The 46,554-nt window shown below is 42.3% G+C and carries 41 protein-coding genes and 2 pseudogenes (1 of these 43 running past the window's edge); 25 read left to right on the top strand and 18 right to left on the bottom strand.

The window, feature by feature from the left end:
• Both IX95_RS26310 and IX95_RS27070 read right to left on the bottom strand, forming a co-directional pair.
• Positions 1-158: pseudogene (locus IX95_RS26310) on the bottom strand (transposase); the annotation flags it as partial.
• A gap of 5 nt (positions 159-163) precedes the next feature.
• Positions 164-823 carry a hypothetical protein gene (locus tag IX95_RS27070; protein ID WP_038161268.1) on the bottom strand — a complete coding sequence of 220 codons (660 nt, stop codon included), beginning with the start codon at positions 821-823 and terminating at the stop codon, positions 164-166.
• Positions 824-1,047: 224 nt separating this feature from the next.
• On the opposite strand from IX95_RS27070, the gene IX95_RS14705 reads away from it, so the two are divergent.
• Both IX95_RS14705 and IX95_RS14700 read left to right on the top strand, forming a co-directional pair.
• Positions 1,048-3,621 (top strand): hypothetical protein, encoded by a 2,574-nt coding sequence (locus IX95_RS14705; protein ID WP_038161266.1) that lies wholly within the window; start codon positions 1,048-1,050, stop codon positions 3,619-3,621.
• Between the two features lie 21 nt (positions 3,622-3,642).
• Positions 3,643-4,302 carry a hypothetical protein gene (locus IX95_RS14700; protein WP_038161263.1) on the top strand — a complete coding sequence of 220 codons (660 nt, stop codon included), beginning with the start codon at positions 3,643-3,645 and terminating at the stop codon, positions 4,300-4,302.
• Between the two features lie 29 nt (positions 4,303-4,331).
• Here IX95_RS14700 and IX95_RS14695 read toward each other — a convergent pair.
• Positions 4,332-4,801: pseudogene (locus IX95_RS14695) on the bottom strand (IS481 family transposase); the annotation flags it as partial.
• Between the two features lie 2 nt (positions 4,802-4,803).
• Positions 4,804-6,441 (bottom strand): methyl-accepting chemotaxis protein, encoded by a 1,638-nt coding sequence (locus IX95_RS14690; protein WP_038161260.1) that lies wholly within the window; start codon positions 6,439-6,441, stop codon positions 4,804-4,806.
• A 1,344-nt stretch (positions 6,442-7,785) separates the two neighbouring features.
• Here IX95_RS14690 and IX95_RS25705 point away from each other — a divergent pair.
• The 6 genes from IX95_RS25705 to parS all read left to right on the top strand — a co-directional run bounded on the left by IX95_RS25705 (position 7,786) and on the right by parS (position 14,035).
• Entirely contained in the window at positions 7,786-9,411 is a 1,626-nt protein-coding gene (locus IX95_RS25705) for a methyl-accepting chemotaxis protein (protein WP_051912569.1), read from the top strand.
• Between the two features lie 339 nt (positions 9,412-9,750).
• Positions 9,751-10,395: a hypothetical protein gene (locus tag IX95_RS14675; RefSeq protein WP_038161257.1), complete on the top strand. Its 645-nt coding sequence runs from the start codon at positions 9,751-9,753 to the stop codon at positions 10,393-10,395.
• Between the two features lie 52 nt (positions 10,396-10,447).
• The gene (locus IX95_RS14670) at positions 10,448-10,999 is read left to right on the top strand and encodes a GNAT family N-acetyltransferase (RefSeq protein ID WP_235202636.1); all 552 of its coding nucleotides are present in this window, start codon (positions 10,448-10,450) and stop codon (positions 10,997-10,999) included.
• A 728-nt stretch (positions 11,000-11,727) separates the two neighbouring features.
• On the top strand, positions 11,728-12,564 hold the full coding sequence (locus tag IX95_RS14665) for a hypothetical protein (RefSeq protein WP_038161251.1): 837 nt from the start codon (positions 11,728-11,730) through the stop codon (positions 12,562-12,564).
• Positions 12,565-12,629: 65 nt separating this feature from the next.
• Positions 12,630-12,914: a hypothetical protein gene (locus IX95_RS14660; protein ID WP_038161249.1), complete on the top strand. Its 285-nt coding sequence runs from the start codon at positions 12,630-12,632 to the stop codon at positions 12,912-12,914.
• A gap of 695 nt (positions 12,915-13,609) precedes the next feature.
• The gene (gene parS / locus IX95_RS14655) at positions 13,610-14,035 is read left to right on the top strand and encodes a type II RES/Xre toxin-antitoxin system antitoxin (RefSeq protein ID WP_038161246.1); all 426 of its coding nucleotides are present in this window, start codon (positions 13,610-13,612) and stop codon (positions 14,033-14,035) included.
• A 220-nt stretch (positions 14,036-14,255) separates the two neighbouring features.
• Here parS and IX95_RS14650 read toward each other — a convergent pair whose 3' ends face one another.
• Positions 14,256-14,630, bottom strand: coding sequence for an MbcA/ParS/Xre antitoxin family protein (locus IX95_RS14650; protein WP_038161244.1), 375 nt, complete (start codon positions 14,628-14,630; stop codon positions 14,256-14,258).
• Positions 14,631-14,862: 232 nt separating this feature from the next.
• On the opposite strand from IX95_RS14650, the gene IX95_RS14645 reads away from it, so the two are divergent.
• Together IX95_RS14645 and IX95_RS14640 are read left to right on the top strand one after the other, a co-directional pair.
• Complete coding sequence (locus IX95_RS14645; protein ID WP_038161240.1) at positions 14,863-15,198, top strand: helix-turn-helix domain-containing protein; 336 nt, start codon at positions 14,863-14,865, stop codon at positions 15,196-15,198.
• Entirely contained in the window at positions 15,191-16,597 is a 1,407-nt protein-coding gene (locus IX95_RS14640; RefSeq protein ID WP_038161237.1) for a HipA domain-containing protein, read from the top strand. Before IX95_RS14645 ends, IX95_RS14640 begins: the two co-directional genes overlap by 8 nt.
• A 240-nt stretch (positions 16,598-16,837) precedes the next feature.
• Here the strand turns inward: IX95_RS14640 and IX95_RS14630 are convergent, their stop codons facing one another.
• Together IX95_RS14630 and IX95_RS14625 are read right to left on the bottom strand one after the other, a co-directional pair.
• Complete coding sequence (locus IX95_RS14630; RefSeq protein ID WP_038161231.1) at positions 16,838-18,196, bottom strand: hypothetical protein; 1,359 nt, start codon at positions 18,194-18,196, stop codon at positions 16,838-16,840.
• Positions 18,197-18,683: 487 nt separating this feature from the next.
• Positions 18,684-19,019 carry a hypothetical protein gene (locus IX95_RS14625; protein ID WP_235202635.1) on the bottom strand — a complete coding sequence of 112 codons (336 nt, stop codon included), beginning with the start codon at positions 19,017-19,019 and terminating at the stop codon, positions 18,684-18,686.
• Positions 19,020-19,627: 608 nt separating this feature from the next.
• Here IX95_RS14625 and IX95_RS14620 point away from each other — a divergent pair.
• Genes IX95_RS14620 through IX95_RS14600 form a run of 5 tightly spaced genes read left to right on the top strand, consistent with a single transcriptional unit; the run spans position 19,628 to position 28,077 of the window.
• Entirely contained in the window at positions 19,628-21,619 is a 1,992-nt protein-coding gene (locus tag IX95_RS14620) for a hypothetical protein (RefSeq protein WP_152562033.1), read from the top strand.
• 2 nt (positions 21,620-21,621) lie between these two features.
• Positions 21,622-25,611, top strand: a complete 3,990-nt coding sequence (locus IX95_RS14615) for an AAA domain-containing protein (protein WP_038161226.1) — start codon at positions 21,622-21,624, stop codon at positions 25,609-25,611.
• Positions 25,611-26,414, top strand: coding sequence for a hypothetical protein (locus IX95_RS14610; protein WP_038161223.1), 804 nt, complete (start codon positions 25,611-25,613; stop codon positions 26,412-26,414). Before IX95_RS14615 ends, IX95_RS14610 begins: the two co-directional genes overlap by 1 nt.
• Positions 26,411-27,574 carry a hypothetical protein gene (locus IX95_RS25700; RefSeq protein ID WP_152562032.1) on the top strand — a complete coding sequence of 388 codons (1,164 nt, stop codon included), beginning with the start codon at positions 26,411-26,413 and terminating at the stop codon, positions 27,572-27,574. Before IX95_RS14610 ends, IX95_RS25700 begins: the two co-directional genes overlap by 4 nt.
• On the top strand, positions 27,574-28,077 hold the full coding sequence (locus IX95_RS14600; RefSeq protein WP_038161220.1) for a hypothetical protein: 504 nt from the start codon (positions 27,574-27,576) through the stop codon (positions 28,075-28,077). The genes IX95_RS25700 and IX95_RS14600 overlap by 1 nt, the downstream gene beginning before the upstream one ends.
• Positions 28,078-28,167: 90 nt before the next feature.
• Here IX95_RS14600 and IX95_RS14595 read toward each other — a convergent pair whose 3' ends face one another.
• From IX95_RS14595 to IX95_RS14580, 4 genes are read right to left on the bottom strand one after another with little or no spacing between them, the layout of a single operon-like run.
• Positions 28,168-28,617, bottom strand: coding sequence for a hypothetical protein (locus IX95_RS14595; protein ID WP_038161218.1), 450 nt, complete (start codon positions 28,615-28,617; stop codon positions 28,168-28,170).
• Positions 28,610-31,024 (bottom strand): hypothetical protein, encoded by a 2,415-nt coding sequence (locus IX95_RS14590; protein WP_038161215.1) that lies wholly within the window; start codon positions 31,022-31,024, stop codon positions 28,610-28,612. Before IX95_RS14590 ends, IX95_RS14595 begins: the two co-directional genes overlap by 8 nt.
• Entirely contained in the window at positions 31,024-32,574 is a 1,551-nt protein-coding gene (locus IX95_RS14585; RefSeq protein WP_038161213.1) for a site-specific integrase, read from the bottom strand. Before IX95_RS14585 ends, IX95_RS14590 begins: the two co-directional genes overlap by 1 nt.
• 55 nt (positions 32,575-32,629) lie before the next feature.
• Positions 32,630-33,967, bottom strand: coding sequence for a tyrosine-type recombinase/integrase (locus tag IX95_RS14580; protein ID WP_038161210.1), 1,338 nt, complete (start codon positions 33,965-33,967; stop codon positions 32,630-32,632).
• A gap of 147 nt (positions 33,968-34,114) precedes the next feature.
• Between IX95_RS14580 and IX95_RS14575 the strand changes: the two genes are divergently transcribed.
• A complete protein-coding gene (locus tag IX95_RS14575) occupies positions 34,115-34,894 on the top strand; it encodes a Zn-ribbon-containing protein (protein WP_038161207.1) in 780 nt (259 codons plus the stop codon).
• A gap of 29 nt (positions 34,895-34,923) precedes the next feature.
• Here the strand turns inward: IX95_RS14575 and IX95_RS25920 are convergent, their stop codons facing one another.
• From IX95_RS25920 to IX95_RS14560, 4 genes are read right to left on the bottom strand one after another with little or no spacing between them, the layout of a single operon-like run.
• On the bottom strand, positions 34,924-35,094 hold the full coding sequence (locus IX95_RS25920) for a DUF2897 family protein (protein WP_019276172.1): 171 nt from the start codon (positions 35,092-35,094) through the stop codon (positions 34,924-34,926).
• Positions 35,094-35,777: a M15 family metallopeptidase gene (locus IX95_RS14570; protein WP_038161204.1), complete on the bottom strand. Its 684-nt coding sequence runs from the start codon at positions 35,775-35,777 to the stop codon at positions 35,094-35,096. Before IX95_RS14570 ends, IX95_RS25920 begins: the two co-directional genes overlap by 1 nt.
• A gap of 2 nt (positions 35,778-35,779) precedes the next feature.
• Positions 35,780-36,913: a succinyl-diaminopimelate desuccinylase gene (gene dapE, locus IX95_RS14565; protein ID WP_038161201.1), complete on the bottom strand. Its 1,134-nt coding sequence runs from the start codon at positions 36,911-36,913 to the stop codon at positions 35,780-35,782.
• A 17-nt stretch (positions 36,914-36,930) separates the two neighbouring features.
• A complete protein-coding gene (locus IX95_RS14560) occupies positions 36,931-37,278 on the bottom strand; it encodes an ArsC family reductase (RefSeq protein ID WP_038161199.1) in 348 nt (115 codons plus the stop codon).
• Between the two features lie 213 nt (positions 37,279-37,491).
• Between IX95_RS14560 and IX95_RS14555 the strand changes: the two genes are divergently transcribed.
• Positions 37,492-37,779, top strand: coding sequence for a winged helix-turn-helix domain-containing protein (locus IX95_RS14555; RefSeq protein WP_038161197.1), 288 nt, complete (start codon positions 37,492-37,494; stop codon positions 37,777-37,779).
• Here the strand turns inward: IX95_RS14555 and IX95_RS14550 are convergent.
• Positions 37,776-38,129, bottom strand: a complete 354-nt coding sequence (locus IX95_RS14550; RefSeq protein ID WP_050778617.1) for a DUF4156 domain-containing protein — start codon at positions 38,127-38,129, stop codon at positions 37,776-37,778. The genes IX95_RS14555 and IX95_RS14550 overlap by 4 nt on opposite strands.
• A complete protein-coding gene (locus IX95_RS14545; RefSeq protein WP_038161192.1) occupies positions 38,113-38,457 on the bottom strand; it encodes a DUF2956 domain-containing protein in 345 nt (114 codons plus the stop codon). Before IX95_RS14545 ends, IX95_RS14550 begins: the two co-directional genes overlap by 17 nt.
• Before the next feature lie 95 nt (positions 38,458-38,552).
• Here IX95_RS14545 and IX95_RS14540 point away from each other — a divergent pair, with 95 nt between their 5' ends.
• Positions 38,553-39,092: a TPR domain-containing protein gene (locus tag IX95_RS14540; protein WP_038161189.1), complete on the top strand. Its 540-nt coding sequence runs from the start codon at positions 38,553-38,555 to the stop codon at positions 39,090-39,092.
• A gap of 66 nt (positions 39,093-39,158) precedes the next feature.
• Here the strand turns inward: IX95_RS14540 and nrfA are convergent, their stop codons facing one another.
• Positions 39,159-40,571 (bottom strand): ammonia-forming nitrite reductase cytochrome c552 subunit, encoded by a 1,413-nt coding sequence (nrfA, locus tag IX95_RS14535; protein ID WP_436411205.1) that lies wholly within the window; start codon positions 40,569-40,571, stop codon positions 39,159-39,161.
• A 493-nt stretch (positions 40,572-41,064) separates the two neighbouring features.
• Here nrfA and nrfB point away from each other — a divergent pair, with 493 nt between their 5' ends.
• The 7 genes from nrfB to IX95_RS14500 all read left to right on the top strand — a co-directional run.
• Positions 41,065-41,655: a cytochrome c nitrite reductase pentaheme subunit gene (nrfB, locus tag IX95_RS14530; protein ID WP_006959536.1), complete on the top strand. Its 591-nt coding sequence runs from the start codon at positions 41,065-41,067 to the stop codon at positions 41,653-41,655.
• 1 nt (position 41,656) lies between these two features.
• A complete protein-coding gene (gene nrfC / locus IX95_RS14525; RefSeq protein ID WP_038161173.1) occupies positions 41,657-42,346 on the top strand; it encodes a cytochrome c nitrite reductase Fe-S protein in 690 nt (229 codons plus the stop codon).
• Positions 42,346-43,317, top strand: a complete 972-nt coding sequence (gene nrfD, locus IX95_RS14520; RefSeq protein ID WP_038161278.1) for a cytochrome c nitrite reductase subunit NrfD — start codon at positions 42,346-42,348, stop codon at positions 43,315-43,317. Before nrfC ends, nrfD begins: the two co-directional genes overlap by 1 nt.
• Positions 43,318-43,319: 2 nt before the next feature.
• Complete coding sequence (locus IX95_RS14515; RefSeq protein ID WP_038161170.1) at positions 43,320-45,227, top strand: heme lyase CcmF/NrfE family subunit; 1,908 nt, start codon at positions 43,320-43,322, stop codon at positions 45,225-45,227.
• On the top strand, positions 45,205-45,738 hold the full coding sequence (locus IX95_RS14510) for a DsbE family thiol:disulfide interchange protein (RefSeq protein WP_038161167.1): 534 nt from the start codon (positions 45,205-45,207) through the stop codon (positions 45,736-45,738). The genes IX95_RS14515 and IX95_RS14510 overlap by 23 nt, the downstream gene beginning before the upstream one ends.
• Complete coding sequence (locus IX95_RS14505) at positions 45,738-46,178, top strand: cytochrome c-type biogenesis protein (RefSeq protein WP_038161165.1); 441 nt, start codon at positions 45,738-45,740, stop codon at positions 46,176-46,178. The genes IX95_RS14510 and IX95_RS14505 overlap by 1 nt, the downstream gene beginning before the upstream one ends.
• An 81-nt stretch (positions 46,179-46,259) precedes the next feature.
• Positions 46,260-46,554, top strand: partial view of a DUF2919 domain-containing protein gene (locus IX95_RS14500; RefSeq protein ID WP_038161163.1) — the 5' portion only. The gene runs 164 nt beyond the window's last position; 295 of the gene's 459 nt are visible here — the first part of the coding sequence; its start codon is at positions 46,260-46,262; the stop codon falls past the right edge of the window.

Genomic DNA, 46,554 nt, shown 5'->3' with positions numbered 1-46,554 from the left:
GGAGCAGACCATACATTTTTTATGACTTCGTTGTGCTCTTCCAGCTCGGCGCTCCGCTTTTTAAGCTCTCGGATCTCTATTTGTTCTGGCGTCAGAGGTGCTGCCTTTGGGGTAATACCCTGTCTCTCTTGTTTAAGCTGCCTTACCCACTTGTCCATCTTCTTCACATGCATCCTTGGACAACATCTTGATAGCTTTCTGCCTCACTTCTAAAAACCTCCTCAGAAGAAGTTACATACTTGGTTTTAAATTTATTAAAAACTCTAGTGCTTACCACTTTTTCGCGCTGTAAGTATTCCGCAAAAATATCTATACGTTCACCTTCTGGTTTAAAGTGCCCACTAATATTAGTTAAACGTGTTACCTTTCCATTTTGTACCTTCATTGTACCTGAAAATATAGGCCACTCTTCGTTGACTAAGGAAGTGTGGAATACTCCATTACCATTAATAAAGTTACCTTTTGGAACAGCTGCTCCATACATCTTTCCGTCATTTTCAACAATATACATAAATTCATTAGTATCGCTCGTATCTAACACTTCCCCTCGATATTGTAGCTTATTATTGGAAATGCTTATTTCATAATTAGAACTTAGTTCTTCTGATGTTCGAAATGATACAAATCTTCCTCGCGAACGCAACCCATTATCCATGGCATTAAATACGCCTTCCACTTTCAATGGGGAGATTGTTTTACCAAATTTACTTATTTGAACAGCATCAAGAGCTGCCCCTGGTTTAAGCTCAGCTAATGTTGATGTTGAAAAAAATAAAAATAGAAATAAAAACATACTCCTATTACGTTTTTGACTTCTCTTCATTTTCAATCCTTAACAATAATATAATGTTGACATAAAAAGTTATTCCAAACCCTATCCGAATTAAACTTTAATAAGTGCTATGGTTTGATATTTAAACTCATTTTTCAATGTTACTTATGTATCTTTTTTCTTACATGTCTCTATTTTTTAATATTTAGATTATTTACTTCATTAATATTCAGGTAGTTTAATAATGCAATAAGTATTGAAAGGAATATAGAATAATGAAACGACTCATCATCCCTTTGATATCATCAATTGGGTTTTCTGGTATTGCACATTCAGCAGGGATAGAAATTAAAGACGATTTTTTCTCTGAGTTTAAGGTTGATAGAGGCTCTCTGACATCGAGTATTAACCAATGGAGCGATGGCTACTTACCCTTCGCAAACTCAAATACTGACGCTTTCTCAATTGGAGTTAATGGTGTCTACACCTCAATAGAAAACCAAACAGACCAAAATTGTAATTACTGGACCTCAATAGAGCACCTAGACTCAAAACCATTTTTAATGTTGAACGGTCAAGCTGGCTGTAAAGGTAACGGTTTAGTGCTTTATAGCGAGGAGGCGAAAGAGTCTTCCGATATCCACCACGTAAGAGTTGGGCCCTATGCTTATAAGAATGGTGAAAAAGTCCAGATACAGCCAGCGGATTTCAATAGTTACTTAAGAATGGACCTAGAGCTAGGTAGTGAATACAAAACAATGTATGAAACGAATCAAGGCGTGTACCCAGATGAGAATGCAACATACATTCTGGAGGTTATCGATGGCCCAAATGATAAAGTAGCTTTTAAAATGGCGAATAACCCCTCTTCTTATCTATCTCTCTGGGGCGACTATATCACTATTGGAGATACCCCAAGCCATTTTGTGATCAACTTTGGTTCCCAAGAAGATGCAGAACGTGACACTCAGCTTTACCCAGGGTTGGCTATTGGAACCCTTAACAATAAGACGTTAAAAATATTTAGTAACCACACGGTTGGTTTTGTTGAAACGCTTGGAACAGCATTACGATTCAGAAGAATCGCAGATGGTGACGACATAAATAGTCCAAGTAACGGCTATCAGTCTACGGGGGACGCTGTTCTAGATGATATGCAGGAAGGTGAAGTTGAGGACTTTTTAAAATTTCACGCCCCACTTGAGATTAAGGATTATCCAGAAAACTTAGCGTATAAAATTAATTTAAAGCCAGATACCACGCAGCTGAAATCCTATTTTGAAGATAAGGCAGCCGTATACATTGGTTCCTCTTATTCAGAGATCCTCAGTTTGTTTTCCAAAATTAAGGAAGAAAGCTTAGTTGAAGGCTCTAAGTTCGCTTACCCTGAGGTTGTTTCTTATTCTGTGAACACCGGCAGTGGGGAGACTTACAAGATATACAACCACTCCTTAATGGAACAAAAAGATTGGCAATCACTGTCCCAAGAAGCCACGGCAGCTTCTATTGACGACTATGAAGCGTTCAATAAGATTCGATTGCCAGATTATATCAACAACGACCTAGCTAACATGCGTTATGTTAAAGCAGAGGCCTGCTCTAACATGTCATTCCCGACTTACACTGGAAATGGGGAGTGTCATCAACATACACGCAACTACGGAAATATTGACAACAACCTAGACGATTCTAAGTTTACCGTGGTTAAAGTACCTGATACTACTTGGGTGACTGAGGTTGACTACCAGAGTATACTTAACTTCGCGAATATTCTGTACGACGCATCCGTGACATATATAGTGAACCAAAAGTCCAATAACCTAAGCGCCACGGAAAACATTGGTAAGAGTGTTGTTGAAGAAGCTCTCTCTACTTCAGAAATAACCGCACTCAATAACTATATGCAACTACTTGGCGACACCGCTTTTATGAGCGTTGATTACCCTAGTTTTTACACTAGTAGCACGACTACAACAAACGTTCATGCGAAATACCTTTCAGAATATGTAGGTGCAACAGACTGGTTTAGAGAAATTGAATCGAGGCACTACCTTCTACCTGAGGGAATAAAGGTCCCTTATTTAGATACATTTTCTCTTAGCAAGTTCAGTGATATGGAGTATAGCGCTAACTATATAGCATCGCCTTATTATTTGTTGCCAACCTATGACGCACCTATCGTTATTTTTGGCACCATTATCGGCGCACTACAAACTATTGAAAAGTTGGAAGGGACCAGTGAAGCAATGAGTTTTTACGCTTTAAATGGTCAGAATTACCTTAAGCTTTATCAAGCGGCGCTCCTAACTATGGACCAATATCGCCAAAAGTGGATTCCTTCTTTAAACCGCCCACTACAGGCGGACTCTATCATTTATCATGCGGCTTACGAATACGTCAAGCGAAGCTATAGTGAACCGAATGACATTCTCCAGTTCTTTTGTCAATTAGACTCTACATCGCAATTTGAAACCATCACAGAAACTGGACTTAAAGCGTGTTCATTAGAACGCCTAGCTCAAGAAGAAAAGGATATTAGAGATATCAAAAAAACTGAAATTGAGCGACTTTTAACACCAGTAAACACTAGTGTTGGTGAAGGTAGTTGGCCGGATGTGCTCTTCACTTTTATCACAATGCCGTTACTAGATTATGTGTTTACAGGGTCACTATTCGGCGAAGAGTTTGATGGGTTTCTTGAAGGATTAGGTGAAAGTGAGGGGGCGGATTTGTCGTTTGTTGAAGGAGAGTCCTCGGAACTGGAAGAAGAGCTTGAGGAGCTTCGATTTGAAGAATCTACAGATTTTGAAGAATCTACAGATTTCGAAAATCAATGTGTTTTACAATAAATACCTATATGGATGATAAGGATGTTAAAACAAACAATGTTAGCTCTACTTAGTCTAACGTGGAGCCAAGTGACTTTAGCGACTATAACTCAAACCGCAACCGTAGCAGAAGTGAATGATTGGTTTTCTGGACAGGATAAATGGGTAGTAACTTTTGTTGGCTATTCTGGTACGGGATACGAAAATAGGATTCAGATGCTAAGTATTGCATCAGAGCAATTACGGGGACTTAATCCTGAAGAGGTAATTGTGAATATTGGAGGAACTCCAGATGGTATCGGGGAGGTATATCAACTAGCGAAAGAAATGGGCTTTGAAACCACAGGTATTGTGTCAACTGAAGCCAGTAGATGGGAAGTCCCTCTTTCTGAGCACGTAGACAGAGTTTTCTATGTACAGGACGAAGCTTGGGGTGGCTATATAGAAGGTACAACTACCCTGACTCCAACTTCGGAAGCTATGGTGGATGTATCAGACCGTATGGTTGCCATTGGTGGTGGGGATGTAGCAAATGCTGAAATGAATGCTTTTCGAAACACTCAATGGCATGGAGCCGCACGTAACTTTCCTGTAGATGCAAACCACGATATCGTGACAACTAAGCTACTTAAAAAAGGCAAAATAGCAACTGAGGAAGATTTTAAATCAAAAGTTGTTGATGACGTTGAAGGTTGTATTTGATACAGAGAAATCCTAACCTAGTGTGTGATTCATAGAGATGGTTTCAATTTTCTTAGCTGAAGATCGAGCTTGTAATTATGCACTTGAAACCGCTCTTTCTTGATCTGGTAGTACTGAGATACCTCTTCGAACAAAGGAGTTTGATCAGATATCTCAGTAAACTTCTCACATTAAACGGGCTGTGAGGTCGTGCCCAGTTGTAGTAGTATTGTCATTCAGCTAGTAGCCGAACCAGCACTTCCAGCCCCACATAGATACCTATGATCGGGTAGAACTCATTTTTGTCTGTTTTCTGTGAGCGTTCCACTTTGCCATTTAAGTGTAGTGAGTTAGGCTTATTTGAGCTCATAAATTACGAGTGTTTCTGGACTTTCTCAGCAAAGAATTCCCCCCTCTGCCTGAATACACTGGATAGGCGACAGATAGTAAATGACATCTCTTTCGCGACAAAGTCGACTGTATTTGCAGCTGTGCGCTGAGAGTAGTACCTTAGGGCCCGTTCTACAACTTAAACGCCGTCACTCTACCTTTAAGGTTGTGGGTTAACTTCATAAGAGTGTCACAACAAGATGCTGTTTTCGAAGCGCCATCCGCCATACTCATCGAGGCTGAGTTAATCTGCTCTACACTGCGATTCAATTCTTCAGACACGGAGTTTTGCTCACTGCAGGCGGTGGCAATTTGAGTACTCATTTGCGCAATACTGTCAACAGAGCTTTCGATGTTACCCAACTGTAGACCAGCCTCATTCACTTGTTTCACGCATAAGTGAATACTGGATTGGCACTCTCGGCTTGATTCGCCCATTTTGCTTGTTTTGTCTTGAAGTTGACCAATGATGTCCACAATTTGTGAGGTGGCATCCTGTGTCCGCTGCGCCAAAGAGCGCACCTCATCGGCAACGACGGCGAACCCTCGACCTTGCTCGCCTGCACGAGCGGCTTCTATCGCTGCGTTCAAAGCCAATAAGTTAGTTTGCTCAGCAATCCCTTGGATGACATCAATGAACACATTAATATTGTTTGAGCTCTCCTCCAGCTCTTGTGCCAACTCATCAGACTGTTCAACCGTGGTTGAAACCTGTTCAATAATTTTAATGGTGTCTTGAAGCATAACCGTGCCTTGCTTGGCAACATCAGTAGCAGAGTTGGCAGAAGTGGCCCCCACCTCAGTATTTTGTGCCACTTCCCCAACAGCAGCCTGCATTTCAGTCATCGCTGAAGCCACAGAGCTCAGCTCCATTTGTTGATTTTGCATACCCTCTGCGGTTTGCGAAGAGATAGCGTTGACCTCCTCAACCGCTGTACTTAATTGATGTGTCGAGTTGCCTATATCTGACACTAATGAGTGCAAATTCGTCTGCATGGTAATAAGCTCTTTGAGCAACAAACCAAGCTCATCCTTTGTCAGGAGTTGCTCCTCAATATGGTTGTTTAAATGTCCCTTGGCCACCCTTCTGCTAAACTCCAGCGCGTATTGAAGTGGCTGGCATATTAATCGAGCCAAGGTTATTGCGGCAAGCAGCATGACAGCCACCATGACAAGTGTGCCAGTGCCGACTGTGACACCGACAGATTGAGCATCACTCTCGACTTCTTTGGCAATACTACCGACTAAATGGTCATTGAGCTCCAAAGCATCATCTAAGCTTTTAAGCGCTTTCGCGTAAGCAGGATAACTGTCTGCTATCACCTTATTCGCTCCGGCTAAATCACCATTGGTCAACAAGGTGTTATAGGGTTTTGTTTCTTCGATATATTGGCTCCAAGCAGCTTTAAAAGCGGAGAAACGTTGTGTTTCTTCAGGTTTTAACTCCAAAGACTCATAGAGGCGAATTTCTCGTTGAACCTCTGAGCGCCACTTGTCTATCCCTTTGAGCCAGCCACTGACAGTAGGGTTATTGCCATTGGCGAGATTGGAGAGCAGTCCGAATTCATCTTTACGCAGCTCCGTCACGTCGACTTGAATCCCCTTGAGGTAGGAGACGGAAGGTAAGCTTTTATGTGTCAACTCATCAATATGATGATTAAGCTCGGACAGCTTAATGAGTAGCAGCGCGGAGACGATACCAAAGATGACAAACACAACGAAAAAACTGACCCCTATTTTCTTGACGATACTCAAGTTTCGGATATTCATAATCTACTCCGCCACTAACTCACAACCCATCACGTATCGATGTACCTCCTCGACACCCCTAAAAGAAAGTTAGCCTATTTACAGGAGTAATGAAAATGTGGTCAAGTAAAACAGGCCACGGTTTTATGAGGAAACCAGAACTGTCATTCTGATTCATGTGGTGTTAATCCACAATCATATATTGATGTGGACGTGCTGGTTGTAATAGCCAACCAGATAATTCGTTACTGCTTGGTACGCCTCTGTAGAACGTCTATAATCATGCTTTGGTACCCATTCAGCCCGAACACTCGCTCCAAAGGACAGTGACGCTCCTACGTCAAGACAGACTCGCTATATCTTTCAGCATTAGCGGGAATAGCTCTCTCGCTATATAACGTTTTAAGAGCGCGGATTCCTCTTTGCTCTGGAGTTAATGGTGATGTCCTTGGTGCCTTGTCTGTTCTTCCAGCTTTGAGCTGCCTCGCAAATCTTTCTAACGTGTCCCCATTGCTTCGCAGGTTTTTTGTAGGTACGTGCCTGAACAAGTATTAGTTTAGCGCATACAGGCTTAAATTCTGGGTTAAAAGTACGCCTTTCACGCTTAGTCATAATGTGACCTGTTGTAGTATCGAGATGAGCATACATCATCTCTTAATCAGGCGAACAAATTCATTATACCACAACATCACTGTCGTAGATGTTGTGCGCCAAGCTATAAGGACTATTGATGGATGTTATGTATACAATTCTGGTAAAGCAATGGTAGGCCTTATCGACCGCGGTCAAAGAGGGAGAATAAGGGCAGGCAGTAATGTACTGTTCCTACATACAGGAGGCAGTCAAGCCTAAGTAATCGTTGTTATGTTTATAGATATGATTCAAAAAGGTGGGTGAACCGCCACTAGGTTGTGTTGTTCTGCCAGTTCCGCAATGCCTTGCAGTATAATGAAACGATAAGAGATTAGCATCCCTTTAGAACATCAAAGCTCTAAACATAAGAGGGGATTTTTAATTACTCAAGCGGGATATTGCTAATTTGTTCATACAGAACCCAACTCACCCACTAAAGGCAAATAGTTCGAAATACAAACGCTCTGAGTGTAAGAAAATAGCCTCAAGAAACCAGGTGGGCGTATGGTTAGAATTGCTAACCGCTAATATCTAGCTTGCATTAGTGTCAAATAGAGCACGTTAGGGAAAGATAATCTTGGTACTCATAGGCCACAATGAGTGATTAGCGTTCAATATACGCTGTAAAAATGATTGGACTAAGTTGTAGGCTTTGAAGTGGTGCCGTACTTACTGCGAGTCTTTTTTTGCTCAGGTTGAACTGAAAGTGTTAATAGGATAAGAGATAGGCTAATGAAATCATTCAAAAACTGGGCAATTGCCACCAAGCTCTACAGTGTATTGGCGATTATGGTTGTTATGTTGCTTTCACTAGGACTCCTAGGATTGTTTGAAGCTAATGCTATCAACCAACGCGTAAATAACCTTTATACACAGGAGCTCGTCCCCTTGGAAACCGTAGAAGACATGAAGTCTTCACTGTACAGAATTCGAGATCGAGCTGGTCGCCACTTAAGAGAAACCGAACGACAGGAGTTTCATGAAGAAAAAATCAAGGAACAAAAAGCGCGACTGGACAAAAATGAGTCTAATTACAGTGAGTCACGGTTAAGCAGCGCTGAATCCGAGTTTTTAAATACTTATAAAACAAACGTAACCCTTTACTTCAATTTGTTGGATCAAAAAATCCTTCCGCTGAGCCGTCAAGGAAACTTACAAGCTTCTGAAGCGGTGTTTTATGGTGAAGCCCAAACGGCATTTCGAGAAGCACGAGAAGCGGTCAATCAGTTGGCAGATTATCAAGTAGAAAGAGCGGCTAAGCGCCATAATAATGCTCAATTAGCCTACGACAGCATGTTTCGCTCAACACTTACTATTATCATATCAAGTATGCTATTGGCGAGCTTAGCTGGTTGGTACCTTGTTCGTAGTGTTACACGTCCTGTTTATGCTATGCGAGACGTTCTGGAGCAGCTCGACAAGGGGGATTTAACTCATCAGGTCAACTATCAATCGGATGACGAAATTGGGCAGATGGCTTCTAGTCTTAATACCAGTATTGCTTCGCAAAGAGCACTGATTGGTAGTGTGGTTGACACGATAAACCGAGTGGCTTCCGCAGGAGAAGAGCTTTCATCTATCACCCACCAAACGGGGTTAACCATTGAAGAACAGAGTCACTTAACGGAACAAGTTTCAGCCGCTATGAAAGAAATGATGGCGACAGTTCAAGATGTCTCAAGCAATATTGCCGATACTTCAAACGCCTCCCACGAAGCGAGCACACAAACCAGTGAGGGGGGTAGAGTTGTTCTACAGACTATGGAAGAGATCAACAAACTGGCAAATCAGGTAGAAGCTTCCGCTCAAACCATTAATGAAGTCGAACAGCGTAGTAATGAAATCAATACCGTTTTGGATGTTATAAAGGGCATCGCTGAGCAAACTAACTTGCTTGCGCTCAATGCTGCCATTGAGGCAGCTCGCGCTGGTGAACAAGGGCGTGGCTTTGCGGTGGTAGCAGATGAGGTTCGAACCCTTGCCAGCCGAACACAGAAGTCCACGGAAGAAATTAATACGATGATCGAGAAACTGCAATCTGGTGCAAGAGAGGCGGTCACAGTCATGAGTGAAAGTCTCTCTCAAACTCAATCAGCGGTTGAATACGCGGCTCAGTCTGGGCAAGCCCTTAAGACTATCGCGAGTGCGGTAGAAAAAATCAATCAGATGAGTGAGCAGATCGCGCGATCCGCCGAACATCAAGCATCCGTATCGAAGGAAATTAACAATCATATTATCTCTATCAGTGATATGTCAGGGATCACAGCAGATGGTGCAAACCAAACCTCTGCAGCCAGTGAAGAACTCTCCCAGATGGGAAGTCATTTGCAAGGGCTTGTTGCAAACTTCAAGTACTAGTTTTTCCTCAAAATAATGGTAAGCTCAGCCTTTGGTGGAGTCAATGCAAACAGAATGCGCTAGAGGTTGTTCGCTGTTCGAGTTAAGAGCGGCCTTAATGTTGGTCGCGCAAAGGCGTATCAAGTATTTAATGCCTAGGCTTCCTACTTATACTCACCCGATCCAATAGCGGATGTAGGATACGGCTTAACGCCATAAGTCATGACGGTATTGTAACTTGCGCATCCTGCATAAAGGTAATTCTAATAGATCACCTTCTATGGAGACTAACGTGTCGATAAACCCACATTCAGACATTGGTATCATCGTTATTAAAAATACGATACCGGAGGTTTTTTAATGAAAAAAGTAATACGTTTATTCTGGTGCCTTACTTGGTTCTCACCTATATTGGTTCACAGTGCTACTCTTGATCTTGGGGTTAACATCTTTGAAAACTCAGTAGAAATTAAGGATGCCTCAGGTGCTAAGGCGGCAGAGATGGCTGAGGGCGTACAGTTTTTCCCTAAAGTGTCTCTCACATCCGAGCCTGTATATCTTTTCGGCAGTAACACTTGGGGGTATACCATAGAAAACTCACTGAATTATTTTAAGATTAGCGAACAGGAAATTGCCAATTGGGGAACGGAGCTTGATCTAGGTACGTCAGTACGAGGTTGGACGGTTTCTTCTAGTCCAATGCTCTTCTACCGGTTCCCTAACCTTGGTGGCTGGGAGTTTAAGTCTGGAATATCTTTAGGGTTGGGTTATATCAAACTTAAGGGAGATTATCAGGTTACAAACCCAAGTAGCCCTGAATTGGGGCAGATTAAAAACATTGATGAAGAAGGGTTCGCATGGTTTACAGGTTTCCGTTTTGATGCGAAGTACGGGCGTCATATGTTTTCTATCAGTGCGTTAACACCCACCGTGCATTCAAGTGATGTCGATTTTCAGCACGGGATTGGGACATTGTCCTATTCCTATAGCTTGTTTGCTTTTTAGTTTAAATTATTCAAATTGAGAATACTGACGGACAGTAAAAACTGTGGATACAATGATGAATCAATTCCCTGCTAGAGTGCTCATCAGGCCAGCTGTTCTTGATGATTTAGTATGTCTTTACGAGTTGCAGACTAAGCATACAGAGTGGACCCTATATGATGGGCCTTATTTTCCATATTCTCCGCCCACGCTAGAAGCGTACAAAGATAGCGCCTTTGTACGCTTAATTGAGGGCAAGGATATGCAGGTTATTACTTACAAAGGGAAACCAGTAGGGACGGTGGGGTGCTATTGGGAGTGCGAAGAAACTCGGTGGCTAGAAGCTGGTGTGTCTATTTACGATTCACGCTACTGGGGGAGAGGCATAGCTTCGCGGGCGCTTGCACAGTGGGTTACTTTTTTGTTTGCGAATTACAAAATTGAGCGAGTGGGCCTTACGACTTGGTCAGGCAACCCACGCATGATGTCTTGTGCTTCAAAGTTAGGTTTTAAACAAGAAGCATGCTTAAGAAGCGTAAGATATTTTCAAGGCATTTATTATGACTCAGTAAAGTATGGTGTACTTCGTTCTGAATGGCATCGTTCCCACTCGATTGAAAATTAATAGTGTAGCAGCTGAAGAAATTTTATGTTTTGTCATACGATTTAACAGACTGAGCAGAAACTTGCTTTACTTCATAGCCTAGTATAGCCACTACTCTGCCCAGTAAAGGGCCGAACCTCACGTCTCCATACCAATAGTTGCCGTTTGAGGAGCATGTCTAACAATCGCTTTAATCCAGTTATTTTGGTGTACTTACCCTGCCAAACTGTTTTTGCTTTCATCAACAGCTTAGATACGAAATATGTGTTTCGCTAAATCGGTGACAACTCAAATATTCTTTGTCATTGATAGACGTTATGTGCTGAACGTGGTTGAAGATCGTGATGCCATTGCTAGCGTTAAGATGGGCAACGGAAGTTATTGGTCACAACGAGTTGTTTTAACAAGAATTAAGTAAGGCTCCTGTCTCGGGGTTGGTATATCGTACACTCAGAGCATATTTTCCATGATTGGTTGTTGGCGCTGTTACCCTAAACAAGTTAGTTCAAAGGGAGCTGGGTTATTGTGTTCTGCTTATTAGCCAGCCGCGGGGAAGTTGTTTAACTAAGGGTAATTTGATGCTCTCCACGCTTGGCTAAATCACCGGAAGGGTGTATTTGACTACGTGATACTCCATGGACTTTGTCATATTGTAGAACTACTGATAGGTTCTGCGTTTGTTAACCAGTGTGATGTCGCACTGGAAAGAAGTAGAGATCGTTTGGATGGAATGGCAGAGTGGTATTTAAGTGAGTAGCAGCCCAGAGTTTATTCAGTTGTTGAGAGATCAGGCTCCCCATGATGGATCTCTTCATAGTACGTTGTTGAGATCATTGTGGGCTTATGATCCAAGTGCTAAACCAATAGGAATTATCGGTAATTCAGGATGTTGGATAAATAGTCCCTTTATTCATAAGGAGTATGAGCATATTTTTTACAGGTACCCTGATCATGTATTGCTAGAAATTATTGACGTGGAATTATCTGTAAACGGTCAGGGTAATTTACTCTTTGATAACCCTGTCAATTATACGTCACAAATAAAGCGAACGTTCTTTAGTGGTCGCAAAGCAAGAATGAGGGCTATCTCAAATCTTGATATAAGATATTGCCAGTTCTGTATCGAAGAAGGAATTAAGAAGGTTGGTTATGGTTACTTTCGTCATTTCTGGAGCGCTTCTGAACAATGCTTAATACATAATCAACCTTTAGAAAGGCTCCCTGAACTGGGCTTCAGTAAGTCATTAAAGATAGTAAAGAAACTTCTTAAAGGGAAGGGGTTCAAGTACCCTATAAAGGCTAAAGGAGTCCAGTCAACGTCTACAAGCTCTAGAATTCATGATACTTGGGACACAAGAGGCCAGTATTTTTTTCCAATAAAATTTGCTCCAGGTTGCCTTATGAAAGATTTTGCAGAGTGGATTTGGAAAAACTGTCATGGTTTTAAAGACCGACAGCTTAAAAGTTTTGCTGAGAAAGTTTCCAGCCAATACCTTAATAAGTTTCGGGAGATGTACGAGTTTGATTATCGGAGAGATTTGCTGGTGTGTATTTGCTATGTTCTTCGTTTGAAACTGAAAAGCTAAACGAATTTTTTGCTGAGAATGTAACTTTAGTTTGGTTAGATCTTGGGCCAAGGAAGCAGGGGCGGTTGAAAGAAGTTTTTGCTAAAAAGAAAGGGGAAAGTTGTGAAACATGTAAACATAAATCTTGTCACCTGAAAGGTATTAAAGAACTTCGTTTGGTTGATCCTCAAAAAATTTCACTTCAATACCTTTGTGAGAATAGTTATACGCTATCAAGAATGGTGATGCAGCAGCGACCGATTGGGGTTCTTGGTAGTTCTGTATGGGGTGCATTGAATGTGATGGTTAATCCCTCTGAAAAGCTGAAAATATCAGAACATCAAGTTAGGCTAGGGGATGATAGAGAATGAGCTTGGCATCGTGAACGGTAGAGTGTACAAACTTTATTATTCCATTTTTGTTTATTGTACAAACTTTATTGTTCCTAAACACTAAACCTTGACCGAGTTTTGTATTCCCCAAAAAATGAGTTAGTAGGTAGGAGTAATAACCGTAAATTTAACCTCATTTACGGTTGAATCTGAATTTCCCAGAAAACTAGCATGAATGGCGATAAGATTAACCGAAAATTTAATAAAATTTACGGTTGAATCAGGTGATTGGTTGTTAACGCTGGTATTTTTTCTTCAGCTTTTTTAGCTCTTCTGGATTGTTTTTCTCTAGCTCTTTTTCATATTCATCCATATGTTTCGAGAGCCAAATGTGAACGTTTTCCGAATAGAGAGTAAAAGCACCAATAGCTAAACTCAATGCGAATATTATACTTAGAAACAACATCCTAGTTCTCTCATCTGTTGTGCCGACGCGCTAGCTCGTGCTAGCTAACAACCCTATCAATTCATCAGTTGTAACTGTTATCCATGAACCATTTTCGTTTATAACATATACAGCAATACGATACTTGGATTAGTTCTAGTGGAGCAAAACCAGCTTGCCACTAATTGGAAAGAGTATGTAGGCAACTAGCAAGCCTCGACACATTTCCATGTTAAAATAATCTAATTACGCTTATTGTGTAAGTGTAGTTAGATTCGGAGGTACCTTAATGTTCAGTGCTGCTTATGAAATGCTTGGAGGTGACAAGCGCAAAGCTCAGAGCGTAATCGATAGTCTAAAAATTATTCGTCAAGGGCTTCCTGTTGAAATGCTGGATAGAGGAATGTTAACTCTTGATCTGACTAAGACAGATTACGCGAAAATTATTGGCGTTAATCTGCGTACTCTCCAGCGAAAAATGAAAGAGCCGAACGCAACGCTAAGCCCAACTGCCAGTGAACATGCTCTTATGCTTGCAGATATGGTCAAAGAAGCAGATGAGTATTTTGGTGATCATGATGCGACATTACGCTGGTTAAATAAACCCAGTTTGGTGTTTGAAAACGAAACACTACTTTCACTCTGTGACACAAAAACCGGTATCATTCTGGTGACAGAAGAGATCAATAAGTTGAAGTACGGATATACGGCTTAAATGGAAGTCTACCGATGGTCACAAAGCCACTTTTCTGACATAGCAGGGAAAGTTGGTCTGTTTGGTTCTGCGACATCGGTCCTTAGACGCACTATGATTGGGTACAAGCGTGTTAGTTCCAGTCAATGTAGCCTATCTCTGCCTCGCAAAGTAGGCTTCATCCGGAAAGAGATAGCCAATGACTCAACATATCAACCTGATTTTATGAGATAAAAGCATCTCAAGAAAAATCACCATACTTGATACGATTTAGTGCATCTAAAACGCGTTTTAAATCACCTTTAAGCACAACTTCTAGCGGAGTTAGACCAGATAGCGCTGGAATTGCGGAAGTTAACCATTCTGCTCTCAAACCATAGTCCTCAAACACATCCTCCATTTGCTCTTTTAAAGTAGGATGTTGTGAAAGAATGTACTCTATAGACTTCGACTGGGTATCATCCTCAAGTTCAACTTTGCGTAAAGTCCATGAGCCATCGTTATTGTCGAGCCATTCGATTTGATCGCCTTCTTCCCATTGTAATTCTTCTTGCAGTATTTCTGGAATGTTGAAGAAAGCTTCACCATCACAGGTCTTCTCAATTTTAACTTTCATTGCTGCTTAGAACCTTATTCTATTCACATGGTGATTTTATGACACGCTTACTCTAGTTTAGCAAAAACAGATTGCCACTGATTGGAACGAACATGCAACTAGCAAACTAAACATAAGTTACTTAAATTGCACTTTTAAATAATTTCTTATACAAGCATCACAAAAGTGACTTATAGTGAACTTATATGTTAAGACGACCCCAATAGTGACAAAAGTACATTAAAAGGCACTTATGAAAAAAGGTAAGATGGTAAAGGCACAACCTATGCCTGATTTGAATACCGAGTTCAGTATGGAAACGCTGGGGAGCGCCATTCGCTCTAAACGCACCGATAGAGGCTGGCGTATTGATGATCTCGCTTCAACAGCCAATTTATCTCGTAGGACAATCATGAAGATTGAAAAAGGCGATACCAGTGTCACCTTTGCCAATGTACTCGTGCTCATGGATATCTTAGGGCTGTCGTTACGCCTTATCGACATAAACCTATTTGTTCGTCCACATAACCAAATAACCTCCCAAGATGAAAACAGCGTCATAAGCAATGAGGATGGTTGGTATGAGTAAATTGCAACAGTTAGACATGTTTATCGGCACGAATACCAAAATTGGTCGTTTGATTCTTCCTGTCGGAACAGAAACAGAGTTCACGTTCATCTATGAAGATGAATGGAAACACACTGGTTTTCCGATTTCTCCACACATCACTTTTGATGATCAGGCTTCGCCACGAAGTATCGAGAACTATCTCAGAAATCTACTTCCTGAAGGAGAAGCCTTTGAGGAGATGATAAAAAACACCACTATCTCCAAAAGCAATACGTTTGGGCTGATTCGTAAGCTTGGTGCGGAAACATCTGGCGCATTATCTTTTCGAGTCCCAAACTCAGAACCTGAGAAAACCAGCTTTAGAGCTGTCCCTGATAATGAACTAATAGAACGACTAGAGCGAAATTTAGCCCCATTAGTTTATTGGGACGGCAAGGTTCGCCTTTCGGTTGCCGGTGTGCAAAACAAGTTAAACTTACTTAAGCGCCGTGAGGAATGGGGGGTTGGTGAAGGAAAATTAAGTTCGAACTACATTCTGAAGTTTGAAAGCGGTAAAGCACCGTGTATTGCTGTTAATGAGTTCTTTTGCATGACATTAGCTAAGCTAGCAGGTTTGGACGTCGCTAATGTTGAGTTAACCCGTATTGGGAAGACTAGAGCACTGGTCATAGAGCGGTTCTATCGTGCCTATATCGCGACTCGTGATGTCGTTCAACGAAAACATGTGATTGATGGCTGTCAGGCAACTGACTTACCTCCAGGTTACAAATACGAGCGTCAGAATGGGGATGAAGGCGATGGCGTATATATGCGTGATGGCGTTTCTTTCCCACGCCTACTGTGCGTCAAAACCATAGACACGGTCATCACTAGCCTAAAGCTCACCCAATGGATGCTCTTTAATCTAGTAACGCTAAACTACGATGCCCACGGTAAAAATATTAGCTTCTTCGTCACCCCTAAAGGCCTGGAACTGACCCCTTTTTATGATTTAGTAAACATAGAAGCCATCGCTCAAGAGGGAGCAAAACGCAACTCACGAAGCGGTAAATTGTCTCCTGATGAGGGTCGTGCCGCCAGTATCCCTCAATATTTTGCAATGTCGATTGGAGATTGGGAAAGCGAAGACTTTCAAAATCCTCCAAAAGGTAACTTCCAATGCCCTATTACCAGCTATGATCTAGCTGAGTTTGCCGCTTTGCTCGGCTATTCAGGAACCAAAATGGCTTCTATAATTGTAGCAACCGTTGGTGCTATAAAGAATGCCTTGAAGGAAACGATTGGACTTACCGAAGCTCAAGGAATCGATGATGGAGAGCGTGAACATATAGAACTATGTGTATCACTCATTCATACAGAATGTGACAACTTGCTAGCTCAAGCTGACAGTGTGCCAGAAATGAGCGAACTTCTTTAATGGCAATTGCTGTGGGGGGGGGGGGCGCATTTTATAAGCCATATTTGGACAAAAGCTTGTTAGCACATTTGCTAAATCAGTTATTAATGAATTACGACAGCTATGGAAAAAGGAAAAGAGCCACTGTTAGGTTCGATAGCAATAGAGAGAGCGAAGTCGCCCCTACAAGGCCAAGTAAGCAATCCCATAACAAATAGTCTACATACAGCGGGCTTTCTATCGAATAACGAACCAATCCAATTACTTTTTTTCTTTTTGTTTTACATTCCACAAGAAATGACTTGGATTAGCAGTGAGTTTTGATTTGTAGTCGCTATGTGATTTTATTCCACTAAGCCCTGCTATGCCAGTAGCAATCAAACTTGCCCCGCCAGTCACGACACTAAGACCTAAACCCGCTACGGCAATTACTGCTTCAGCAAGATGGGTGTTTTGGATGTGCTTAATTTGAGGTGCGATCTGGCGCATCTGTACTTCGAATAGTTCATGCTGAGTATCTTCGATAATTGCTTTCACACGACTAAGGTTAGCTTCATGCCTTGCTTCACGCAGCCCTTTTTCTAATTCAGCACGGAATGACTGGAATGCTTCACCATCGTTGTTTCGGATAGACATCAAATCAGCAGAGGACACTTGCTCCAAGAATGGCACGTCCATCTGTAGCGCACAATTTAATGTATTGGCTTGAATATCCGCACTACCGACATTCATGTTAAGCAGATTGCTTTCGAATGGATGTTCCGTACCAAACATGCAGCCAAGGTATTCAGATAACGCTATGCGTTTACTTAGTTCAATGAAGTGATTTCGTGCGGTTTGATTTACAGATTGATTTACCCAAGCATCAAAATCAGGTTTACTGGGTGGCACAGAGGACTTCTTTTGAATGATGGTGAATACGTTTTCTTTATCAGTCGGTTCAAATTTTGTTGGGTTTAATACATAACCCATAGCGAAGCCACTTTCCATACCTTGAAAATGAATGCTGATGTTTCTACATGGATACAGATCTCGCATTACGAGCATTCGTCCATTATCGTTTTGAACACTTCGAACATCTGCACTAGCTTTGTACTGTTCTAAGATGTTTGGAGGTAAGCAATCTTCAAATCCAACATCTGAGTAGAGCAGTGGTACTTCAGCACCCTTTTCAAGTTCAAAAGTAACCGGGTACAGTTTGACGTAACCACCTGATACTAACGGACGCAATTCAATCAGTCGAACCGCTGCTTTAGCCAGTTTTTGGCGGTCTACTTTTGGGGTTGACGCCATGCCCATAAATGATGTCAGGGCTTCTGTAGCTTGGGTTCTAAAGTCCGTTAGTTCAAATACTGGATCTGCAACTACAGCTTCTTCGAGATACAGTGCAGCCTGTTTTAGATGAGAAGTATGAGACAGGGTATCAGTTGCCAAGCAACTAACCACACCGTTAGATTTCACTGCATCACGTATTGCAGGCAGCACCTTTAAGCAGTACTCACGATACTTGATAAGTTCCTGTTCTAGTACAGCGTCTGACAAACCACTGTAAAACCTAGTTACGAGTGTACTATCGAGTAGCAATGAATCATTTAAGTAGTCGTATACGTAGCTTCCCATCGTTTCTAAATCCGTGTTAATAAGTCTTCTGTATTCTATCTAGTTTCGAGTGCTACGTAATTGAGTTTAAAAGTCCATGCTCTAACTCGACGAGGTTAGTGTCTGCGACAAAGTGCGAAGCACTGAGGGTTTTAACTAGCATCAATTCTTCCCAAACATTAGCCCAATGGAATATATTGCGTTATTCCATTGGCTATAGCTACCCCCAAGACATTACACAGATAAGAAAAAGTCGGACGAATCACCTCACTGTGATTAGTGAGGTTTAGCGTACTAGAAAGGAAAGGGGCATCTTTGATTCTGACTGATTTGTGCAACAGGCTGTGCACAATTAGAAGATTGGAGTTATTGCAAAAAATGCAACAACTGAGGTTTTCCTCGAAACCTTAGTAATTGATACTAGAAAAGGATGTATCCAAGTGTTAAGCCCACAACCATTATGATGATACTGGTTAATGTCATATTGTTGTCGACCCATTCATCAAGCTTACTCATTCGAAGTTCCCCTTTCTTTGCTAATCATGTCAAAACCATGTTCAACACCATAAATTACTTCACGTAAGAGTGCCTTATTTGGTGAGTTCAAATTAGCAATGACTCGACCAATTTCATTTGCTAAATCGCAAAGCTCAATATCCCCGTCAGGAAGACTATCTAGAGCTGACATGAGTTCTGAAATGAAGGTATGTCGATTCACCAAATTTGAACCAGCCTCATCAAAAGCCTCATTTCGGTCAGCCATGAAATCATCAGTAACCCGTTCGACGTCGTCGGCGAAAGATATCCAATCTGGCTTTGTTTCGGTCAACTTTTTCTTGCTCATCGCATACAACCTGGCAGGAGATTTAGATTAGTTGCAGTATAGCAAAATCAGCTAGACTGCCGTTAGAGCGAATGCGCTGAAACAAATTTCGGGGCAAATATGTCGCTTCGTCGTGTACCTAGCAACACTAGTGCAGATCAATCTGGAACAAAACTGTGAGTACCTTTTGCAAAGAATAAAATGCTTTTAGGTGCCCCTTCGGGCTAAGTTTGTGGTTCCTTTTGTCTGCATTTTCCGCGTGGGCAACTATAATCCCAAGTCTCAACCTTGCGTCACGAAACCACCATCTACTGCAACTCTCAGCTCAAAAGGTCAACAGACCCTAGTGATTACAGCCAAAAAATGAGTTATTTTACATTGTATTAGAGTGATCAATTCGTTCAAATTCTCATATCATATTGCACCATAGAAAGTTCATAGCACTGATTTTCACTTGGAGTCTATCAACATACATCATCGTATGTCGGAGTTTGTGTTGATACCTCTAGATACATATTAGTAGTTCAAATGAATCGATTATTTTTTTGGCTCAATTTGGAAGTGACTTTCAAAAGGCCTTGTTTATATATCTTCTTAGCTATCAATAGTTTGGGACTAAAAATTGAATTATGTTAATTGGGAATGATGCCTATTTGGACCCTAGGAGTAGTGGAACTTTTCTCTGTTGGAGATTTACCACAAAAAATGGGCAAACAAGAAAGGCTGAAGAAAAACTGACAAACGAAACTTTGAATAAATCAAAGCTAGTGTTTCAAGGTAAAAAAGAGCCTGTAATGGCCATTCGAGTCAAAAGCCAAGACGGTTATAAAGCGGTTGACCTACTTCCAGCGTCATTGCCATTGGATCAAACGCTTTGCATCGAGTCAATGGAAGAAAAGGCCGAAAAGATACTTATAACTCTTAAATCGCCTCACAAGCAATGGCAAATTTTAATTCAACCCTCAGACCCTTTTTGCAAATATCTTTGGCTGCTTGAAACCGATATCCCAATTCAAGTACAACTGGTTAAAGGAAAAGATCGATTTCGTCTGAAATTACTGGGGTCAGAAGTTCCAAAGTCACTATCTGGAACTCTTGGTAAATTCACAGCAACAAAGTTTGGCTATGAAGCATGGATGGAGAGCTATCTGGGTGGGAAGAGCATTAGTGTTCCTTGCTCCTTGGCTAAACAAGTGTGCTGGTCCAATTGTATTGATTCCTTCCTCAATCCTGAGAGCACAACACTATCAGCAACCGTATCATGGTCAGAAAAATACAAACAGTATCAGGTCTCACACATTGAGCCACTGTTAAAGCCTGGAATACACCGTTTCGAGTTTATGAGCTACAGTACAAACTCAGGCAGACAGTTTTTAAAGCTAGTTTCTGACTGTCAGGAACTAGCGGGCATCCAATTCAGCGCTTTTTATCCGCAGTTCGCTCCACAAATTGAGTCTTTCCAGCGATCTAGCACACATCCCATTTTCTTAAACGTGGATATCCTCGAAGATGGCGACAATCTTCAGTTGAATCTTATGAACTTTGACGTACCTCCTGAGCTGTCACTAACAGGAAAAATATCCGCTGTATCAAGTGAGGGAGCATTAGAGCAAGCCCAATCGATGTACCAAATAGAAGTGCTCGGTTTAGGTGGTGTCAAATTAACCATGCTTTCAAAGCTGAAGATCCCTGCAGATATCGAACTCACTTCAGCAGCATCTCAGCATGAAGTACCCATCAAATTCTCACCGGATAAGTTAAGCCTACTAATCGGGCTCTCGCGTAATGAAGGCACAGAAATAAAAGGGACTTTTTATTCAATTGGCTTTTCAAAGGACTTACCCGATTACGCCCTCTTCACACAGAAAGTACAGGCAAACACCTTTGCCTTCCGTATTCATATGAGTGAACTTCATCGATTTGGTATTGCACGCATTCAAAAACGAAAACAAATAGAGCTTACACTCATCAGCCATAAACCACCTTCAGGAAAAGGTCTTGAGTGGAAAATCGCTGAGATCCATAACATGGAAAACTTAGTGAGTGGATTAAAACTCGCTGAAACAATCACTTCAAAAAGTACTCATGTAATAAGGAACTGGTCTGCAATGCAGCCCAGTCCATCGGTAGAGCTCTGTGATCTTTCTTCCTTTTACTACCATGGCGGTGCTCTAGCAGCTGTATCGGTTGACTCTGCCGTCTATTTTTTGTTGCCTCTCTCCGCGTCGCTTCTTTCCAAGAAAGGAATTTTCCACCTGAAAGAAGACGAAGAGCTTTCTACATCGTTTCAAATCAGCCTAGACCGAAAAGCGAGGAAGTATGTTTTGGCATGCTCTGACTTAGATGAAAATAGAATTTCGAGCAATCAAACTCAGTATTCTGAACTTAAGTACATTGGGCAACACAAAGAGAAAGAAAACACGCTCATGTTCAAAGTAACCAAGTCAGAAAGTAGTGGTCCTGCTGTTAATAGTGAGATCAGCTACACGCTGAGAGAAAAAGAAAAAATACCTTTTAAGTCAATCCTTAATCAAAAGGAAGTGAGATTTACTGTTGTAACAAAACAGTTCCGAGGTAAAAACTATATTGCCCAATTTTCAAGAGTAGACATAGGCCAGTAATCATGAAAAAACACAGATACCTTAATCTGCTTAAAAACCTATGTACGCTTCCCAAGTTTGAAGATTTACAGATATTGAAAGGCACAAGACATAAAGATGTTCTTGCAAAAGAGATTGAAGTTCACGGTGTATTCAACCTACCAGATGAGCCGAGACTGCTGGAAGAGTTTATAAAAAAAACAACAGCAAAGAACCAATATTCGTCTAAACCACCTATCTATATTGTCTATCAGCTGTTCATGGAAGATCTGAATGAGGCGATTCCTTTTCTAGCAATTCCAACAACCATAGATCGTCTAGATACAGACGCCAGTTTTTGTTCTCTAAAACCAGCACTGACACTACCGATTTTGTTTAACTCCTCTTATCTTCGCCATAAAGAGAAACCAACACCTGATCGAGTGCTTGGTGATGCCGAACAATACACCCAGTTTCGATTAAAAAATCCACCACCAGAGACAGATAGCTGGTCAAAATGGCATGATCATGGTGAGCGGATCTGCCAAGCGACAACTGGAGTCTCTATTGACGATTTAGCGCCTTATCTTGCCAAGCGTATTGATACGGAATGTCGCCTTGACGTAGCTATAGCATCATTTTCTGCTGGAGATACGAGCTCAATAAAAGCCGTCTTGGAGTTATATGAATCGTTAGATGCGTCTAATCAACAGAGTCCGCTTCTTGCCGCGATATCCGCTCATGAGCAAGGGAAACCAACATCCCCCACCCAAGACGATACGCTAGCAGAAGATATATTGACCCACCCTGACTATCTATTGGGACACATGGATGAACAGCTTTCAGAGAGCCTTGCATCAAGAACAGATAGAGAAATGTTCGCTTTGGACAACTCTCAACGCCTCGTTGTCCATAAGTTGTCTCAGTGCCTTGCTGGTGATGCTCTCGCGGTAAATGGCCCTCCCGGGTCAGGGAAAACAGCAATGTTGAAGGCGGTGGTTGCCAACCAATGGGTTCTTGCGGCTTGGCAACGCAAGCCCTGCCCGATAACAATAGCCGTAGGCGCCACTAACCAATCAGTGACAAATGTAATTGGCGCGTTTCCTAAAGTCCTTTATCAAGGGGATGAAAATCCCGACTCATGCCTTTTGCACTTTAAACGTTGGATACCGCACGCTGAAAGTTATGGCACTTACTTTCCTTCATCTTCTGAAAGGGAAAAAATAAATGAAAGTGGGCGTGATAATGATTACGTTCTTGGGGCAATAAGCAAAAACGACGAGCCATCCGTTTTTTGTTGGCAAGGTAAAGATGCTCCGCTCTCTGAATACGAACAGTTAGCAAGCTTGAAGTCAACATACCAAGAGCATGCATGTGCTTTTTTTCAAGAAGACTTTGATGATATGCACGAAAAGATCGTTGATGCATGCCATAAAAAGCTATCTGTAGTTTGTGAAGCAATTGTGTCTTTACTTAAGGCACTCCCTCGTCATAAGAGAGATATCAACTGGTTATACAAAGTGTGTAAAGTATACAATCTTGTACCCGATATTCAGGCTCAAGAGGCCCACAGCAGCAGGGAGCAAGCTCATCAAACGGCGGGTAAACTGCTAACAATATGTGGAAACGATAGAAAAGCACAGGTAGACGTATTATCTGAGGTACTTCGTGAACGAATCTCAGATAACGCGATTATCCTATCCTCTCTGCCAGATAGGGACTTTAACCTCCTATGTGATGACGCTTTCACTTTACTCTTTGATCGATTACTCGATGTCACCTTACGTCCTGAAGCCTTTCACCTAGCGGCTAGATATTGGGAAGGTGTATATCTTTCTGAGAGCTCTTCATCACTCCTGATATCTCGTACAGAAGCCAATGTGGAACAAGGGTTACGACGATTATCGATGTTGACGCCTTGCCTCGTCGCAACACTCAACACAGCCCCGAGGTTATTTGCACTACAAAAAGCAAGCGCTGCTTCAAAGCAGCATTTCCTCCTCGGCCAGGCCGACTTACTAATCATGGATGAAAGTGGACAAGCACAACAGCGCCTCGCAATGCCTTTACTCTCACTGGCAAAAAATGCACTTGTCGTCGGAGATGTCGATCAGCTCCAGCCAGTAATAACAGATGTTTCATTGGGTGATGAAGCATATGCTTATTCCACGCATGGTTACTCTAACAAAGAGTTCATGCATGCTTACGCATACAATATGACAACGGGACGCGGAAGTATGCTAAGTATTATGCGCCGAGCGTCTCGTTTCTCGCATCAAGGACATGGTCTCATGCTAAGGGGACATTACCGTTGCCAAACCAACATCATCCAGTTTTGCAATGAGGTGGTTTATGACAACAAGCTCATGTTCTTACCTCATAACAGTAAAGAGCGGGGGCCCTTACACTCTTTTTCATGGGTCAATTCAGACTTCAAAAATGCTCGAAAAGGTACATCAAGATACAGTGTTGGGGAGGCAAAGCTGATCGCTGAGTTTATATTGAAAAAATGGGAAGAAATATTTCATTTCTATCGAGAGAAAGACCAGAAAAAGAATAAACCTGTGCGAACTGCTTCAGAACTGATTGCTATTGTCACCCCTTTTAAGGCGCAAGCCGAGCAGTTAAAGAAAACACTCATTGAACATGTGACAGCCCCATCTGTTGAAATGGAGGGGCTCGATAAATGTGAGGTAGAAGACATGGTTATTGGGACCGTCGACTCCCTCCAAGGTGCAGAAAAACCCATAGTCATATTCAGTGGCGTTCATGGTGCGAGCGAAAATGGTACTCCTTATTTTGACGAACAGCCTTTTTTACTCAACGTGGCAGTTTCCAGAGCTCAAGACTGTTTTGTGGCTTTTATCTGTGAGAAAACATACGGGGTCGGGTCATCCAAGCAACTTCCTATTCAAGAAAAACGCAGTTCAGCACGTAGTCTAGGATACTACCTTGGACATGCAGAACATGAGCCTGGAGGTTTACGTAGATGTACACGTCTATTTCCAAAGCGACTCGTTATAATCGAAGCAGCAGGCAAAAAGAAGGTGCTATCAGAGTATCTAGGACAAGAATACCTGGTCTTGGACACCCAAGGCTCCATCACTGAATATGAAGAATCATCAAGGTCACTGGAATATTTATTTAAATCAGGGTTTAAACCTCGTTTTAAGCTTCGTGAACATGCTGGTTTGCTCCTTTCTAGTATCACAGAGCAAGCACCTATGGTGGATGAAATTATTCTCGCCACAGATGCTGACTACGTTGGAGAAACTATCGCGTGGCATTTGTACATGCAGTTTCGCGATATGCCGGATGTTCAGAACAAGATGACTAGAGTGCGATTGGGCGCAATGACCAAGGAAACAATATCGGAAGCGTTTGACCTGCAAAGTGTCGCTCAATTGGATAAGAAAGTAGCATTATTAGGAGAAAGAGAGCGGCAAGCCGCGATCTGTGAATACCGCACCACACGCGAAAAGATAAATCATAACGTAGTCAGGGCGGAGTTGTTCCGAGAGTTAGCCGATACAATTATCACCGCACTTTGTCGTGACATAGAAGGCAGTAACGAAGACAAACAACTCAAGCAAAGGCTTTTAGAACATGAACTCATTAGTCCTCAAGAATGCAAAATACGGCCGGAAGCAATGGGACGTGTTCGGCTGGGCATTTTAGATATATTGCTTCGCGATGCGATGCAAAAGCATCAAATCATCGACAAAGGCGAGCCAAAAGTTGTATTAACAGCCGCAGGGCGCGAAATAAATGGAAAGCTTACTGGCACCTGCAAAGATAGTATCACGACATTACTAGGCAAGCTTGCGTCAGCAAGAGAGAAAACTGGAACGATGTCCATCGCGGGAGACCCGGGGAAATGGCGATTTGTACATCCATCCGAAAGTTCAGACATAATCTTACCAGCTCCCGGCGTATCAACCATGGAAGTCATACGTTATGCGCATAAAAATCATAAGCTGGAGCCTGCGACAACAATGCGTATTCTTCAAGCCCTCTACATGGGAGATTTCTAGTGAAAAATAGTGCACACGACGATATTCGTTTAACAATTTCCAGTGACGATATTCCTAAATTTGCTACATTGCTTGCGACAACCCGTTTTGGGCAACAAAATGATGCCATCAACCTTGTGTCGTTGATTGATTCACTCGGTAAAGCAAACGGCATCGGAGAGGCTACGATACAAAACATCACCATCGAGCTGGTCAATGTCAAAGCCGAAATCAAGCTGTCCTTTAATATGTATGCACTGCAAGACCCTGGATGGTTGCAGTTATTTGAAAGTGAAGAACGTGAATTCAATACACAAGATGAAATTTCTGCACTTTGCTCTGCGTTGGCATCGCGACAGTTCTCGCTGAGCTTCTCTCCACAAGAGTTCTCCGGGATGTCATTTTCATCCCTTTTAGAGAATCTGGACCTTTTCACTATTGGACGTCCTTCATCTTTGCCTTCCGTGTTATCAGACCTAGTTAAGCTTAGAATGATCGAGCTAGACAGCCATTCAGATGAAGTGAAATTGACCTCTTGCGGTCTAGACACACTTACGGCAATTAAATCTTCACATCCAAAAATTGCCTCAGGTGATTTATCCGTTTTAATGACCTGTCTCCAGCAACAAATTGAAAGCGGGAAAGTAGATATTGAAAACGCCCTAGCTAAACTGCTGTCAACTATTACCGTTATCGAACAGCCTCATATGTATACTCAAGGTATGTGGCATGATATAGATGAACTCTACAACCATGACGAAGATGACAAGGTCGTACAACAAAAAGAAGGCATTATAAAATACAGTATGGAGGCGCAGTGGTGACAAGTATCATCACCTATCCTCGCACTGATGGGGAGCAAAGAGCAGAGAGAGATATCTATCAGTTGGAGCGCTGGATAAATACTATGTTAGGCACTGTTTCCGCTGAAAGCATCAGCTCATTATTAGCGTTGGTAGAAAGAATTGGCTGGAATAGTTTACCTCCTCGTTTGAAAGCGCGGTTATTGCCTCTACTTCGACAAACTATGTACAGAGTCAACGATGAGAGTAGCTATGTGGACACTGAATCATTTGAGTCTGCTCAGGATGATATCTGTGTCCTAGGTGACAAAGTAGATAGACGGGAAGCTGAGTTTTATACCCTCACGCAAAAGCAAGGTCTTGAACCATTTTCATTGCGCGGTGTCGGTTACCGTCTATATGCCATGAAAAAGGCGATCAATGAAGAAGGTTATGCGCCTAAATACAATGACTTGGAACTTAAGAGCATGGCAGAGTCCGGCTCTGTTTCGAACGAACGTTATCAACTGAGGTTTATGGAGAGTAGGTTTCTTCGAAACGATGATACTGGGGGGGCGGGAATGCTAGGGCGTGAAATGTCAGGACAGACAGGAGAAGGAGCACAGTACTGGACCACGACATTCGATCAAATAGAAGACTCTGACACTGACCCCAAGCTCATCGCAGGTAAGCTTGGACTTGAGTTAAATCAAAACGCAGAGTATGCGTTAATCGCAGTTGATGTAAACAAAGCCGCAACAATCACTAATATTGAAAGTGTATCAGCCACTTTCTCAAATGTAGGCAACTTTGCTGTTCGAGAATTTCCTCAATTGTTTAACAAAGACTTTGTGACGAATACTATGAATGATGAATTTCAAGCTCGTTATGCTTCATCGGTGGGAGAGGCTATACAACAAGGTATATTAAGGTGGTCTTCAGATGAGGAATCATTTAGACATTTCTTGGCGATTAAAAATACTGACCAAGAAACGACGTCCTTAATGTTAAATAGAATGAGAATGCATGCAGCCATAGGTAACAACGAGCACTTTACAGGTGATGGGTTGACGAAAAACTTAATTGAAGGCACTGATAACAAATCTGGCGCAGTAGAGTTGCTCAACTTCGAGAGACGAACAGTCAACTTGGATGAATACAAGGCATGTGGTGCACTGAAAATCATCAAAGAGAAGTTGTAATGAAGTCATACCCTTTGTCTCCATCACTACCTAAAATTTTGGACCCAGCAGCACTTCCTTCTGGTGTTTCAGAACTTGGACAAATTGTTGATACCTCTAACTTTAATCAGCGATTTGTTTTTTACAAAAATAATGGTTTTTTATCGATTGTTGAGATTGATCAGCGAACCCTCCCCAATGGTACAGAGATGCTAGCGCTGTATCAGAGTGACTTTCCCAGTGACTTGTTAACTTGGCTTCCAAACACACTAGCTTTGTTTCGCCAACCCCCAGGCACTAGCCCACACTCGAAGATGATGACATCTGAGGAATGCATTGATGGTGAAATGCTAGCTATATCCCGGGATGTGGCAGCAGGCGGTTCAGGTCGCTCAGGGTATAGTGTTTACAACTTTTCACGCGCTCATCACGATAGTTACGGCCTAATGAAAATAACGTGGATGGAGAATTTTCTCTATCAAGGTGGATTGCTGGATTTCATCGAAGGTATTGACTTTACATAAGTCGTCATAACATTAAGCATCTGATCGTTGGGTAGCAGTAGAGAAAAGCCATATTGCCTATCTATCCCAGCTACTTTTATATTGACCAAATCAGCTATGTTCATTGCTCTTATTTAACTCTCTAATCAAATATGGTGACATAGACCTTTCAATATCCTTTGCAAAACCATTAAATTTGATATGTTTTGCCATTGCTATAAGTGACTTTGTATTATCTGCTAGCTGTTTTTCCGCTTTTTTAATATCTTCGCGAAGTTTGGCATTTGTTTTTATGAGTTCGTTACGGCTCTTGGTTGAACCAGAGCGTAAACTTTCACCAAATACACCACCTACGTTAGCCTGTTGTATTGTTTTGTATTCTTCAATTAACTGTTTTCTATTTGTAAGAGTACTAATAGCACCAGTAATAATCTTCTTGTTTATCAATCTATCATAAAGATATTTATTACTGATGGGGGATTGTTCGAATCCTTCTTCAATCATTTTTTTTAGTTCTGCTTCGATCGCTTTATCGAGATCTTTCCCCTTTAATTTAGACATTTTTATTTTCCCCTTTTGATTTTTGTTTTTCCAGTTTTCGGTGTTCGTAGGCAAAAATTGTAGCTAGGGTCTTTGGTTGCTTATGGTCGTCAAAGGCGATTAAATTAATCGGTTGTTTAGGGAATTCAAGACTAGCCGAAAGCTTGGATAAACGATCAAGATTTAGAGTGACCAAATTCAAGTCTTCAGTCAATTCGGTTAACTCCAAAGGAGTGATCACTCTCCGGAGAGCTAATTCCTGCAGTTCTTTGATGGTGCGCATATTTGTCTGAATCTTTGCTTCTAACTTTTCCGGCTCATCAGCCCGGCCGGTAAGAGTGAAATACGGGCATGGCCTGCCATCCTGGCATTTGTGATTATATGGACATGACCATAGTTCTATTTTTCTCATACAACTACCAAAATCGAGAGCATGTAGAGTGGTATGGCAGTGTAATAATGCTTTTTTTTGGGGTTTTGAAGGCTCTAATCTGTAGGCTTTGGTTAGACCGGCAGTAATGTCGTCAATATCTGAATTAATCATATCTTCGAAGAAATTAATTGTATCTTTGTGAGTGGTGAATGTGTGAAAGTTTTGGTTTAGCCCATTATGAGCCTTTAACTTTGGGTTAATGTGAATAACACCAGTCGCTTCTATTTTATCAATTGGGCTAAGATTTTGGGTTTTATTATTTATTTCGTTTCGAATATCTATTCTTTGCTCATAAGGAATAATATCATTAGCTTTTGCTCTTTCTTCTATTGCAAGATGTTGATATTTATCATTTTGATTTATATCTACGCGTCCCATCATTGCTGCTTGCAAGTGATCATTAATACCTGCGATAGCAAGGAAAGTATTTATATTGTGTCGAGGTATATGAGTTGTCATTCGCGAGAATTCACCATTTTCTTCTATCAATCCGTAGGTTCTAAACAGTGTGTTTTTCCCAGCCAAAAAATTGTTTATAGCTTGAAAGCTTATAGGGGTCGCTATCGTTGGATAGTAAAGCTTTGTCCCTGTTGTTAGTGAACCTAGCGGTGCAATAAATAGGAGCTCTTCATAAGGAATGTTTATTATTTCTCCTGTTGATGTGTCATTAAAGTTGAAAGAAAAGTCCTTGGCGTTAATGTGCGGTGATTTTGACGCGACCGTTTGCAAATATGCATTGACATCAGGTGTGTGATAAAGGACTTTAGCGTAACCCCTATGAAAGGGGTGTAGTCCAAATGATCTGAAATTTCGCTGTATATTTTCTCGCTGTCTACAATATGGTGAAGCTCCGATGGTAACGTGTTTGATAAGATCACCAAGCTCAATGTTTTCTTTATCTTTAAGTGACAGAGGTAAAAGGTTTTTAACTCCAGTGCGTCTGAAATCAGAATAAATTCGTCTTAAGTTTTGGGTTAATTTTAGGGTGTCGTTAAAAATTGTCTCGACTAGAGGAATAGCTAGGGGCTCAATCCAGTGCACGCGTTGTCCCGCTTTTTTTTCTCCAATGTACTCAATTCCCAGATAGTAAGTTCTTAGCCCTTTATCTTGAAGGATTTCAACAACCTTATCATCGTCAACCTCAAGACGTTTTAAGGAATCTTTGCGTATAGCTCTTGCCTCACCGAAGCGAAAGCCCGTTACCAACAATAACATTGTGAGGTTTAACAGGATTTTCTCACCATCAGTTTTAACTAATTTTCTAGCTGCTACTAAATTCAAAAAAGTCTGAATAGTAAGAAGTTTTCTATCTTCATCTTCATCTAGCTCATTAGCGAACTCACAGTCGTGAAAGTTTGAGTTGTTGTGTATTTGAGAAAGTTTTGTGTATTCATTTGTGTGCTTTTTTTTAACCGTAGGAGTATAAAATAGAGGGGTTAATGTTACGCCAAGGCGGTTGATATGATTAATTAAAGAGCACATAGAGGATTGGACAGTATCAGCCCCTTTTCCGCCTAATTCTTTAGCATCCATTGCCTGCTGAATTATTTCACTACTAATATTCATCACCTTAGGATTGCTATCTCCGTTAATAAACATTCGTATATAGATGAGCTTGATTAGCCCTAGTGTGCTTTCTTTTAGAGTTTTGATTGATGTTCTTTGGGTATAGTTTATCTTCAACAATAATGCTTTGGAAAAATCAATAAACTCTTGATTCATATTTATTTTTTTAGGTAAGACTTTGCTTTCACCCGGAAGGTAAACTCCTTTTCTTGCTTTGGTTGAGATAGTGGTGAAGTTTAGGGATACTCTATTATCACAAGAAAAAAGCCCTGAGGAGTACTGACTTTCAGCTACCCATTTCTGGTTTAATCTTTTGTCTTTATAACCTTGCCCATCCCAGTTGAATTCAACAATTGGTTGTATAGTGAGCTTAAAATAAGATTTTTGATCATATATGAATATTTTCAGATTATTAATAGCCTCTTGCATTACAGTTTTCTCCCATTTATGCGATTAATTATAATCTGAATTTGTATTCTTGTTTTTAGCATGCTTTCAGATATAGGGTTTCTGCTATTTCCAGATTTTTCTGAAATCTCGATAGTGTTCAATATCTCGCTTTCAAGTGATTTAATAACATTGATATGTTTTTCTGAATCAGAAGAAGGATGAAAATAAAAACATCCATAGCATGAGCGAACTTTTGCCAGGTGACAGTTTGATTTTTTCCGGCATCCTCCAATATGTAAGTGCAGTTTTCCATTTACTATACCGCTAACTTTTTTACCATCCCAGTTATTTATATCAATTATGTAGTCTGTCATAAGGAGATTGATCATATTTTCCCATGCATTATTTGTTCCGAGAGCATTATTCTTTATAATTGCCAATTGAGGAGTAGCAAGTATGTAATAAGATGCCGCATTAGTTTTTGCATGTCCGAGTATGTAGGCTATTTCGTCGGCGCTCGCTCCACTCATAGCCATTGAATGACCGATGTTATGACGAAAATCTATAGGGGTAAGGTAGGGCTGTAAAAATTCGCCATTTGTGATTTTTTTTTGAATTTTTTTGGGTTGAATACGAAATAGGGTACGCTTAATGATGAGTTTGATTAATCTATGTACTGATGATTTTATTGGTAATAATGGTGACTCAGTACATAGTTTGTAGCGCTTAATGTAAGATTCAAAAAAAACACCAAATTCAGTAGGAAGCGCAATACAAGCACGTTTTTTTGTGACTTTTTGCTTTTTTGCATATGGCATCGATAAACTATAACGCACTAGTCCTGTGTTACTATCTATGGTGTCTTGATGAATATCGTCTACCGATATTTTTGACAATTGTACGGGGCGTAGTCCTGTAAAATACAAAATGCTAAAAATACACCAATCCTGTAATTCTTCATCTGAAATAATTAATGGGTTGTATAATTGTTCTGGTTTGAGGGAGCTAATAAATGAGCTAGCATCCATTATACCGTTAACTATTAAAGTTTTGGTTGATTGGGGAAATGCATTTTCTATATTTTGATAAACCAGATATCTACCGCTAGAATTTGGCGGAGGAATATCAAGTAGTGATTCTCTATCTTCATCTTTAAAGCCTGGCAGTTCTATACGGCAAAGAAACTGTGTAAACCCCCTTACTTGGTTCCATTGCATTGGGTGGACGATATCAACGTTAGCTTTAAGCCAATTTTTATATGATGAAAAAGACAATTTAAGAGAATTGATTATTTTTAGGCGATAAAGATTTTCGGAAAAGAAAATAGAACCATTTTGTGCGCTTTCAAAAACGTAATACTTTAGTAGGTTGGTTATTTCAGAAGGGAATTTAGTAAAATTCAAATTAACTTTTTTACCACTGTAACGATATATCCATGAATTTTCAGATGTAACAACATTAATTTCATCAAATGGATTATCTGTCGTGACTTGAAGTCTTCTAGGAATTTTTAGTGTAGAATTAAAATCTTTCTGTTTCTTTGTGATTTTGAATAAAGAAATTTCTTCAATCGTGAGTTTATCTACCATTAATTTATTCCTTTTATCTTTGAACAGAAATTGCTAGGCTTATAACTAAATTTTTCTAATGGAGTGATGGAAGGTTTACTACCTCGTCTCTATATTGATCATTAAGTGCCAAGTTAGCGGTATTTGCTTTTTCTGCGATAAAACGTCTCGCATAATGATTAGGCATCTCGGATTTTGCCGACCAGCCACCCAACGCTCTGAGTTTATCCTTAGCTGATTCCATGACGCCTTTGGTGTCAACTGCTCCTGCCTTAGTAAAAAAGGCAACTTCGGAATTAAAACAAATTCCTAGTGTTCGGTATGCCCATGTGTGCCGAAATATATGTGGAGAAAGCTGAGTGATTACGTCCGCATTCTTCGGATCAAAATACTCTGGGTACTGTTTTTTAAATATATCCGCTTTTTTTTTAAAAATTTTATTCACAGCATCGTAAGAGAGCGGTTTTCCATTTTTTTGTGATGACGTAAATAGAAAGCCGTAGTTACTATGTTCCTTTACGCGTTCATAAAAATGCTTAATTAGATAAAAAACTTGTTCACTTATTTCCAATGTTCGAATACTGTAATTGTTTTTTATGCTCGGCCTGCGTATTCGTGGGTCTTCATGATTATCAAGATTTGAGATATACATGTAAAATTTATTTTTATGTATATTGGATTTAAATGAGGTTTCTTCTAACAATAAGGCTTCACCGATCCGTAATCCATACAGATTTATAAGAATAAATAAAATATAATTTCGATACTCAATGTAATTCTGCTTGGTAAATATTTCATCGTTTACTAATGGCGTAGGTTTGAAAAGTGCTGAGAAACTTACAAGTTGTTCGTTAGTTAAACTTCTCAAGTCATTACTGTCACTTGTAGTCTCCGTATAATGAGAATATTTTTTTGATTCTGTTTCCAGCTTTCCAAGTAAAAACCTTTCAATTTTTTCAAGTTCACTGGTTGTCTTACCTGTGTAGTGATAGGTAATATAAGTATGAATGAGAAATTTGATAAAGCGACAAGCTGTTTTATATTGTTGTGCGCAGGTTTGCATCTTAGTGATAGTTTCATGATGAGTGATTTCTGATGGCAACTTATAAAGGTTTACTGCCAAAATACGATTATTAGTTAGATATATCCAATATTCGGGCAGCTGCGATGTTAGCTCAGAGATAGCGCTCGAAGAGTAGTCAAGTCTATGAAAAGAATAATCTAAAGTACATCCCCACTTTTCTAGCCAAAACTCATAAAAATACTTTAAATTTGCTAGCTGAGATTTTTGGTAGTTAAGTGATTTATTGTGTAAGTGGTCAAGGCAAAAACGAAATGATAGCAGAGGCGGTTGAACGATGTCTGTATCGAAGAGGAGGCACTTCGTTTTTTCAATTAATAAGACGTTATACATGTACTAAATAACCTATCTACTTTACACTATATGTATATAACTAGTAGTAAATATTACAGGTGTCAAATATGGAATATATGGAAAAGCGAGTAAGAATTTCTTCTATAATACGTTTATTTCTAATTGGTCATGTAGTGAATTAGACTTATGGCTTACGTTGTTGAATTACAATTTGAGTGTTTTGATAACACCACTATTTCTGCTGTCGATAAAGCGATTAATGGCCTGATGGATGCGTTGCGTTATAACGGTCAGGTACTTGGACGTGAGTTCCCTATCGTGATGGGGGAAGGGGAATTTTTTGTTCGTGTAGTGTGCCCAGAGCAGGAAAGTTTGCACCCTAAATATCATTCGGATTTTGTTAACGTCTGCATCGAACGTTTGGCAGAGGTGTGCTTACTGGCACCGAAAGCCCGTTTACTTGGACAAGATTTGAATTCAGAGCAAGCGGCAGAAGAAACCACACCAGAATGGCAAGTGCTCTACACCACATATGTGCATACCTGTTCGCCTTTGCGCAGTGGTGAAAGCTTGTTACCAATTCCTCTTTATCGTAATGGCCCGACACTCAATGGCGACCATAAAGCGGTCATCAAATGGCAGACTGAGTGGCAGGCGTGCGATGAAATCCAGATGGCTGGTGCTTGCCGAGCAGAGCATGCGGCATTACATGAAATTTGTGATGCCGACAGTGTCCTTTTCAAGCGTGGCTGGGATTTGCGTGGTCGAATCGAGTATGTGACGGAAATTCCAACCTATTACTATCAGTACCGAGTTGGTGGCAAAAGTCTGACAGATGAAAAACAGCGTAAATGCCCTAAGTGCGGTGGAGAGTGGTTATTGGATGAACCACTGCATGACATTTTCCACTTTAAGTGCGATGAATGCCGAATTGTCTCCAATATTTCTTGGGATCACATCAAATAGTGCATCTTAAATGAAAAAGACCCGTGTTATTACGGGTCTTTTTTTTCCTCTTGCTCTGTGGATTCTTCGTCCTGAGAGCGAGCTTTTTTGTCCGTTTGTCCAAACTTCATTTTGGCTGTGTACTTCAGTGCAGCAATATTACCTATGATGACACTCAAGACGATAAAGATGATCACCCAAGGATTGGTGAGTAGTTCCATTAATCCACCTCATTGGAGATATTGGTGACAAATTGATTGTAGATCGTTTCGAGATTCGACAACACCACTTCCTCACCCTGTATTCCACTGTTTATCAGCTCTTTTTGAAGTGTCTCCAGACTAAGCTGGGATAAACAAGACGATGCGGTTGCATTATGACTAATGTGCCATGGCTCTGCTGCGACACCGCCCTGATCTTTTGCATATGGAAAAAAGAAACCAAATTCAGTCAGAGACTCCCTGAGCCAGCGATAAAAATCTGCTTGGTGGCCTGTTAGGTATTCCCATGGCTCAAGCTGCAACTGGATGTCTTGAGGTAGACTGCTGCGATCAAATACATCGAAGTCACATCCCCAATGATGTCGGCTGGCACCCGGAAGTGCAGACCAACGTAAGATAGCCATAATCTTTTCTGAATCAGAAAGTCGTTGTCTATCTAGAGGTTGGCTGTTTTGATCAAGAATGGCTGTTTGACCAGCCATCTTTCTGTTCCAGATGGCTTTCTGGCGCTCAAAATCGCGGAAACCGCTGGCAATATTGAGATTGAAACCAGCCTGAGCAGCAGCTTGTCGCAAAGCTTGTAAATCGTTTTCGACATTAGGGTGAACGGCGAAAACCTTCTGACCAAACATAGTGTCAGTCAGGTGAGTTGAAACTTTGCCAGTCAGCTGCTCAGGGGTCATGTTCACGCCAGAAGATTCTCCAGAGTTTTCTGATACATCTTGGTCAGTTTCTCAAGGTCGTCCACTTTCACGCACTCGTTCACTTTATGGATGGTCGCGTTAACGGGGCCTAACTCGACTACCTGGCCACCCATACGGGCGATAAAGCGGCCATCGGATGTACCTCCGGTGGTGAGTAGGGCTGGTTTGGTTTGATTGACGGTATCAACGGCATCAACCACAGCGTCGAGAAGTGCTCCTGTATCTGTCAGGAATGGGTCGCCGTTGAAGGTCCACTTAAGCTCGTAGTCTAAGTCGTGTTTATCAAGAGTATCAGTGACACGTTTAACGATTATGTCGTTGTTAAGCTCGGTGCTGAAACGCAGGTTAAACTGAACATTGAACTCGCCAGGGATCACGTTAGATGCACCGGTTCCCGCATGCACATTTGGGATCTGGAAGCTGGTAGGTGGGAAGTAGTCATTGCCTTTGTCCCACTCGGTTGATGCCAATTCATGAATCGCCATCAGTGACTGGTGAACGGGGTTCTTAGCTAAATGCGGGTAAGCTACATGACCTTGAATACCTTTAACGGTTAAGTCTCCGGTGATAGAACCTCGACGACCATTTTTCACTACGTCACCGACGAGTTCAGTACTTGATGGCTCGCCGACAATACACATATCGATGTTTTCGTCGCGCGCCATTAGGGTTTCGACAACACGGACTGTACCATTGATAAATGGGCCTTCTTCGTCTGAAGTAATCAGAAAGCCAATTGAACCTTTATGGTCAGGGTTTTCGGCAATGAACTGCTCAACGGCAACAATCATACTTGCTAGAGAGCCTTTCATGTCGGCGGCTCCGCGACCATGTAGATAGCCGTCAACCATAGTCGGTTCGAATGGAGGCGTATCCCATAGCTCGACATTGCCCGCTGGCACGACGTCGGTGTGGCCGGCAAACGCAAACAGCGGTGCTTCTGTGCCACGACGTGCCCAGAAGTTTGTGGTGTCTTCAAACACCATCACTTCAATTTCAAATCCTAAAGCTTTCAGGCGTTCAATCATCACATCCTGACAACCTGCATCCACAGGTGTTACCGATTGGCGGCTAATTAAGTCTTTTGCAAGCGCCAAAGTAGGGCTGTCTGTCATCCTTGAATTCCTTTTGCTTAAGAGAAAATGGCTGAGTATTGATCGGCTTTAAAGCCAAGATGGTAGTCATCACCAGAGACTAAGATCGGGCGCTTGATCATCGCTGGCTGCTCTACCAGTAGCTCGATGGCGTTGGCTTCGTTTAAGTTGTCTTTCTGTTCCTGAGTTAGCTGACGAAAAGTCGTGCCGCGTTTGTTAAGCACATTTTCCCAGCCTAGTTGCTGGCAAAATGTTTCAACCATTTGTTTATCAACGCCCTGTTTACGGTAGTCATGGAATTGGAATTCCACACCTTCTGCTTCCAGCCATTTTTTGGCTTTTTTGATGGTATCGCAGTTCGGAATTCCGTACATGGTGATTGTCATAGTTAAACCTTTGAGAGTGACTTATATAAAGTTATTAGAAGCTTTTTGGCATCCTAGCAGGAACTGTAATCAGAGACAAAAGTGTCTCAGATATATTTCATCTGACAAAAAAAATGTGTTTCAAAAGTTGAGGATCGATGAGTTATTGATCAAACGCAACACACCGCATAGCAAAACAGAAATAATGACTTTAGAAATTTATAGGAGGTATCAATGGAATTGAGTCCTGTTTTTGCAAGGCGCTTATATTTAGCATTACTGGTCCAAAATCTCGATAGGCCGAATGTGCCAAAACTGATTGAGAAAACGGGCTGGCCACGCCGGACGATTCAAGACGTAATCAAAGCTCTGCCTGGTATTGGCATCGAACTGATGTTCATTCAGGATGGCCGCAGACACAACGATGGGTATTATCAGTTGTCTGACTGGGGGCCTTTTGACAGCCAGTGGGTATTAGACAGAGAAGCGGACATTGCCGCTAGTCTAGGGTTTTGTGCCTAACGGCCTGTTGGGCAGTTATAGGCACTACCCAGTATGGTAAAAGATGTCGTGAAGTCTTGTGGCGACGTCATATAAACGGTATTCGCGCCAAGTTGACTGGCGCGATTTTTTATCTGATTAACCGCTCCCTGAACCATGACATCGTTAGGGTAGAACAGGTAGGTATACCAGTGTCCTTCACTGCCAGTCAGATCGCCCTGCCACTGACAGTTCGCAGGGTCGAAACTGCTGTCCATTCTGATCTGGACGCTGCTGGCATCCTTATTGAGTTGAGAGATTGGGGTTGTGCAGCCTGCGAGTAAAGTAATCGGCAAAGCGATGAAGCATAGCTGACTAAATTTGAGTGACATAAATAATAAAACCAATCCAACTGAGGGCTAATAATGCCCATGGTAGCATATTGGTTTTTGATTGCGCTTCTACCGTTGTCACTGTTTCGGCTTCTGGTTGGACGATTGCAGAGTGTTGAGTTTGCTTGGCTTTTTGTGCTTTTTTCTTAGCTTTATCTGCTTGGCGAGCTTTATCTTTGTGCTGCTTTTTGTACTGAGCTATGCCTTTTTCGATTCCCTGGGCAATCAATTTAGTCTGTTCTTTAGTTTGGCCCGGCTTTTGTGTCGCTTTGGCGATTTTCATCGCTTCTTGTTGTGTTTCCTGAGAAGGAACGACTTTGTTTTTCATGAAGGTTATTACCGCGAGATCAAAGATAGCGTTATCTTAACACGATATAATTCCGCCTATCATTGAAGTTATTCCTTTGTGAGTAGAACAGATAAATGAAGCGTATCTTGGTGACCAGTTTAGTCATTTCAATCCCCGTATTTTTTTTGCTACGGGGCGAAGCGCCACAACCTCAACAACCTGTGCTTTCTGCTCAAACTCATGATGCGTGGATGCAAGATATCCAGAATCAGCTTAAACAGGATCCCAATCAGGCGGAGTTGTGGTTTCAACTGGGACACGGTTATCTGAATAAACAGGACTTTTCCTCGGCACTCACTTGTTTCGATTATGCGATTCGCCTAAGTCCGGAAGCTAGCGCCAATCAGTTTGCTGCCAAAGCGACTGCGCTTTATTTCGAACGATCTCAGCGTATGACTGATGAGGTGAATCATCTACTGGCAAAGGCGCTGGAGTTGGATGCCCGTAATGTGACGGCTCTGACCTTAATTGCCAATGACCATTTCATCAGCTTTCGCTATCAAGAGGCCATCGATACTTGGACTCAACTGTTGGACTCTCAGCGTCAGGATATCGACCGAGTTGCCGTAATTCATTCGCTTAATCAAGCAAAAGCCATGTTAGACCGAGAATAAATCGACGGCGCGTCTTGAAAACAAAAACCTCCCGTGTCAGGGAGGTTTTTTATTAGAAGTGAGTATCTAGTACGTCGCCTCTTCGCGTTTTTGGGCAGATTTTTCCCACTCCGGCACAACCGTTTTAAGGAAGTGCTGTTTGTCGCTGTTCATTTTTTCCATATCTATGCCAAGAGCCTGCTGGGCTTTGGCCTTAGTCGAAATGTCTGGCAGTTCAACGGGCTCTGTCACGCCTTTGGTCGCGAGTAAGCGAACCAATTTTGTACGGGCATCTGCCGCACGGTCGACCGCTGTACCTAACACTTCAAGTGCCACTTCTGGCGCATGCATGTGAATACCATGAGAGGCGATCGCGTAGTCCCAACGCCACTGAGCATGACGAATATCTTGAAGAATGTCTTTCATCTCATCTTCAGTCGCGCCAGCTTTCCATGCTGCTCCAGCTTCAAAGTGTGCGGCGACGATTTGCTTCTCTGCTGTCAGCTTCATGTTGAGTACCTGAGCTTTGCGCGATGAAACGATATTCTTCAATTGATCTTTGCTTTGCGTGTGACAGTTGGCACAGGTGTCTTCAAAGCGGTCAAATGGGTTACCCACTTTATGATCGGTATAGACGGTGCCATCTTCCTTGGTGACTTTGGGCATATGGCAGTCTACACAGGCGACTTTGTTCTTACCATGAATGCCATCACGCCAAGTTTCATAGCCAGGGTGTTGTGCTTTCAGCATCGGTGCTTTCGATACTTTATGCGTCCAGTCTTTGAAGCCAATAGAGTCATAGTACTCTTCCATTGCTGCGACGTTGGTGCCTTTATCCCAAGGGAACTTGACCGATTTTTTGGGCCCAGTGAAGTAGTATTCGACGTGGCATTGGGCACAGACTGTCGCTTGTTGGTCGAGGCGTGACTGTTCTTCAAAAGGTTTGTCGATAGCTTGGAAAGCACGTTCTACATAGGGCTTAGTTATAGCTAAAGCAGGTTCGCCATTTTTGAATGATTCACTGCGGGTATCATGGCAGTCGGCACAGCCAATCGGGTTAACGATCTGATCGCCAAGTCGTGCCCATTTGCCATCGAAATAGCCGTCTTCGCCACGTTCATCGATCACTCGGCCCACATCCGGGCTTTTACAACTCCAGCAAGCCATCGGCATTGGGCCTGATTTTTCGTCACTTGGAGCGCCAGTCCTCAGTGTTTGACGCACGTCGTCAATCGCATAAAAGTGGCCGCGGGCTTTATTGTAGTCTTTGGCAAAGCCATAACCTGCCCACATGATGACCATATTGGGGTCATCGGCGAGAGCATCTTCAATATGGTCGCTTTCTGATGTTTCTTTCCAAGATTGGTACTGATCAGGGTGATGTTGTTCATAGGCCTGATTTCGCGGATCGATAAGGCCTTTTTCATCAGATGCAGCAACGCTGGTGGTACTGATAATAGTACCCGCCAATATTACTATTGCTGCAACGGATTTTGGTATCCAGTGCAATTTATTCACAGTGCTATCTCCATAATTCTGTTTTATTAGCAGCGTTGTGAACTGGCTAATTCCAAATTAAGAATTGGAGAACTGAAATAAATTGTAATAAAAGGAAATATTTGTAAAAACTCACGAATAACCCTTCATTGCTTTAGATCAATTTAGGTCAGTGATCTGGCTCAAAGTTGATTTTTAATAACCCTAAAGGGGTAGGTTTGTTGTTGGGTATGGATAATGAAATTCATTATCATCAATGACTTATGGTTATTAACCATGTATAAAATAAGGTGATAAGGATCGAGGTTTTGTGCAAAAAATCTACTACTAAAGAGTAGGCTGAGTAAAATGTAATCGATAGCGTTGTGGCTTTTCCAAAAATAAGAATTGATCTCATTTAGTGGTGATTTAAATACCGCTAAAGGGCATTGGTTTTGACCAGACTGTTTATTTTGAGCGTGGCTCAAAATCTGTTCTGGAATAAGGAAAGGATAAAATGGGCAATATAAAGTTGGCCATAGTCATAATGCTGAAAACCATTCTTGCATTCTGCCTCTATGGCTATTCTCTTCATGCCGTTGCTGCTGATTCTTCTGCCCCTACAGCCGAAGAAAGCTCGACTCGTCATGAAGTTACGCTTATCCGGGACAAAGATTACAAATGTATTCAATGTCATAAGGATTCCAAAGAATCACTTCAGCAATCTCATGGTGAAAATGCCCATGAGATTCTAGGTCGTGAAGTGAATTGTACTAACTGTCATAGCAACATCGGGCCTGACCACCGTGAAGGTGCTCCGCAAGTCATCAAGTACTCATCTGCACAATCTCAGCAGGGAACAGACAAAACCTACCTAGACCCTGACGCCATTTTGAAGGCCAATAGCCAGTGTACTGATTGTCATAAGCCGAAGTATCTGCGTGAAGACAGCTGGACACATGATGTGCATGCCAAAAACCTCACCTGCTCTAACTGTCATGATGTTCATGCCAGTAAAGCAAAAGTCCTTGGTTTGGAGCGCAAGCAGAAAATCAAGCTGTGTGTCGACTGTCATTCAGACTTCAATCAGTTGAAAGAGGAGCAATGATATGAGTTGTTCTAGACGAAATTTTTTAACTGGTGCTGGCGCCTTGATTATGACCACAGGCGTAGCCGGGACTGCGATGATCAGCAGTCGTAAGACGTTAGCAAATGTCGAACAGGTGGATGATAAGCTCTATGGCATGATTCACGATGAGACCGCCTGTATCGGTTGTACCGCTTGTACTGAAGCTTGTCGCGAGGTCAACAAGGTACCAGAAGGGGTGTCGAGACTGGAAATCATTCGTAGCGAGCCACAAGGCGAATTTCCTGATGTGGAATATCGCTTTACCCGCAAATCTTGCCAGCACTGTGAAAACCCACCTTGTGTGTATGTTTGCCCGACGGGCGCAGCATATAAAGATGAGAAGACAGGCATTGTCGATGTGGATAAAGACAAGTGTGTCGGCTGTGGTTACTGCCTTGCCGCGTGCCCTTATCAAGTGCGCTTTTTCAATCCCGAAGACCATTCCGCAGACAAGTGCAATTTCTGTCGTGATACCAATCTTGCCGAGGGCAAATTACCCGCCTGTGTAGAATCTTGCCCGACCAAAGCCTTGGTGTTTGGCGATCTCAACGATCCGCAGAGTCAAATCAGTCAAGTGTTAAGTAACCATGTGGTCTATCGCGATAAAGCGCACTTAGGTACCAAGCCTAAGTTGTACAAAATCCCACACAACAAAGGGGAGGTTTCATGATGAACGGTATTGAAACGGCTTTCCATTTCGATTCATTGGTCTGGGACTGGATCATCGCTATTTACTTGTTTCTTGCGGGAATGTCCGCTGGGGCTGTGATGATTGGCTTGTATCTCAAACGCCGCGTAATTGAAGGTGACCCTGCTAATGACGGCATTCTTAAAGCCGTCGCTTGGCTGGCTCCCTTTGGCATTATTGCCGGTTTGACCATATTGATTTTCCACCTCACCAAACCTCTGTCGTTCTGGAAGATTATGATCTACTACAATCCGTCTTCAGTCATGTCGATGGGGGTAATTCTCTTCCAAGTTTATATGGCGGTCTTATTCGTTTGGATTGGTGTGATTTTCCGCCACCAGATCATACAGTTCTGCGAAGGCAAACTTCCGGGTGGGCTATTGGACTGGGTTGATGGCGTATTGATCACAATCGGTAAGATAAACAATCCTGTCGAGTTGTTTCTGGGTGTGTTGGCGATATTGCTTGCGGCCTACACTGGGTTTCTGCTCTCTGCACTGAAAACTTACCCGATGCTGAACAACCCTGTGTTGCCGATCTTGTTCCTGTTTTCCAGCCTTTCTTCGGGTGCAGCGGCATGTTTGTTGTTCGGCATTCTCGTATTCAAAGAATCGGCGCACAGCCCGAGTGTTCGTTGGGTGCATGGGTTTGAACGTCCGGTTGTGTTATTCGAGCTGTTTGTGTTGGTGACTTTCTTTACTGGCCTGATATTCAGCGGTGGTCAAAATGAAGTCGCGGCTTGGAATGCAATAGGGGGAGGTTTCTGGTCAAACTGGTTCTGGTTTGGCGTCGTGTTGATTGGGATGTTACTGCCGCTGACTCTCAATGCCGTCACGCCAAACGAAGTACGCCATAACGGCAGTTACATCTTCATAGTGACAACGCTGAGTTTGGTCGGGGTACTGATGTTGCGTACCTTCATTCTATACGCTGGTCAGATGACGGTGGTGTAAGCATGTGGGGAGAGATAGGACACTTTGCTCTGGTATGGGTTGCTGTTTCGAGTTTAGCTTGCGCCGCAGTCTGGGCGTGGCAGCACTATTCTGATCAAGGCGCATCGCTCTCTCTGATATGGCCTGTCAGGCTCAACGCAGCAATGGCTTCGTTGAGTCTGATTGTTCTGGCGATTTTGTTTGCCTCTGACCGATTTGAATTCGAGTACGTTGCCACTCACTCTAATATTGAGCTACCACAACTCTTCAAGCTGGCTGCTGTGTGGGGAGGCCATCAAGGTTCCATGCTGTTTTGGGTGTTTACACTCAACTTGTGGGCAGGTTTGATTTCATTTATTCGTCATTCTAATGGGCGATATATCGCCCATGTTCTGTGGATCATGACATTGTTTATTGCAGCGTTTTCATGGTTTACCTTACTCGCTTCAAATCCGTTTGTTTACGCTCAAACCTTGTTAACTCAGGGGCGCGATCTCAATCCTATGCTTCAGGACGTGGGGCTGATTTTTCATCCTCCGCTGTTGTACCTTGGCTACATTGGTTATTCCACTGTACTGGCGTTTGCGTTGGCGGCGTTGATGCAAAAACCGTATGACAACCAATGGGTCACACTATGTAAACCTTGGGCGATATCTGCGTGGGCATTTCTCACGCTTGGGATACTGGTCGGTTCATGGTGGGCCTACAACGAGTTAGGCTGGGGAGGATGGTGGTTCTGGGATCCAGTTGAGAATGCATCATTGTTGCCTTGGCTGACGGGGACAGCTTTGCTGCATAGTATGGTGGCTTCTAGGCGCCATCAGCAGTTGATGGTCTGGACGTTGATCTTAGCTTCGGTGACATTCAGCCTTAGTATTCTCGGTACCTTTATTGTCCGCTCGGGAGTTCTGACGTCGGTGCATGCCTTTGCAGTCGACCCGGGAAAAGGCATTGCGCTTCTTGGTATTTTGGCTGTTACCTTGTTCGCCTCTTTTGCCCTTTTAATTGACCGAGGGGAGACCATACGAAGCCAAAAGTTGACGGCTATTATCAGCCGATCTTATCTGGTGCTTCTCGCGATTGGCCTGCTGGTGATCGCCACGTCTACTGTTTTCCTTGGTACTTTTTACCCCATGGTTTATGAGTTGCTTCAACTGGGAACAATATCGGTTGGTGCACCCTATTTTAATACATTACTTCTACCTTTATCGGCTCTGGCGCTAACGGCAATGGCCTGGGCTCCCTTTCTGAAATGGCAATCAGGGTTGGTGAACTCATGGCAACGGATGATCCTGTTTTTTGTCTTCTCATTCTTTGTCGGTGCAATGTTGTATTTTTGGCAAGTGGAAACGTGGTCATTCTCAGCAATGTTGATTTGGGGGCTAGCGTGCTGGGTAGTGTTTAGCCATCTGTGGTGGGCTATCCGTTTGGGTAAGCTCAATTTTATGCTCTTGGCTCATATCGGGTTGGCTATCGGCGCGATAGGGTGTGTTATGAATGCGGAGCACTCATCTCAGCTAACTCGCAAACTTGGTCCTGGAATGTCAGCAGAGTTTCGCGATTGGCAAGTTGAGTATCTGCAAACGGAGTGGCGTGTAGATAAAAACTTCACAGCAGAGCAAGCACAGCTGCGTTTTACTGATGCTGAAGGCCGAACGTTTGAGCTCAAACCTGAGCGTCGCCATTATCCCGTCCGAGTCATGAACACGAGCGAGCCTGCGATTCACACGAACTGGCTTGGAGATTATTATGTGACGCTCGCTGCCAAAGTTGACGAGCACAGCTATGCGGTCAAAATTCAGTACAAAGCATACATCTGGTGGATCTGGGGTGGTGGATTATTAGCAACATTTGCTGCATTTTTGCCTCTTATCCCCAAACTTTCGCCGAGAATAGTGAGAACAAAATATGACGTCGTCCAAAAAGTCTAAATTCATCGTCCTTTGCGTCTCGCTGGTAGTGTTTATCCTAATCCTCGGGGCGGCACTGAATGAAGGCACTTCCAACTCAGGCAGTCACGCTGTTCGAGAATTTCCAGTGAACGAGGTTGAGTTACTGGCTGGGAATGAACGGGTTCAGGCTAAGGCGTTATTCCAGTCAGAGTATCAACTGGTTAATGTCTGGGCATCGTGGTGCAGTATTTGCCGTGCGGAACATGATTTTCTTAATCAATTGAGTGAGCAAGGCATTGCTGTGATCGGGCTTAACTACAGAGACCAAGCAAAGGCAGCAAACCAGTATCTGGCTCAATTGGGTGACCCTTATCAAACGGTGATCTACGATCCTCAAGGGGAGTTATCTATCGATCTGGGTGTGGTTGGCACCCCCGAGACATATCTTATCAATCAGGCCGGGGAAATTGTGTATAAACACTCAGGGCTGCTCAACCCTAATATCTGGAAGAAGCAATTTGCCCGCTTCTTTACTGAGGAGAAGAGTTGATGAGAGCGCTTTATTACTTGATCCTGTTGCTGTTTGTTCAGAGTAGTTACGCGGGTGATGAAGAGCTATTTGTTGCGGTTTCAGAACAGCAAATATCCCAAGTTGAGTTGTTTGAGTTTACCTCTCCAGAGTTACACGAAAAAGCGCTACGTTTGGCTAAGTCCTTGCGTTGCCCGCAGTGTCAAAATCAAAATCTGATCGAATCCAACTCCCCCATAGCAAAAGACTTGCGTCTGATTGTTTTCAGCAAGATCAATCAAGGACAGAGTGAGCAGGAAGTAAAGGACTTCATGACTGAGCGCTACGGCGAATTTGTATTATATCAGCCCGAATTTTCCGTTCGTAATGCTGTGCTTTGGTTCGCGCCGATCTTATTACTTCTGATGTTTATCGCTTTATCAATAAGGCGGGTGCGAGCGAACTCTAATAATATCGGATGAGTTTTATAGGTAATATCTGATAGAAAAATACCTCAATTGGTATAGAGTGGAGTTTAATTTCTCAACCGCAGTTACCTATCAGTGCGATACGCTTTAGAACAATACGATAAACATGGTTTTCTCAAAGCCCCTAAATGGCTTTGGCTTGGTTGGTTTTTTCTCGCCAAAGCGTGGGTGGTTTTTGTTGTCGCCGGTGCAAGCCGAGAAAGCGGCGCTAAGATCCTCAATATTGTCTATCCCGATCATTCAATGTTGTATCTGGGGTTGGCGATGGGACTGCCTAGCATCGCGTTAATGTGGATGATCAGCTTGCGCAGCCCGGAACGAAAATGGATAAGCCATTTAGTCAGTTGGGGTAAAACGATTACCATGCTGG

This window comes from Vibrio sp. B183, from assembly GCF_000740665.1.
Lineage (GTDB): Bacteria > Pseudomonadota > Gammaproteobacteria > Enterobacterales > Vibrionaceae > Vibrio > Vibrio coralliilyticus.
The sequence above is the reverse complement of the archived record's forward strand: the minus strand, read 5'-3'. Positions and strand labels throughout refer to the sequence as shown.

Excerpts from the sequence above, each read along its gene's own strand:
- IX95_RS14630 (WP_038161231.1), bottom strand. The coding sequence starts at position 18,196 with ATGGGAAGCTACGTATACGACTACTTAAATGATTCATTGCTACTCGAT.
- IX95_RS14540 (WP_038161189.1), top strand. The coding sequence starts at position 38,553 with ATGAAGCGTATCTTGGTGACCAGTTTAGTCATTTCAATCCCCGTATTT.
- IX95_RS14510 (WP_038161167.1), top strand. The coding sequence starts at position 45,205 with ATGACGTCGTCCAAAAAGTCTAAATTCATCGTCCTTTGCGTCTCGCTG.
- IX95_RS14690 (WP_038161260.1), bottom strand. The coding sequence starts at position 6,441 with ATGAATATCCGAAACTTGAGTATCGTCAAGAAAATAGGGGTCAGTTTT.
- IX95_RS27070 (WP_038161268.1), bottom strand. The coding sequence starts at position 823 with ATGAAGAGAAGTCAAAAACGTAATAGGAGTATGTTTTTATTTCTATTT.
- IX95_RS14545 (WP_038161192.1), bottom strand. The coding sequence starts at position 38,457 with ATGAAAAACAAAGTCGTTCCTTCTCAGGAAACACAACAAGAAGCGATG.
- IX95_RS14675 (WP_038161257.1), top strand. The coding sequence starts at position 9,751 with ATGAAAAAAGTAATACGTTTATTCTGGTGCCTTACTTGGTTCTCACCT.
- IX95_RS25705 (WP_051912569.1), top strand. The coding sequence starts at position 7,786 with ATGAAATCATTCAAAAACTGGGCAATTGCCACCAAGCTCTACAGTGTA.
- nrfB (WP_006959536.1), top strand. The coding sequence starts at position 41,065 with ATGGGCAATATAAAGTTGGCCATAGTCATAATGCTGAAAACCATTCTT.
- IX95_RS14575 (WP_038161207.1), top strand. The coding sequence starts at position 34,115 with ATGGCTTACGTTGTTGAATTACAATTTGAGTGTTTTGATAACACCACT.
- IX95_RS25920 (WP_019276172.1), bottom strand. The coding sequence starts at position 35,094 with ATGGAACTACTCACCAATCCTTGGGTGATCATCTTTATCGTCTTGAGT.
- IX95_RS14555 (WP_038161197.1), top strand. The coding sequence starts at position 37,492 with ATGGAATTGAGTCCTGTTTTTGCAAGGCGCTTATATTTAGCATTACTG.
- IX95_RS14585 (WP_038161213.1), bottom strand. The coding sequence starts at position 32,574 with ATGGTAGATAAACTCACGATTGAAGAAATTTCTTTATTCAAAATCACA.
- IX95_RS14700 (WP_038161263.1), top strand. The coding sequence starts at position 3,643 with ATGTTAAAACAAACAATGTTAGCTCTACTTAGTCTAACGTGGAGCCAA.
- parS (WP_038161246.1), top strand. The coding sequence starts at position 13,610 with ATGTTCAGTGCTGCTTATGAAATGCTTGGAGGTGACAAGCGCAAAGCT.
- IX95_RS14670 (WP_235202636.1), top strand. The coding sequence starts at position 10,448 with ATGATGAATCAATTCCCTGCTAGAGTGCTCATCAGGCCAGCTGTTCTT.
- IX95_RS14550 (WP_050778617.1), bottom strand. The coding sequence starts at position 38,129 with ATGTCACTCAAATTTAGTCAGCTATGCTTCATCGCTTTGCCGATTACT.
- IX95_RS14590 (WP_038161215.1), bottom strand. The coding sequence starts at position 31,024 with ATGCAAGAGGCTATTAATAATCTGAAAATATTCATATATGATCAAAAA.
- nrfC (WP_038161173.1), top strand. The coding sequence starts at position 41,657 with ATGAGTTGTTCTAGACGAAATTTTTTAACTGGTGCTGGCGCCTTGATT.
- IX95_RS14650 (WP_038161244.1), bottom strand. The coding sequence starts at position 14,630 with ATGAAAGTTAAAATTGAGAAGACCTGTGATGGTGAAGCTTTCTTCAAC.
- nrfD (WP_038161278.1), top strand. The coding sequence starts at position 42,346 with ATGAACGGTATTGAAACGGCTTTCCATTTCGATTCATTGGTCTGGGAC.
- IX95_RS14580 (WP_038161210.1), bottom strand. The coding sequence starts at position 33,967 with ATGTATAACGTCTTATTAATTGAAAAAACGAAGTGCCTCCTCTTCGAT.
- IX95_RS14615 (WP_038161226.1), top strand. The coding sequence starts at position 21,622 with ATGAAAAAACACAGATACCTTAATCTGCTTAAAAACCTATGTACGCTT.
- dapE (WP_038161201.1), bottom strand. The coding sequence starts at position 36,913 with ATGACAGACAGCCCTACTTTGGCGCTTGCAAAAGACTTAATTAGCCGC.
- IX95_RS14705 (WP_038161266.1), top strand. The coding sequence starts at position 1,048 with ATGAAACGACTCATCATCCCTTTGATATCATCAATTGGGTTTTCTGGT.
- IX95_RS14505 (WP_038161165.1), top strand. The coding sequence starts at position 45,738 with ATGAGAGCGCTTTATTACTTGATCCTGTTGCTGTTTGTTCAGAGTAGT.
- IX95_RS14645 (WP_038161240.1), top strand. The coding sequence starts at position 14,863 with ATGAAAAAAGGTAAGATGGTAAAGGCACAACCTATGCCTGATTTGAAT.
- IX95_RS14595 (WP_038161218.1), bottom strand. The coding sequence starts at position 28,617 with ATGTCTAAATTAAAGGGGAAAGATCTCGATAAAGCGATCGAAGCAGAA.
- IX95_RS14625 (WP_235202635.1), bottom strand. The coding sequence starts at position 19,019 with ATGAGCAAGAAAAAGTTGACCGAAACAAAGCCAGATTGGATATCTTTC.
- IX95_RS14640 (WP_038161237.1), top strand. The coding sequence starts at position 15,191 with ATGAGTAAATTGCAACAGTTAGACATGTTTATCGGCACGAATACCAAA.
- IX95_RS14515 (WP_038161170.1), top strand. The coding sequence starts at position 43,320 with ATGTGGGGAGAGATAGGACACTTTGCTCTGGTATGGGTTGCTGTTTCG.
- IX95_RS14600 (WP_038161220.1), top strand. The coding sequence starts at position 27,574 with ATGAAGTCATACCCTTTGTCTCCATCACTACCTAAAATTTTGGACCCA.
- IX95_RS14620 (WP_152562033.1), top strand. The coding sequence starts at position 19,628 with ATGTTAATTGGGAATGATGCCTATTTGGACCCTAGGAGTAGTGGAACT.
- IX95_RS14560 (WP_038161199.1), bottom strand. The coding sequence starts at position 37,278 with ATGACAATCACCATGTACGGAATTCCGAACTGCGATACCATCAAAAAA.
- IX95_RS14570 (WP_038161204.1), bottom strand. The coding sequence starts at position 35,777 with ATGACCCCTGAGCAGCTGACTGGCAAAGTTTCAACTCACCTGACTGAC.